This window comes from Sphingobium sp. (assembly GCF_048594625.1).
Taxonomy (GTDB): domain Bacteria; phylum Pseudomonadota; class Alphaproteobacteria; order Sphingomonadales; family Sphingomonadaceae; genus Sphingobium.
Map to the genome: position 1 here is coordinate 1 of NZ_JBMDWL010000123.1, position 46187 is coordinate 46187.

The 46187-nt window shown below is 63.2% G+C and carries 39 protein-coding genes, 1 tRNA gene and 1 pseudogene; 23 read left to right on the forward strand and 18 right to left on the reverse strand.

What is annotated here, in order from left to right; translation table 11 throughout:
• The 6 genes and pseudogenes from ACOJSJ_RS15725 to ACOJSJ_RS15750 all read left to right on the forward strand — a co-directional run.
• Positions 1-614, forward strand: a pseudogene (locus tag ACOJSJ_RS15725) (DNA ligase-associated DEXH box helicase); the annotation flags it as partial.
• A gap of 101 nt (positions 615-715) precedes the next feature.
• Positions 716-2299 carry a cisplatin damage response ATP-dependent DNA ligase gene (locus ACOJSJ_RS15730; protein WP_420145913.1) on the forward strand — a complete coding sequence of 528 codons (1584 nt, stop codon included), beginning with the start codon at positions 716-718 and terminating at the stop codon, positions 2297-2299.
• A 29-nt stretch (positions 2300-2328) separates the two neighbouring features.
• A complete protein-coding gene (locus ACOJSJ_RS15735; RefSeq protein WP_420145914.1) occupies positions 2329-2676 on the forward strand; it encodes a GFA family protein in 348 nt (115 codons plus the stop codon).
• Between the two features lie 112 nt (positions 2677-2788).
• Entirely contained in the window at positions 2789-3994 is a 1206-nt protein-coding gene (locus ACOJSJ_RS15740) for a saccharopine dehydrogenase family protein (protein ID WP_420145915.1), read from the forward strand.
• 104 nt (positions 3995-4098) lie between these two features.
• Complete coding sequence (locus ACOJSJ_RS15745; RefSeq protein WP_420145916.1) at positions 4099-5271, forward strand: carboxynorspermidine decarboxylase; 1173 nt, start codon at positions 4099-4101, stop codon at positions 5269-5271.
• Positions 5272-5519: 248 nt separating this feature from the next.
• Positions 5520-6719 (forward strand): type III PLP-dependent enzyme, encoded by a 1200-nt coding sequence (locus ACOJSJ_RS15750; protein ID WP_420145917.1) that lies wholly within the window; start codon positions 5520-5522, stop codon positions 6717-6719.
• A gap of 164 nt (positions 6720-6883) precedes the next feature.
• On the opposite strand, the gene ACOJSJ_RS15755 is transcribed toward ACOJSJ_RS15750, so the two are convergent.
• From ACOJSJ_RS15755 to ACOJSJ_RS15785, 7 genes are read right to left on the reverse strand one after another with little or no spacing between them, the layout of a single operon-like run.
• Positions 6884-8092, reverse strand: a complete 1209-nt coding sequence (locus ACOJSJ_RS15755) for a class I SAM-dependent RNA methyltransferase (protein ID WP_420145918.1) — start codon at positions 8090-8092, stop codon at positions 6884-6886.
• Positions 8089-9465 (reverse strand): NAD(P)H-hydrate dehydratase, encoded by a 1377-nt coding sequence (locus tag ACOJSJ_RS15760; RefSeq protein WP_420145919.1) that lies wholly within the window; start codon positions 9463-9465, stop codon positions 8089-8091. The genes ACOJSJ_RS15755 and ACOJSJ_RS15760 overlap by 4 nt, the downstream gene beginning before the upstream one ends.
• Positions 9462-9845, reverse strand: coding sequence for a hypothetical protein (locus ACOJSJ_RS15765; protein WP_420145920.1), 384 nt, complete (start codon positions 9843-9845; stop codon positions 9462-9464). The genes ACOJSJ_RS15760 and ACOJSJ_RS15765 overlap by 4 nt, the downstream gene beginning before the upstream one ends.
• The gene (locus tag ACOJSJ_RS15770; protein WP_420145921.1) at positions 9842-10558 is read right to left on the reverse strand and encodes an N-formylglutamate amidohydrolase; all 717 of its coding nucleotides are present in this window, start codon (positions 10556-10558) and stop codon (positions 9842-9844) included. The genes ACOJSJ_RS15765 and ACOJSJ_RS15770 overlap by 4 nt, the downstream gene beginning before the upstream one ends.
• On the reverse strand, positions 10555-11433 hold the full coding sequence (locus tag ACOJSJ_RS15775; RefSeq protein ID WP_420145950.1) for a 4-(cytidine 5'-diphospho)-2-C-methyl-D-erythritol kinase: 879 nt from the start codon (positions 11431-11433) through the stop codon (positions 10555-10557). Before ACOJSJ_RS15775 ends, ACOJSJ_RS15770 begins: the two co-directional genes overlap by 4 nt.
• A 37-nt stretch (positions 11434-11470) precedes the next feature.
• Positions 11471-13105, reverse strand: coding sequence for a tetratricopeptide repeat protein (locus tag ACOJSJ_RS15780; RefSeq protein WP_420145922.1), 1635 nt, complete (start codon positions 13103-13105; stop codon positions 11471-11473).
• A gap of 19 nt (positions 13106-13124) precedes the next feature.
• The gene (locus ACOJSJ_RS15785) at positions 13125-14777 is read right to left on the reverse strand and encodes a 4Fe-4S dicluster domain-containing protein (protein WP_420145923.1); all 1653 of its coding nucleotides are present in this window, start codon (positions 14775-14777) and stop codon (positions 13125-13127) included.
• A gap of 297 nt (positions 14778-15074) precedes the next feature.
• Between ACOJSJ_RS15785 and ACOJSJ_RS15790 the strand changes: the two genes are divergently transcribed.
• From ACOJSJ_RS15790 to ACOJSJ_RS15805, 4 genes are all read left to right on the forward strand, one after another.
• Positions 15075-15635 (forward strand): uracil-DNA glycosylase family protein, encoded by a 561-nt coding sequence (locus ACOJSJ_RS15790; protein WP_420145924.1) that lies wholly within the window; start codon positions 15075-15077, stop codon positions 15633-15635.
• On the forward strand, positions 15632-17410 hold the full coding sequence (locus ACOJSJ_RS15795) for a lytic transglycosylase domain-containing protein (protein ID WP_420145925.1): 1779 nt from the start codon (positions 15632-15634) through the stop codon (positions 17408-17410). The genes ACOJSJ_RS15790 and ACOJSJ_RS15795 overlap by 4 nt, the downstream gene beginning before the upstream one ends.
• Positions 17410-17937 (forward strand): molybdenum cofactor biosynthesis protein B, encoded by a 528-nt coding sequence (moaB, locus tag ACOJSJ_RS15800; protein ID WP_420145926.1) that lies wholly within the window; start codon positions 17410-17412, stop codon positions 17935-17937. The genes ACOJSJ_RS15795 and moaB overlap by 1 nt, the downstream gene beginning before the upstream one ends.
• Before the next feature lie 517 nt (positions 17938-18454).
• Entirely contained in the window at positions 18455-19522 is a 1068-nt protein-coding gene (locus ACOJSJ_RS15805; protein WP_420145927.1) for a PA0069 family radical SAM protein, read from the forward strand.
• Positions 19523-19528: 6 nt separating this feature from the next.
• Here the strand turns inward: ACOJSJ_RS15805 and ACOJSJ_RS15810 are convergent, their stop codons facing one another.
• Both ACOJSJ_RS15810 and dnaE read right to left on the reverse strand, forming a co-directional pair.
• Positions 19529-19732 (reverse strand): hypothetical protein, encoded by a 204-nt coding sequence (locus ACOJSJ_RS15810; RefSeq protein WP_420145928.1) that lies wholly within the window; start codon positions 19730-19732, stop codon positions 19529-19531.
• A gap of 110 nt (positions 19733-19842) precedes the next feature.
• Positions 19843-23388, reverse strand: coding sequence for a DNA polymerase III subunit alpha (gene dnaE / locus ACOJSJ_RS15815; protein WP_420145929.1), 3546 nt, complete (start codon positions 23386-23388; stop codon positions 19843-19845).
• A 120-nt stretch (positions 23389-23508) separates the two neighbouring features.
• Here dnaE and ACOJSJ_RS15820 point away from each other — a divergent pair, with 120 nt between their 5' ends.
• Entirely contained in the window at positions 23509-25317 is a 1809-nt protein-coding gene (locus tag ACOJSJ_RS15820; RefSeq protein WP_420145930.1) for a diguanylate cyclase, read from the forward strand.
• Here the strand turns inward: ACOJSJ_RS15820 and ACOJSJ_RS15825 are convergent.
• From ACOJSJ_RS15825 to ACOJSJ_RS15845, 5 genes are all read right to left on the reverse strand, one after another.
• Positions 25314-25991, reverse strand: a complete 678-nt coding sequence (locus tag ACOJSJ_RS15825) for an ABC transporter ATP-binding protein (protein WP_420145931.1) — start codon at positions 25989-25991, stop codon at positions 25314-25316. The two genes, ACOJSJ_RS15820 and ACOJSJ_RS15825, sit on opposite strands and share 4 nt — an antisense overlap.
• The gene (locus ACOJSJ_RS15830) at positions 25984-27234 is read right to left on the reverse strand and encodes a lipoprotein-releasing ABC transporter permease subunit (RefSeq protein ID WP_420145932.1); all 1251 of its coding nucleotides are present in this window, start codon (positions 27232-27234) and stop codon (positions 25984-25986) included. Before ACOJSJ_RS15830 ends, ACOJSJ_RS15825 begins: the two co-directional genes overlap by 8 nt.
• A gap of 464 nt (positions 27235-27698) precedes the next feature.
• Positions 27699-28100 (reverse strand): YdbL family protein, encoded by a 402-nt coding sequence (locus tag ACOJSJ_RS15835; protein WP_420145933.1) that lies wholly within the window; start codon positions 28098-28100, stop codon positions 27699-27701.
• The gene (locus ACOJSJ_RS15840) at positions 28097-28285 is read right to left on the reverse strand and encodes a YnbE family lipoprotein (protein ID WP_420145934.1); all 189 of its coding nucleotides are present in this window, start codon (positions 28283-28285) and stop codon (positions 28097-28099) included. The genes ACOJSJ_RS15835 and ACOJSJ_RS15840 overlap by 4 nt, the downstream gene beginning before the upstream one ends.
• Complete coding sequence (locus ACOJSJ_RS15845) at positions 28282-31512, reverse strand: intermembrane phospholipid transport protein YdbH family protein (RefSeq protein ID WP_420145935.1); 3231 nt, start codon at positions 31510-31512, stop codon at positions 28282-28284. The genes ACOJSJ_RS15840 and ACOJSJ_RS15845 overlap by 4 nt, the downstream gene beginning before the upstream one ends.
• A 148-nt stretch (positions 31513-31660) precedes the next feature.
• Between ACOJSJ_RS15845 and radC the strand changes: the two genes are divergently transcribed.
• Positions 31661-32356 carry a RadC family protein gene (gene radC, locus ACOJSJ_RS15850; RefSeq protein WP_420145936.1) on the forward strand — a complete coding sequence of 232 codons (696 nt, stop codon included), beginning with the start codon at positions 31661-31663 and terminating at the stop codon, positions 32354-32356.
• Positions 32357-32558: 202 nt separating this feature from the next.
• Here radC and ACOJSJ_RS15855 read toward each other — a convergent pair whose 3' ends face one another.
• On the reverse strand, positions 32559-33998 hold the full coding sequence (locus tag ACOJSJ_RS15855; RefSeq protein WP_420145937.1) for a DEAD/DEAH box helicase: 1440 nt from the start codon (positions 33996-33998) through the stop codon (positions 32559-32561).
• A gap of 124 nt (positions 33999-34122) precedes the next feature.
• A complete protein-coding gene (locus tag ACOJSJ_RS15860; protein ID WP_420145938.1) occupies positions 34123-34557 on the reverse strand; it encodes a hypothetical protein in 435 nt (144 codons plus the stop codon).
• Positions 34558-34637: 80 nt separating this feature from the next.
• Here ACOJSJ_RS15860 and ACOJSJ_RS15865 point away from each other — a divergent pair, with 80 nt between their 5' ends.
• The 3 genes from ACOJSJ_RS15865 to ACOJSJ_RS15875 all read left to right on the forward strand — a co-directional run bounded on the left by ACOJSJ_RS15865 (position 34638) and on the right by ACOJSJ_RS15875 (position 37369).
• Positions 34638-36077, forward strand: coding sequence for an FAD-binding oxidoreductase (locus ACOJSJ_RS15865; protein ID WP_420145939.1), 1440 nt, complete (start codon positions 34638-34640; stop codon positions 36075-36077).
• A 119-nt stretch (positions 36078-36196) separates the two neighbouring features.
• Entirely contained in the window at positions 36197-36994 is a 798-nt protein-coding gene (locus tag ACOJSJ_RS15870; RefSeq protein ID WP_420145940.1) for a SapC family protein, read from the forward strand.
• 300 nt (positions 36995-37294) lie between these two features.
• Positions 37295-37369: transfer RNA gene (locus ACOJSJ_RS15875), tRNA-Glu, on the forward strand.
• A gap of 184 nt (positions 37370-37553) precedes the next feature.
• Here the strand turns inward: ACOJSJ_RS15875 and ACOJSJ_RS15880 are convergent.
• The gene (locus tag ACOJSJ_RS15880; protein WP_420145941.1) at positions 37554-38027 is read right to left on the reverse strand and encodes an Lrp/AsnC family transcriptional regulator; all 474 of its coding nucleotides are present in this window, start codon (positions 38025-38027) and stop codon (positions 37554-37556) included.
• 94 nt (positions 38028-38121) lie between these two features.
• Between ACOJSJ_RS15880 and phhA the strand changes: the two genes are divergently transcribed.
• From phhA to ACOJSJ_RS15915, 7 genes are read left to right on the forward strand one after another with little or no spacing between them, the layout of a single operon-like run.
• Positions 38122-38985: a phenylalanine 4-monooxygenase gene (gene phhA / locus ACOJSJ_RS15885; RefSeq protein ID WP_420145942.1), complete on the forward strand. Its 864-nt coding sequence runs from the start codon at positions 38122-38124 to the stop codon at positions 38983-38985.
• A gap of 5 nt (positions 38986-38990) precedes the next feature.
• Positions 38991-40193, forward strand: coding sequence for an aromatic amino acid transaminase (locus ACOJSJ_RS15890; RefSeq protein ID WP_420145951.1), 1203 nt, complete (start codon positions 38991-38993; stop codon positions 40191-40193).
• Positions 40194-40206: 13 nt separating this feature from the next.
• Positions 40207-41259, forward strand: coding sequence for a 4-hydroxyphenylpyruvate dioxygenase (hppD, locus tag ACOJSJ_RS15895; protein WP_420145943.1), 1053 nt, complete (start codon positions 40207-40209; stop codon positions 41257-41259).
• Positions 41260-41267: 8 nt separating this feature from the next.
• Complete coding sequence (hmgA, locus tag ACOJSJ_RS15900) at positions 41268-42560, forward strand: homogentisate 1,2-dioxygenase (protein WP_420145944.1); 1293 nt, start codon at positions 41268-41270, stop codon at positions 42558-42560.
• Positions 42557-43858: a fumarylacetoacetase gene (gene fahA, locus ACOJSJ_RS15905; RefSeq protein ID WP_420145945.1), complete on the forward strand. Its 1302-nt coding sequence runs from the start codon at positions 42557-42559 to the stop codon at positions 43856-43858. The genes hmgA and fahA overlap by 4 nt, the downstream gene beginning before the upstream one ends.
• The gene (gene maiA / locus ACOJSJ_RS15910; RefSeq protein ID WP_420145946.1) at positions 43855-44496 is read left to right on the forward strand and encodes a maleylacetoacetate isomerase; all 642 of its coding nucleotides are present in this window, start codon (positions 43855-43857) and stop codon (positions 44494-44496) included. Before fahA ends, maiA begins: the two co-directional genes overlap by 4 nt.
• Positions 44493-44858, forward strand: a complete 366-nt coding sequence (locus ACOJSJ_RS15915) for a Rieske (2Fe-2S) protein (protein ID WP_420145947.1) — start codon at positions 44493-44495, stop codon at positions 44856-44858. The genes maiA and ACOJSJ_RS15915 overlap by 4 nt, the downstream gene beginning before the upstream one ends.
• Positions 44859-44976: 118 nt before the next feature.
• Here the strand turns inward: ACOJSJ_RS15915 and ACOJSJ_RS15920 are convergent, their stop codons facing one another.
• Complete coding sequence (locus tag ACOJSJ_RS15920) at positions 44977-45117, reverse strand: hypothetical protein (RefSeq protein WP_420145948.1); 141 nt, start codon at positions 45115-45117, stop codon at positions 44977-44979.
• A 344-nt stretch (positions 45118-45461) separates the two neighbouring features.
• Between ACOJSJ_RS15920 and ACOJSJ_RS15925 the strand changes: the two genes are divergently transcribed.
• The coding region (locus ACOJSJ_RS15925; RefSeq protein ID WP_420145949.1) for a chromate transporter at positions 45462-46187 on the forward strand (726 nt) is incomplete at its 3' end.

Consider the following 46187-nt stretch of genomic DNA (forward strand, 5'->3'; position numbering starts at 1 on the left):
GCGACATTTTCGTGACGGAAGCGACCTTTGGCCTGCCGGTGTTTCGCCATCCCGATACGGGCGGGGAAATGGACCGGCTGCTCGGCGCGCTGCACGCCAATCCGGATCGCTGCGTACTGGTGGGCGCTTATGCTTTGGGCAAGGCGCAGCGGGTCATCGCCGAACTGCGCGCGCGCGGCCATCACGATCCCATCTATATCCACGGCGCGCTGGAACGGATGTGCGCGTTGTATGAGGATTTCGGTGTCCCGCTGGGCGACCTGCGTCCCGCCACCGGCATCCCGGCAAAGGATATGCGCGGGCATGTGGTCCTGTCCCCGCCCTCCGCCCTCAACGATCGGTGGAGCCGCCGCCTGCCCGATCCGATCACCGCGATGGCATCGGGCTGGATGCGGGTGCGGCAACGCGCGCGGCAGAAGAATGTCGAACTGCCCATCATCATGTCCGACCATGCCGACTGGGACGAGCTGACCGACACCATCCGGGAAGTCGCGCCGTCGGAAACATGGATCACCCATGGGCGGGAGGAAGCGCTGCTCCACTGGTGCATGACCCATCAGATGCGCGCCCGTGCTCTGGCGCTGGTCGGCCGCGAAGATGAGGATGAAGGGTGATGGACAGAGCCGCAACCTCCGTTCGTTTCGAGCGCAGTCGAAAAACGCCGAAGCCACCCTGTCTGCTTCTCGACTTCGCTCGAAGCGAACGGCGTTAAGTCATGCGCGCCTTTTCCCAGCTGCTCGACAGCCTCGTCTACACCCGCTCCCGCAATGGCAAGCTGGGCCTGATCGCCGCCTATATGCGCGATGCGCCCGATCCGGACCGGGGCTGGGCGCTGGCCGCGCTTACCGGCAATCTGGACATCAAGGCGGTGAAGGCATCCACCATCGGCGATATGATCCGCGCCCGCACCGATCCCGTCCTGTTCGACATGAGCCGGGATTATGTCGGCGATCTGGCTGAAACCGTCGCTCTCCTCTGGCCAAAGCGTGAAGACCAGCCCGCCGAACTGGATGACGGATCGCTCAGCCTGTCCGCCGTCATCGATCGCCTGCACAATGTCAGCCGCGCCGCCGCGCCCGATGCGCTGGCGCAGATGATGGATCATCTCGATTCCTCCGGCCGCTTTGCATTGCTGAAACTGGCGACGGGAGGCCTGCGCGTCGGCATTTCCGCCCGCCTTGCCAAGACCGGCTTTGCCCAGGCCTTCGACCTCGACGTGGATGATGTCGAACAGGTCTGGCACGCCCTTTCCCCACCCTACGCCGCGCTGTTCGACTGGGCGGAGGGGCGCAGCGGGCGCCCCGATCCCGAAGGTACACCCTATTTCCGCCCCTTCATGCTGGCCCACCCGCTGGAGGCCGACAGCGTAGACCTTGCCGACTATGCCGCCGAATGGAAATGGGACGGCATCCGTATCCAGATCGTCGGCACCGGGACCGAAACCCGCCTCTACAGCCGCGCAGGCGACGATATTTCAGGCAGCTTCCCCGAAATTGCGGAGGCGTTCACCGGCCATGCCGTGCTTGACGGCGAACTGCTGGTCCGCGGCGATATACAGGGGGGAGAGGCAGCCAGCTTCAATGCCCTGCAACAAAGGCTGGGGCGAAAGGCTGTGACGGCGAAGATGATGGGAGACTATCCCGCTTTCGTCCGCATCTACGACCTGCTGATCAAGGGCGACGAAGATCTGCGCGCCCTGCCATGGACGGATCGCCGCGCGCGCCTCGAAGCCTATATGCCGCAGCTATCGCCAGACCGCTTCGACATCTCGGCGATTATCGACGCGCCCGATTTCGAAGCTCTGGCCGACATCCGCGCCGGCGCCCGCGACGCCGCGATCGAAGGGGTCATGCTCAAACGCCGCAACAGCCCCTATGTCGCCGGGCGAAAGGCCGCGCTCTGGTATAAATGGAAACGCGATCCGCTGACCGCCGACTGCGTGATGATGTATGCGCAGCGCGGCCATGGCAAAAGATCGTCCTTCTATTCCGACTATACATTCGGCTGCTGGACCCCGGATGGCGAACTGCTCCCTGTGGGCAAGGCCTATAGCGGCTTTACCGACGAGGAACTGAAATGGCTCGACCGCTTCGTGCGCCAGAATACGGTCAACCGCTTCGGCCCGGTCCGCGAAGTGGAAAAGACGCTGGTGCTGGAGGTCGCGTTCGATAGCATCCATGACAGCAAGCGCCACAAATCCGGCCTCGCCATGCGCTTCCCCCGCATCGCCCGCATCCGCAAGGACAAACCCGCGCAAGAGGCGGACACGGTGGAAGGCTTGAAGAAGCTGGTGAGTTAGAGCAGGCTTGAACAAAGGGAGGACATGCCATGCCTTATTCCGGAAGCTGCCATTGCGGCGCAGTCACCTTCACCGTCGCGGCAGACGCCCCGGCGGAGGGCATGAGCTGCAACTGTTCCCATTGCAGCCGAAAGGGCTTCGTGCTGACCTTCGTCCCCGTGGATCAGTTCACGCTGGACAGCGGCGCGGATCATCTGACCGACTATCTCTTCTACAAACACAACATCACCCATCAATTTTGCGACACCTGCGGCGCGCAGCCCTTCGCGCTGGGCAAATCGCCTCAGGGCGACATGCGCGCCATCAACCTGCGCTGCGTGCCGTCGATCGACATAGACGCGCTCTCCCTCCAGAAGGTGGACGGCGCCAGCTTCTGAATATCTGGCCGCCGCGCGACGCCACATTCGACACTCTGACTTTGCTCTGTCACGCGACGTCCCTATATGGGCGCTTTCGCGCATCTGGCGCGACACGGATATGGAGAAGCAATTGAGCAAGGTTCTGGTCATCGGCGCAGGCGGCGTCGGGTCTGTCGCGGTCCACAAGATGGCGATGAACAGCGACATTTTCAGCCATATCACGCTGGCCAGCCGCCGCATCATCAGTTGTGAAAAGGTCGCCGAATCGGTGAAGGCACGCACCGGCGTGACCATCGACGTGGCGCAGGTCGACGCCGACAATGTCGCGGAAACCATCGCGCTCATCGAAAAGGTGCAGCCCAAGCTGGTCGTGAACCTCGCCCTTCCCTATCAGGATCTGGCGATCATGGACGCCTGCCTCGCGACGAAGACCGACTATCTCGACACCGCCAATTACGAACCGCGCGACACCGCAAAGTTCGAATATAGCTGGCAGTGGGCCTATCAGGACCGCTTCAAGGAAGCGGGCATCATGGCGCTGCTGGGTTCGGGTTTCGACCCCGGCGTCACCAGCGTCTTCGCCAGCTACATCAAGAAGCATCTGCTCGACCGGATCGACACCCTCGACATTCTGGACTGCAATGGCGGCGACCATGGCCAGCATTTCGCCACCAACTTCAACCCGGAAATCAACATTCGCGAAGTGACCGCCCCGTCGCGTCACTGGGCGAACGGCGAATGGGTCGAAGGCCCGGCCCTTAGCCACAAACAGGTGTTCGATTTCGATCAGGTCGGGCCGAAGAACATGTACCTCATGTATCATGAGGAACTGGAAAGCCTCGCCACCCACTATCCCGAAATCCAGCGCATCCGTTTCTGGATGACCTTCGGCGACGCATACCTCAAGCATCTGGAAGTCCTCCAGAATGTGGGCATGACCCGCATCGATCCGGTCATCTACAATGGTCAGGAGATCATCCCGCTTCAGTTCCTGAAGGCCGTTTTGCCCGAACCGTCGAGCCTGGGTTCGACCACCAAAGGCAAGACCAATATCGGCGACATCGCAACCGGTCAGAAGGATGGTCAGGAAAAGACCGTCTACATATATCAGGTCTGCGATCACGAGGAGGCCTATGCCGAAACCGGCAATCAGGCGGTCAGCTACACCACCGGCGTCCCCGCGATGATCGGCGCGGCCATGATGCTGACCGGCGCGTGGAAGGGTGAAGGCGTGTTCAACATCGAACAGTTCGATCCCGATCCCTTCATGGACATGCTGAACAAGCACGGCCTGCCCTGGCAGGCGAAGGAACTGGACGCGCCGCTCGACTTTTGACCCTTTTAGTCGTCACCCCGGCGAAAGCTGGGGTCTCGTGCGGCTGGGTCGTACCCTATCGCCTGAGACCTCAGCCTGAGCTGGGGTGACGGGAGATATTGCCCATGGAAACCCGCGCCGGCGATCCTGCCGCTTTCGCCCATTTCGACCTGTACCGCGTCCCTTCCCCTGCCTTCGTGGTGGATGAGGCCACGGTGCGCCGCAACCTTGCGGTCCTGCGCGACATCGGCGACCGCGCGGGCATCAAGGTGCTGGGCGCGCTCAAGGCCTTTTCCATGTGGTCGCTTGGCTCCGTGCTGGGCGAATATCTCGACGGCGTCTGCGCATCGGGCATCTATGAAGCCCGCCTCGGCCGCGAGGAGTATAAGGGCGAAGTCGCGACCTACTGCGCGGCCTACAAACCCGAAGACCTCGTCGAAATCCTCAAGATTTCGGACCATGTGATCTTCAACAGTCCCGGCCAGATCGCCCGGATGAAGCCGCAGATCGACGCCGCCCGTGCGAATGGTCGTGTCTTCGACATCGGCCTGCGTCTCAACCCCCTTAATCCGGAGGGGGAAGTGCCCAAATATGACCCGTCGCAACCGCATAGCCGCCTCGGCTTCCCCATCGACCAGCTGCGCGCAGAGCATCTGGCGGGCGTCGACGGCCTCCATGTCCATAACCTCTGCGAACAGGATTTCCTGCCGCTCGAACGCACATGGGCGGCGATCGAACCCTATGTGATGCCCCATGTCGGCACCCTCAAATGGCTGAACTTCGGGGGCGGCCACCATGTTACCCGCGCCGATTACCAGATCGACGACCTCATCGCCTTCCTGCAACGGATTAAAGCGCAGACCGGCCTTGAACTTTATATCGAACCGGGCGAGGCGATGGCGCTCGACGCTGGCATCCTGATCGGCGAAATCCTCGACGTCATCGACAACGGCATGCCCGTCGCCATCACCGACATCAGCGCCACATGCCACATGCCCGACGTGATAGAGGCGCCCTATCGCCCCGCCATGCTGCATGAACCGGACGAAGGCGCGGTTACGCGCCTCGGCGGCCCATCCTGCCTCGCGGGCGACATCATCGGCGATTATCGCATCCCCGGCGGCGCGGAACCGGGCGCGCGCATCGCCTTCCTCGATCAGGCCCATTATTCGATGGTGAAGACGAACACCTTCAACGGCGTACCCCTGCCGTCCATCTGGCTATGGGATTCGCGGACCGACGATCTGCGCGAAATCCGGTCCTTCTCCTATCAGGATTTCAAGGCCCGCCTGTCCTGATTCCGGGGCGCCGGGCGTGATATTGAAAGCGTTATTCCAACATTTGCCAATGTCCGCCCGACGATAAAATCAAACTATTTCAACGCCTCATCTACATAGGCACACGCTTCACAGCCTCCCGCGCAACAAAATTTTCACACGCGCTTTACAGGGGGGACCCCTACGCATATATCGGCCGCTCGCTGCCCCATGGGACTTCCACCGCAAGGCAGCTTTTTCGCCCTGAACTACACTGGAGGTCCCTTGAATTGCACAAGCATCCTAGCGCGCTGGGGGTAGCGACCGCCCTCAAACCGGCAGCACCGGTAACGCTGATTCGCCCCGAAGCTGCTGCTCGGGCTGCCCGCTTCTTTACGGAGAAGTTTCCGGGTCGCTCGCTCTATGCGGTAAAGGCCAATCCGTCTCCTGATCTGATCCGCACGCTGTTCGCATCGGGGATCACGCATTTCGACGTGGCCTCGATCGCAGAAGTGCGTCTGGTCGTGGATGCGCTGGCTGGACAGGAAGGCTTCAAGCTCTGCTTCATGCACCCGGTCAAGTCCGAGGAAGCGATTGCCGAAGCCTATACCGTTCATGGCGTGCGCACCTTCTCGCTCGACACCATCGACGAGCTGGAAAAGATCATGCGCGCCACCGGCGATGCGACCGATCTGGAACTGTGCGTTCGCCTGCGCGTCTCGTCCGAACATTCGGAACTGTCCCTCGCGTCGAAATTCGGCGCAGAACTGGGCGAAACCCGCGAATTGCTGATGGCCACCCGTCAGGCCGCCGATGCGCTGGGCATCTGCTTCCACGTCGGCAGCCAGGCGATGTCGCCCCAAGCCTATAGCGATGCGATCGAACGCGTGCGCGCCGCCATCGTTGACGCGGCCGTCACGGTCGACATCATTGATGTCGGCGGCGGTTTCCCGTCCATCTATCCGGGCATGGAGCCGGTCGCGCTCGAAAATTATTTCGAAGCGATCCATCGCGGCTTCGAAAGCCTGCCGGTCAGCTATTCGTCGGAACTGTGGTGCGAACCCGGCCGCGCGCTTTCGGCGGAATATAGCTCGATCGTGGTGCGCGTCGAACGCCGCCGTGGCGATGAACTCTACATCACCGACGGCGCCTATGGCGCGCTGTTCGATGCGGCGCATATTGGCTGGCGCTTCCCCGTCGCCCTGCTGCGGGAAGAAGAAAGCGAAGCGGACCTTGTCGGCTTCTCCTTCTATGGCCCGACCTGCGACGACATGGATCATATGGTCGGTCCCTTCATGCTCCCTGCGGATGTGAAGGTTGGCGACTATATCGAAATCGGCATGCTCGGCGCTTATGGCGCGGCGATGCGCACCGGTTTCAACGGCTTCACGTCGGAAGCGACGATTGAGGTGGAGGATGAGCCTATGGCCAGCCTCTACACCGAAGTGCAGCCCGCGCGTCGTCGCGCAAACGTCATCAAACTCGGCTAATCATCCTACCGCTTTCCCTGTAGGAGAGGATTGCAGTCCCCCGCCGCCTTCCCCCCTGGCGGCGGGGGATTTTTATTACGGCCCCTGGCCCGTTCGCTTCGAGCAAAGCCTGTCCTGAGCCTGTCGAAGGGGCGAGAAGCGGCTGGCACCACGTGGCGCCCGTCTTATCTCCTGAATATGCCCACCAGTTCGACATGGGTCGTCCATCGGAACTGGCCCACCGGCTTCACGCTGTCGATGCGATAGCCCGCCGCGGTCAGATGCACGGCATCGCGCGCGAAACTGGCCGGATTGCAGGACACATAGGCAATCACCGGCACGTTCGACGCCGCCAGTTGCAGCACCTGTTCCTTCGCGCCCGCGCGTGGCGGGTCCAGCACGACGGCGGCAAACCGGTTCAGCTCTTCGGGCGTCAGCGGACGGCGGAACAGGTCGCGATGGTCCGCCACCATGCGCCTTTGCGCCCGCGCACCCGCCAGCTTCAGCGCCATGATCGCGTCGCGCGCGCCTTCCCCGGCATAGACCGGTCGCCCCTCGCCCAGCGCCAGGGCAAAAGTGCCGAGCCCGGCAAACAGATCGGCGATCGCGCCCTTTTCGGGTAGGGCATCGCGCACGGCGCCGACCAGCGCCGCCTCGCCATCGGGGGTTGCCTGTAAAAAGGCGAAGGGCGGAAATCCCACCGGCACGCCGCCAAAGCTGACCGTCACCGCTTCCGGCTCCCACCGCGTCTGCGGCCCGTCGCCTTCATCGATGGTTAGCCGGGCCAGCCCATGCCCTCGCGCAAAATCACCCAGCGCCTCGTCGGCGGCCAGCCCCTCGACATTCACGCCCTCCAGCAACAGATCGACGCCCTGATCGGTCATCGACATGCGGACATGCGCCGCCCGCTTGTCCGGCAGGATCGTGCCCAGCAGCCCGCGCAACGGCGCGATCAGGCCGAACAGGCGCGGGTCCAGCACAAAACACATGTCGAGGTCAATCAGCTTGTGGCTGCCTTCCTCCGCGAAACCGATGGTCACGCGATGGCCCGCCCGCGCCGCCCGCAACGAAGCCCGCCGCCGCGTCATGGGGGGTGAGATATGGGGCGGCAGCACGGCGTCCGCGCTCAGCCCCTGTCCAGTCAGCGCCCCGACCACCCGGCCGGTCACGAAATCGGCATAGCTGTCATCGTCCAGCTGCTGAATCTGGCACCCGCCGCAGGATGGGAAATGGCGACAGGGCGGCTCCACCACATGATGCACGCCAAAAACGATGCTGCCATCGGGCGCGACGCGGTCGCCCGGCGCGGTCAGGGGGAAATGGCGGCCGTCCGCCGTCACGCCATCGCCCTTTGCGGCGATGCGGATGATGATGTCTGTATCGGTATCTGTCACAATCGCGCGGCGATAGCCGCTGGCAGCGCGGCAGGCAAATCATCCGCGACAAAAGCTGCCCCCGCCCGACGCGCCGCATCGGCATGCAGCCACAGCGCGTCACACGCCGCCCGGAACGGATCGCCCGTCACGGCCAGCCGCGCCGCCGCCAGCCCCGCCAGAACATCGCCGGTCCCCGCCGTGGACAGCCAGTGCGACGCCCCGCTCGCCACGGCCACCCGGCCGTCGGGCGTCGCAACCACGCTATCGGCGCCCTTATAAATCACGATCGCGCCACACAGGCGCGCGGCGGCCAGCGTCCGGTCGATCTTGCTGCCCGGCAGGTCGCCGAACAGTCGCACAAACTCGCCCTCATGCGGCGTCAATATCGCGCCCGGCGGAATGGCCGACACCCTATCCCCCGCCAGCAGGGTCAGCGCGTCGGCATCCAGCACCATGGGGTGCCCCGTCCCCGAAGCGCTGGTCAGCCGCGCCCGCGCCGCGTCATCGCGCCCCAGCCCCGGCCCGATCAGCAACGCCCCGATCCGACCGTCGTTCAGCGCATCCTCGCCATGGGGCTGGCGCACGATGGCGTGGGCCAGCTTCCCCGGCGCATCGTCGCTCACCAATCGCACCATGCCCGCCCCGCCATGGGCCGCAGCCTGCGCCGCCAGCATCGCCGCCCCCGGCATCGCCCCGCTGATAATCGTCACCAGCCCGCGCGTATATTTATGCGCATCCGCCCCCGGCGCGCTCAGTCGGGGCGCGGCGATGCGATGCATGGCACCGGGCAACGCAATGCCCAGATCGACCCGCGCCAGCCGCCCCATATGTCCCGCCGCCGGATAGAGCAGATGCGCTGGCTTATACGCGCCCAGCGCGATGCAGGTGCCATAATGCGGCATCGGCGACAGCATCCGCCCGTCATCCGCATCGATCCCACTCGGCAGATCGATGGCATGGGTGATCGTCGCGGCATCGGCCAGTGCGCACAGCCGCGCGGCGACCGCCTGACCCAGCCCCCGCGTCTGCCCCGTGCCGAACAGTGCATCCACCATCTGGCTGGCCGGTGGCGCGGTCATCATATCCTCGACCGGGCCACCCCATGCCGCCCGCGCGCGTTGCGCCGAAGCCGTGCGACTATCCCCCAGCGCCGCAACGCGCACCACTACGCCTCGCTCCCGCAACAGCCGTGCGATCACATAGCCATCGCCGCCATTATTCCCCGGCCCGCATAATATCAGCGCATCGCGCCTGTGCCCCGCGCGCCAGATGATGTCCGCGGCCAGCGCACCGGCCCGCTCCATCAATGCATAGGGATCGACGCCCGCGTCGAAGGCCGCCTGTTCCGCCGCGCGCATCTGCGCCGCGGTCAGGATTGGCCCGCCGGTCACCGCGCGACCGCGTCAATCTGTGCTGGCAGGCGATAGCGGTCGTCGCCGGTGACGATTTCGATCCGCCTGTCGTCCAATATCGTCAGTCTGGCCGCCTCCGCTCCATCGGCGGCCTCCAGCCCGCGTCCGTCGTCCAGCATGCGGAACCGGCGAAAACCTCCGTCGGGATGGCGCAGCGTCAACAGCTTGCCCGCGCGCTCGACCGAACAGGTCCGCGCCCATTCCCGCGATCCTGCCAGCGCGCAATCCGCCATGCCATCATCGACCGGCGCTCCATTCGCCGCCACAGCCTTACCATCCTGCCGCTTTGCCGAAGGCGCCTGCTCGCCACAGCCCGCCAGCATGGCCAGCACCCCTATCCCTGCTGCCACACGCATCATGCCAATCTGCTCCTGCATTCCAGCGCAACCGGTCCCAATATCGATGCGAAGCGCGCCTGCCCGGCCGCATCACCGACCAGATCCTGCCGCATCTCCACGCCCAGATAGGGGATACCGTTCGCTTCGGCATGGCGGTTCATCGTCGCGTTCAGCAATGTGCCCGCATAGGGCAGCTGGTCGCCGACTTTCAGCCCCGCCGCCTCCAGCATGGGAATGGCGATGCGCGCGGCGCGATCGTCCCGGTTGTACAGCACGCCGATGTCCCATGGCCGCTGCTGGTCCGGATCGCTCGCCAGCTTTGGCGTAAAACTGTGCACCGACAGGATGAAGGGTGACGTCATGCCGTCAAGCAACTGCGACAGCCTGTGATGATAGGGATGGTGAAACCGCGCCATCCGATCGGTCAGGTCGGCGGTGCGGTTGCCGGGGATGGGATGGCCGTCGCTCATCACCGGCAACAGCCCCGGCGCATCCTCTTCGCGGTTGAGGTCGATCACCAGCCGCGACACGCCGCCCAATATGGCCGTGCAGCCCAGCTGCGCCGCCAATGCCCGGCTGACATCCGCCACGCCGATGTCCACCGCAATATGTTCGTTCAGCAACGCCGGATCGATCATCAGGTCGATGTCCGCCGGGACATGCGCCGACGCGTGATCCGCAACGATCAGCAGGTTCAGGTCGCCGCCGTCAATCTGGTGATAGGCTTCGTTCATGCGCTTCTGATCCGTGTTTCCATGATCCACCAGTCGGGGCGTTCCGTCGCAAGCGCGCGCGCCGCCGCGCCCAGCATCGCCGGATCGTCGAACAGCGCAAAGCAGGTCGCGCCCGATCCCGACATGCGGACTATCGACGCGCCGGGCTGTTCCCGCAACATCGACAGGACATCGCCAATGACCGGCGCCGCTGCCAGAGCCGCCGGTTGCAGGTCGTTGCGCCCTTCATCGCGCAGGGCGGCGATGCTCCCGGCATTCAGCGGCCCGCGATCCACCCGGTCCCATCCGGCGAATATCCGCGCGGTCGAAACCGCGACGCCCGGATTGACCAGCAGTATCGGCATGCCTTCCAGCCCTTCCACCGCATGGCGCGCCAGCGTCTCGCCCCGGCCCGCCACCATCTGCGTCACGCTGGCGATACAGGCGGGCACGTCGGACCCGATGTCGAGCGCCAGAGCCGCCAGTTCTTCCGGCGCGATCCGCACATCCCACAGCCGCACCAGCAGCCGCAGCGTCGCGGCGGCATCCGCCGATCCGCCACCGATCCCCGACGCCACCGGCAGGCATTTGGTCAGGCGGATCGCCGCGCCACGCTGTTCCCCGATCCAGCCCTGCAACCGCCGGGCCGCCCGCATCACCAGATTGTCGGCGCCCGCGTCCAGTCCCGCCGCGAACGGCCCGTCGATGGTCAGGTCGATGGCGCCATCGTCGGTGGCGACGCCCTGAACCCCGTCACCATGCTCGGCAAAAACGAACAGACTTTCCAGCGCATGATACCCATCGTCCCGCCGCGCGCGCACATGCAGGGCGACGTTGATCTTGGCATAGCCTGTCTCTGCTGCCGTGTCCGTCGCTGGTTCCGGGGCTGTTTCCATTTGGGCAATCATCGGGATGGCGGCATCCGTCACCGCGTCATGGGGCGGCATATTCAGGCTTCATTCCTTCCTTGCGCTTGGCTTCCAGACGCGCGGCGACATCGCCTTCGGCATAGACCGACGCGGCGGCCCAGGCATAGCGCGCCTCATATCGGCGGCCCGCCATCCACAAGGCATCGCCCAGATGTTCGTTGATCGTGCTGTCCGCCGGGGCGGCGGCGGCCGCGCGCTCCAGCACGGGCACGGCTTCGCCGACGTTGCCGGTCACGAACTGCGCCCAGCCCAGCGAATCCGTGATCGATGCGTCCTGCGGTTTCAGCGCGCTCGCCTTCTTCAACAATGCCAGCGCCGCGTCTACATTCTGCCGCCGCTCGATCTGCGCATAGCCAAGATAATTGAGGATCATCGGCTCGTTGGGCGCCATCTTCGCCGCGCGCTCCAATACCGTGCGCGCTTCGTCCCATCTTTTCCCCTGCTCCAGCGCGCTGCCTTCGAACAGCAGCAGCGTCCATGGCATCTGGTCGGGGGCATAGCTGGCCTGCGCCGTGCGGAACGCAGCCGCCGCGCCGTCAAATTCGCGCTTTTGCGCCAGCAGGCGGCCCAGCCGAACATGTCGCTCCGGCTCCGCATCTGGCACCGCGACCTGCGCCTGCGCCAGGGTCAGCGCCGTGTCCAGTTCCCCCGATGCCGCCAACGCGTCGATCATCTCCGCCTGCGCGATCGGCCCGAACCAGCCGTTCAGCGGAACCTTCGCCGCTTCCGCCGCGCCACCGGCCGGCAATCCCTGCCCGGTCAACAGGCGCGCCGCGACGATATGCACTTCCCCGCTATCGGGATCGGCAAAACTCGCCATGCGCGACAATCGCAGGCCCAGCGTCGCCGCCCCGGAATCCGACGATATATCGATGGCCAGCCGCGACAATAATCGTGCAAAGCCCTGCGCCGGGGTCATCGGCGCGACGATGGCCTTGGGCAATTTGCCCTTCTCTATATCGGCCCGCGCCCGCGCGAAACTCGCATTGCCCATGGGCAGCAGCGTCAGCGCCTCTGCCTTCGCGCCCTGCTTCGCCAGCGGCCCGGCAAATGCCAGCCGCAACGCGGCTCCATCGCCGCTGCGGATCGCCAGTGCCCGCCGCATCGCGGGCATCGCCGTCGTCAGATCGCGCTGCGCCAGCGCCTGAAAGGCGATATGTTCGTCGACATAACGCTGGCCCAGCGCCGCGAACCGATCTTTCGCGTCGATCACCGGCGGCGTATATTGCCCTTCGCCGATCGCGATCCAGCTGCGCAGGATAGGCGCCAGAAAGGCGAAGTTCAGTTCCTCCGCCATCCGGTCTGTCAATGTCCGCGCACCGGTCCAATCCTTCGCGCTCAGCGCCTCGCCGATCAGCAGCAGCGTGCCGTCGCGCGGCAACATGCCCGCCGCGTCCAGCAGCATCGCCGATTGCCGCGCCAGCACGCGGTCCCCGCTTTCCAGCGCCTGGACATAGGATCGCCGCGCGATTTCCAGCCGGGCCGGATCACGCCGCAACGCCTCGCGATAATTGGCCACCGCCATGGTCAGCGCCCCATCGCCATCCGCCAGCCGCGCCCGCGCATAGGCATGCAGCGCGCCGTCGGGTTGTACCGATGCCATCGCACCCACGGGAACGGCCGCAAGCGTCGTCAGCATGGCGGACAGGGTCAGGCGCTTACATATTGGGATAATTCGGCCCTCCACCACCTTCGGGGACGACCCAGTTGATATTCTGAGTCGGGTCTTTGATGTCGCACGTCTTGCAATGGACGCAATTCTGCGCGTTGATCTGAAATTTGGGAAGCCCCTCATCCTGACCGACCACTTCATAGACGCCTGCGGGACAATAACGCTGCGCCGGTTCGTCATAAAGGGGCAGATTATAGCTGATCGGGATCGACGGATCTTTCAGCTGCAGGTGGACCGGCTGGTCTTCCTCATGATTGGTGTTCGACAGGAACACCGACGACAGCCGGTCGAAACTGATCACCCCGTCGGGCTTGGGATAATCGATCTTCGCGCAGGCTTCCTTGGGCCAGATCTTCTCATTGTCAGGCTTGTGCTTCATCGTGAAGGGCAGGCCGATCTTCAGCGTGCGCATCCACATGTCGATGCCCGCCAGCAACGTGCCGATCGTGCCGCCGAACTTGCTCAACAAAGGCTCGGCATTTTTCACCAGCTGCAATTCGCTCGCGATCCAGCTCGACCGCAGCGTCGTTTCATAGCTGTCCAGCGTGTCGCCCGCGCGGTCCGCCTGCACCGCCGCGAAAGCCGCTTCGGCCGCCAGCATGCCCGACTTCATCGCCGTATGCGTGCCCTTGATGCGCGGCACGTTCACGAAGCCCGCCGAACATCCGATCAGAGCGCCGCCGGGGAAGGCCAGCGTCGGGACGGACTGCCATCCCCCCTCGTTGATCGCCCGCGCGCCATAGGATACGCGGCGACCGCCCTCCAGAAACTTGCGGATCTCCGGATGCTGTTTCCAGCGCTGGAACTCTTCGAACGGGAAGAGGTGCGGGTTGCGGTAACCCAGCCCCACCACAAATCCCAAAGCCACCTGCCCATTGGCCTGATGGTAAAGGAAACCACCGCCATAAGCGTCGGTTAGCGGCCATCCCTGCGAATGGATGACAAGTCCGGGCTGATGCTTTGCGGGGTCGATGTCCCACAATTCCTTCATGCCCAGACCATAGACCTGCGGCTCGCTGTCCGCGTCCAGCGCGAACTGGCGCTTCAATATCTTGGTCAGGTGGCCGCGTGCGCCTTCGGCAAAGAAGGTATATTTGGCGTGCAGCTCAAGGCCGGGCTGATAATCGCCCTTATGCTCGCCGTCGCGGGCGATGCCCATGTCGCCGGTGGCCACGCCCTTCACGCTGCCATCTTCATGATAGAGGATTTCCGCCGCCGCAAATCCGGGGAAGATTTCCACGCCCAGCGCTTCGGCCTGCTCCGCCAGCCAACGGCAGAGGTTCCCCAGCGACCCGGTATAGGTGCCCTTATTGTGCATCCATCCCGGCGTCATGATGTGCGGCATGGCGATCTTGCCGGTTTTCGTCAGGAACCAGTGCTGGTTGTCGGTCACCGGGATTTCGGCCAGCGAACAGCCCATGTCGCGCCAGTCCGGCAGCAGTTCGTCCAGCGCCCTGGGATCGATCACCGCGCCCGACAGGATATGGGCGCCGATTTCCGACCCCTTTTCCAGCACGCATACCGCCAGTTCGGTCCCCGCATCATTGGCCAGCTGCTTCAGCCGGATCGCCGCCGACAGGCCAGCCGGGCCGCCGCCGACGATCACGATGTCATAGGGCATCGAATCCCGTTCGCTCATTCATCCCTCCATGTGCGCGACTGGCGGACTGCACTCCGTTCATCCAATCGCCGCATAACTCCAACCGTTTACCAGCCAAAGCGATGAAGCACCTTGACCCGATCGTCAACCTCTGGCCCTACACTGTCCACGATGCGGGGTTTATTGCAGAATGATGCGGCGGCTGCCGACGCCTATCTGGCGTGGTGGCAACTTGCGGGCGTGGATTGCGCCGTAGCGGAAACGCCGGTCGACTGGCTCCGTCCGGTTTCCGCGCGCCCTTCCGCAACAAATATGGCTTCGGCGACGACGCCTGTCATGGATAAGCCCCGGACGCTCGAATCGTTCCTCGCATGGCTGGCCAATGATCCCTCGCAACCCGAACGGCGGTGGAGCGGCACGTCGATCGCACCGGTGGGCGTGGCGCAGGCGTCCCTGATGGTCGTCACCGACATGCCCGATCCCGCCGATCTGAACGACGGCCGCCTGCTGGCCGACCGCGCGGGCCTGTTGTTCGACGCGATGCTCCGCGCCATCGGTCTTGATCGCGGCGCTATTTACCTGACGTCGCTCTTCACCACCCGGCCGCCCGGCGGCATGGTGGAGGCGGCCGACCTCGCCACCGCTGCCACCCGCATGCGTATCCATGTCGCGCTGGCGCAGCCCCGCCGGCTGCTGGTGCTGGGCGACCGGACGATCCGTGCCCTGCTTCCGACCGACGGCGCCACGACCGACGGCGGTTTACGCGACTTTAACCATGATGGCGGCAATGTGCCCGCCGTCGCCACATTTCATCCCCGGTTGCTGCTCAATCAACCAGCGGCCAAGGCGGAATGCTGGCGCAATCTTCAAAGCCTGATCGAGGAAGCCCGTCCGTGATTCGCGCCGCGACCAAAATTTCCAGCCTTGCCCTGATGATGACGGGGCTGGCCGCTTCCCTGGCCGCGCAGGCCGAAACCACGCCCGTCGTGCCGACGCTGTCCGCGGAAACATCCCCGCTGCAATTGGGCGACGGCGACAAGGCGCGCTACCGCGCCATCTTCACCGCCATCTCCGCCCAGCAATGGAATGATGCAAAGGCGATGATCATGGCGCTGGACAGCCAGGACGCGGTGCGCCCACTCGCCCTGTCCGAACTTTATCTGGCCAAGGGTTCGCCCCGCGTCGAACTGTTCGACCTGCTCGACCTCATCAACAAGGCGGCGTGGCTGCCAAAGGCCGATCAGCTGTCCCGCCTTGCCCAGCGGCGCGGCGCCACCATCCTGCCCGACCTGCCGCAGATCCAGAAAATGGTGTGGCTGGGGTCCGCCCCCCGTCGCCAATATGTCGCCGCCACCAAAACCGATGTCGCGGCGCAGGCCCTGTCCGGCCAGATCCAGAATTATATCAAGAATGACGATCCCATCGGCGCCGAAGGACTGCTCGGCACCGGCGAAATCGGCCTGACCCCCGAAGGGTTGACCGAAGTGCGGCAACGGGTCGCATGGGCCTATTATATCGAAAATGACGACACCAACGCCCGCCGCATGGCCGCGCGCGCGCTGGAAACGCGCACCGGCGGCGACTGGAGCGTGCAGGCCAACTGGACGACCGGTCTGGCGGCATGGCGTCAGAATGACTGCCGCGCCGCCGCGCCCGCCTTCGCCAATGTCGCCGCGCTGGCGGCCGACGCCGACATGCGATCGGCCGGAGCCTATTGGGCATCGCGCGCTTACATGGTGTGCGGCGAAGCGGAAAAGGTCGCCAATTACCTGAAGCAGGCCGCCCGTTCGGACGAAACCTTCTATGGCCTGCTGGCCCGCGAATCCCTCGGCATGCCCCTTGGCGCAGCACCGGTCGGCAGCCGCTTCGGCGCGCTGGAGTGGCAGGCGCTCAAGGGCAGCCCCAACGCCCGCGCCGCCATCGCCCTGTCCGCCATCGGTGAAAATGGCAGGGCGGACGAACTCATCCGCTATCAGGCGAAGATCGGCGGCAGCGATCAATATGACGCGCTGCTCCGCCTCGCCGGCGCGCTCAACCTGCCTGCGACCCAGCTCTGGCTCGCCCATAACGGTCCCGCGGGCAAACAGCCCGACAGCTTCGCCCGCTTCCCCGCGCCCAACTGGCGTCCCGATGGCGGCTGGCGCGTCGATCCCTCGCTCATCTACGCCCACACGCTTCAGGAATCCGGCTTCCGCAGCGATGTCGTCAGCAGCGCGGGCGCACGCGGCCTGATGCAGGTGCGCCCCGGCACGGCGGGCGACGTCGGCCTCACCAACGCGTCGCAACTCTTCGTGCCGTCCACCAACATGGAATATGGCCAGCGCTATCTGGAATCGCTGCGCGACATGAGCGCGACCGGCGGCCTCCTGCCAAAGGTGATGGCCGCCTATAATGCCGGGCCTCTGCCGGTCGATCGCTGGAACACGCAGGTCCATGACAAGGGCGATCCGCTTCTCTTCATGGAATCGCTGCCTTATTATGAAACCCGCGCCTATGTGAACATCGTCATGCGCAATTACTGGATGTATCAGATCCAGGCAAAGGGCAGCGCAGATTGCCTGACCGGCATGGCGCAGGGCATGTGGCCGACCTTCCCCAACGCCAATGGCGTGAAGCTGGTGCGCCTCAGCAAGGCGGACGGTCGCGGATCGATGGGCGGCGGTTCGGACTGATGCCGATTGACGAGGGCCGGGCCTTCATTCCGGTTCGCATCGCGGTCCTCACCGTGTCCGACACGCGCGGCCTTGCGGATGATCGCTCCGGCGACGCGCTGGTCGAACGGCTGGAACGCGCGGGCCATATTCTGGCCGCCCGCCATATCGAACGGGACGACAAATCCGCCATCGTCGCGCGCCTGCACGCATGGATCGACGATCCGCAGATCGACGTCATCCTGACGACCGGCGGCACCGGCGTCACCGGCCGCGACGTAACACCGGAAGCCGTGGCGCAGGTGCAGGACAAGGAAATACCGGGCTTTGGCGAACTGTTCCGCTGGCTCAGTTACCAGAGCATCGGCACATCGACCATCCAGTCCCGCGCCACCGCCTGCGTCGCGCGCGGCACCTATATCTTCGCGCTGCCCGGCTCGACCGGCGCGGTGAAGGACGCATGGGACGGCATCCTCGCCACCCAGCTCGACAGCCGCTTCCGCCCCTGCAACTTCGTCGAACTCATGCCCCGTCTCACGGAACGATAGGGTATTTTGCTGTCGTCTGGAAACGGATGACGGCCCGCACAATGCGGATTTCGAACATGATGCAGCCGACTGCTCACAGAAGCACATCCAAAGATATGACGGCATGGAGCCACGGATCGTGAGTCCATCGGGCCACGCATCATGATGGCATCGAGCCACGGATCGTGGTGGCATCAAGCCATGGATCACGAGGGCATCGAGCGACGGATAAAATCCGTTCGGGCTGAGCCTGTCGAAGCCCTTCCCTTGCTCTGAAAGGACAGGCTCAAAACCGCCGCACCGCTCCGACGGCATGCCAGAACAGGCTTAGGGAAACGTGGAGCGAACGGATCGGAAATGGTCCCCATCCAACGCATGATCTCTCACATATAAACCGCCAGAATCCGACAAAACATACACCTGAAAACCGCCTACGTAGGTGAATTAGTTAGCTAACTAATATAAAAAAGTCATATCGCGCACATCGTCCACTTCGCTGTCACTTTGACAATATGTTCGCCATATGTTCTAATACGCTATGGGCATTGAAAAGGGCAGAGGCGCGACATTGAACGGCGACAGCCGCCGCTTCAACCTGCCGTCCAGAACCGCCGACGGCGACTGGCTGGACGCGCTGTCCGACATCGACGGCCCTGTCGCCAGAACCCGCACGACGGTAACGGTCGAACATCCGCGCACCATCATCACCCGCAACGCCAGCCCCGACATCGGCTTTTCCCAGTCGATCAACGCCTATAGGGGGTGCGAACATGGCTGCATCTATTGTTTCGCCCGGCCATCCCACGCCTATCACGACCTGTCGCCCGGCCTGGATTTCGAAACGAAGCTGTTTGCCAAGCCCGACGCGGCCAAACTGCTCCGGGTGGAACTGTCGAAGAAAAATTACGCCGTCGCCCCCATCGCCATGGGCACCAATACCGATCCCTATCAACCGATCGAAAAGGATTGGGGCATCACTCGTTCGATCCTGGAAATCATGGTTGAAACGCGCCATCCGACTTACATCACCACCAAGTCCGACCGCATCCTTCGCGACATCGACCTGCTCGCCGATCTGGCGCGGGACCGGCTGGTGGCGGTGGTCCTGTCCGTCACCAGCCTCGATCCCGCCATCGCCCGTACCCTCGAACCCCGCGCCCCGCATCCGATGAAGCGGGTGGAGGCGATTCGCAGACTGGCGGAGGCAGGCATACCGGTCACCGCCAGCATATCGCCCATCATTCCCGCCATCACCGATCATGAGATAGAGGCGCTCGTCGCCCGCGTCGCGGCAGCGGGCGCGCGCGAAGTCACCTATATCCCTGTCCGCCTGCCCCATGAAGTCGCGCCGTTATTCCGCGCCTGGCTCGACGCCCATTATCCCGACCGCGCGGGCCAGGTGATGGCCATCATCCGCGATCTGCGCGGCGGGCGGGACAATGATCCCGATTTCGGTTCCCGTATGCGGGGTCAGGGCATCTGGGCCGATCTCATCCGCACCCGCTTCCTCAAGGCCCGCAAACGCGCCGGTCTGGGCGGAGAACGCCTCACGCTGCGAACAGACCTCTTCCGCCCACCCGAAGGCGCGCAGATGCGGTTGTTCTGAAATTCTTCAGCCGCTCATCTCATCATCGCGATAACTGCTGAAACGCTTGCCAGCGCGACGGTCGCGCCATGTCTGCGATCGAAGGAAGACGAACATCATTGCAGCAGGCAAAAGAGCCGGCGGCCAATAACGTACAGACAGATCGAAATTCCCAAGCACAGCGAACATGCCGCCTGTAACCGCCGTCACCATGCCCCACTCGAAGCGCAATTGATGCAAATCCCTGTTGGACCGGAAGGCCGGAGCTTGGGTCGATTCTTCCGTCGCAACATCACGGAGAGAACGCTTGCGATATGCCCACCCCTTGCAAGTCTCGTCCCTCACCCCGCCAACCGCATGGCCATCCGGCGCTGCTTCGTGCGGAAACCATCCGCCTTCACGTCCATCCGTTCGAACCTGTGGATGGTCAGCCCCTTGATCGTCGCGATGGCATCCACCTGATCCGCGCCCAGACTATAATGATCGCCCAGGAACAGCCGTGCCGCCTGCCCCTGTCCCACCGGCGCGCGCAGGAACACTTCGCTCCGCCCGCCTCCCGCGCCCGACAGCAGCGCCGCCAGCGCCTCGACCGCCTGTACCGTATCGATGTCCACCACCAGTTCCATGCGCGAAGCGCTGGCGATGGTCCTGAACGCTTCGACCCCGCGCACCGTCACGCGCGGCGTTTCTTCGCCCGGCAATCGGTCCAGCTCCACGATCAGCAGCGCGCAGTCGCCATCCTTCGACAGTTCGTCGATCGCCTTGCAGGCTTCCTCGTCAAAACAGCTGGCCTGAAACTGTCCGCTCTGGTCGGAAAAGGTCGCGCTGGCATAGCGCGCCCCGCGCTTCGTCTCGCGCCAGCGAACATCCTCCACCATCGCCGCCATGATCGTCATCGCGCGTCCCTCGGCATTGGGCGCGGGCATGGGCGACTGGCACACCATGCCATAGCTTTTGGCGCCACGGGCGTCGGCAAGGTGCCGGTAACGATCAACCGGGTGGGCGGAAAAGTAGAAGCCGAACGCCTCCTTCTCCTGTGCCATGCGATCCGCAACGGTCCAGGCCTGATGAGGCGGTATGCGAACGTCGGCATGTGGCGTTTCGGCATCCCCGAACAGGCCGCCCTGCCCGCTTTCGCGCGCCTGCGCATTGCTGGACGCGACCGACAGGATCGTTTCCGCCGCCGCATGAACGCCCGCGCGATCGCTATGAATATCGTCGAACGCCCCCGCCGCAGCCAGACTTTCCAGCTGCCGCCGGTTCAGCAGGCGCGGTTCGATCCGGTCGGCAAAATCGTCCAGCGACTTGAACGGACCGCCCTTGTCGCGTTCCTCGACAAGCTGCTCCATCGCCTTTTCGCCCACGCCCTTGAGGCCACCCAGCGCATAGCGCACGGCAAAGCCAAGGCGCGGATCGTCGCCCTCATAAGGCACGGCCTCAACGGTAAAGTCCGCCTCGCTGCGGTTGAGGTCGGTTGGCAGGCAGGTCAGCCCCATGCGGCGCATATCGTCCACGAACACCGTCAGCTTTTCGGTCAGGTGGATGTCGAAGGCCATCGACCCGGCATAGAATTCCGCCGGATAATGCGCCTTCAGCCACGCCGTCTGATAGGCGAGCAGGGCATAGGCCGCCGCGTGGCTCTTGTTGAAGCCATAGCCCGCAAATTTGTCGATCAAATCGAACAATTCGTTCGCCTTGGCCGGCTTGATGTCGCTTTCCTTGGCGCAACCCTCGACGAAGCGGGATCGCTGCGCGTCCATCTCCGCCTTCACCTTCTTGCCCATGGCGCGGCGCAGAAGGTCGGCATCACCCAGCGAATAGCCCGCAAGGATCTGCGCGGCCTGCATCACCTGTTCCTGATAGACGAAGATGCCATAGGTTTCTTCGAGGATCGGTTTCAGCAGGATATGGGGATATTCAATTTCCTCCTGCCCGTTCTTGCGACGGCCGAACATCGGGATATTGTCCATCGGGCCGGGGCGATAGAGCGACACCAGCGCGATGATGTCGCCGAAATTGGTCGGACGCACGGCGGCCAGCGTCTTGCGCATCCCTTCGGATTCCAGCTGGAACACGCCCACCGTGTCGCCGCGCTGGAGCAGGTCGTAAACCGCGCTGTCATCCCATGCCAGCGTGTCCAGATCGACCGTGACGCCGCGCGCCGCCAGCAACTGCACCGCCTTCTGCAATACCGACAGCGTCTTGAGGCCCAGGAAGTCGAACTTCACCAGCCCGGCGCCCTCGACATATTTCATGTCGAACTGCGTCACAGGCATGTCGGACCGCGGATCGCGATAGAGCGGCACCAGCTGGCTGAGCGGCCGGTCGCCGATTACCACGCCCGCCGCGTGGGTGGAACTGTGGCGCGGAAAGCCCTCCAGCTTCATGGCATAATCGATCAGGCGCTTGACCTGATTGTCATTGTCATATTCCGCCCGAAATTCGGACACCCCGTTCAGCGATCGTTCCAGCGTCCACGGATCGGTCGGATGGTTCGGCACCAGCTTGGCAAGGCGATCGACCTGGCCATAGCTCATCTGCAACACGCGCCCGGTGTCCTTCAGCACCGCGCGCGCCTTCAGCTTACCAAAGGTGATGATCTGCGCCACATGGTCCGCGCCATATTTCTGCTGGACGTAACGGATCACCTCGCCACGCCGCGTTTCGCAAAAGTCGATGTCGAAGTCGGGCATGGAAACGCGTTCCGGGTTCAGGAAGCGTTCGAACAACAGGCCCAGCTGCAACGGGTCGAGATCGGTGATGGTCAGCGCCCATGCGACCAGCGACCCCGCGCCCGAACCACGACCCGGCCCGACCGGAATGTCATGATCCTTCGCCCATTTGATGAAGTCGGCAACGATCAGGAAATAACCGGGGAACCCCATCTGGATGATGATGTCGGTTTCGAATTTCAGCCGCTCGAAATAGGGTTTGCGCGCTTCGTCCCCGATGACGCCAGCCTTGGCGAGCCGCGCCTCCAGCCCGGCCGTCGCCTGTTCGCGCAGCATGACCCCTTCGCCCTCGATGTCACCGGCAAGGCTGGGCAGGATCGGCTTGCGCTTGGGTGCGGCAATGGCGCAGCGCTGGGCTACGACCAGCGTATTGGCCAGCGCTTCGGGCAGATCCTCGAACAGGCGCTTCATTTCGCCGATCGGCTTCATCCATGCATCGGGTGAGCTGGTGCGACGGTCCGGCGTTTCGACATAGGCGCTGTCGGCGATGCACAGCATCACGTCATGCGCCTCGTGAAAATGCGGTTCGGCAAAACAGGTCGGGTTGGTCGCGACCAGCGGCAGATCGCGGTCATAGGCCAGGTCCAGCAGATACGGCTCCGCTCTGCCCTCCACCGGGTCGAGCCGTCGGCAGATTTCGACATAGAGGCGCCCCGGGAACAGGCTTTCCAGTCGTTCGGCATAGGCGATGGCGGCTTCCGGCTGATCCTCCGCAAACAGCCGCGCCAGCGCGCCTTCGCCCCCTGCCGTCAGGGCGATGACGCCGTCGGTGCGCCCTTCCAGCATGTCGATGGTGACATGCGGCACATCTTCCACCGGTCGATCGAGATGCGCCATCGACACCAGTGCGCAGATATTGTCGTAACCGCCCGCATCCTGCGCATAAAGCGCCAGCCAGTCGTGCACCGGCGCAGCATTGGCCGGGCGTCCCGGGCGCAGCACGCCCAGCATGGCGCCGATGACGGGCTGAACCCCCTCATCCTTGCACCCGTCGGAAAAAGCCATGGAACCGTATAGCCCATTACGGTCGGTAATCGCGGCGGCCGGGAAGCCCAGCGCCTTGGCCTGCTTCGCGATCTTCTTGGGATCGATCGCCCCTTCCAGCATGGTGAAGGACGAAAAAACGCGCAGCGGAACGAAGGAAGCATGGGGCATTGTTACAATCTAGGGGTAGTGCGCGATTCGGCCCAGCCCCCTGCGCATGAAATCTGTGGGTAACCATGCGACACACCCTTAACGGATTGCACATCTATCCACGTTACCGTCGGCCCCGCCATGCGTTTGTCGACCATCACCAACTGGGCCTATGGAGCCACCGTCATCCTGACGCTGGCATCGGGGACGACGATGTTGCTGGCATCGGGTGCCGAAGATCGCGAACGCACGGCCGTGGCGCAGCGGGCGACGTTCGACCAGGCGACCGCGACGCTGGAAGAAGATGTCTATCGCCTGACCGAACAGGCGCGCGGATTCGTCATCACCGGCGATCCCAGCCATCTGATCGCCTATCAGCGGGAAAAGGCCGCGCTCACATCGGTCGAACAACGGATCGCCCATCTGCGCGACGCTGGCGCGAACGAAGACGAACTCAATGCCCTGCGTCAGGCGATGCATTGGGCAGACGCGCTAACGGATGAACAGGTCGCCGCGATCCGCGCAGCCCGTTCGGGCGATGAAAAGACCGCGCGCATCATCCTGTTCGGCGATGAATATGGACGCGAGCTGGATCGGGTGGCGGCACAGGTCGGCAAGTTCCAATATATGCTGGATCAGCGGACCGACCATGCGGTCGAGCGGGCGACCGACACGGCCCGTCAATGGCGCACCATGTCGGAAATCATGCTGGGCATCACGGCCCTGCTGTTCCTGTGCGTCCTCTATTTCGTTCTGAAACAGCGCATATTGCGACCGGTCGTGCGGTTGAGCGACGTCGTCACGCGGCTGGCCGCGCAGGATTATGACGCGATCCCGCCCGAAACCGCCCATGTCGATGAAATTGGCGACATGGCGCAGGCGATCCGCATCTTCCGCGAAAATGGGCTGGAACGGCAGCGGCTGGAAATGGAGCGCGACAATGATCGCATGATGCGCGATCTGCTGTCCCGGCTGACCCAAAGATTGCAGGGCTGCGACAGCACGACCGATCTGATCGAAGTGGTCCGCCGTTTCGCTCCGGAAATAGCACCGGACTTTCCGGGGCGCCTCTATATCCATGACAACCGGCGCAACGCCATGGCGCAGGCCTGCGCCTGGCTGTCGCCGGCTTTTTCCCAGACCGATTTTCCATCGTCGCGATGCTGGGCGCTGCGACGCGGGCAGACGCACCGCCCCGTCGGCGACATGATCGACATCGCGTGCGAACATCTGAACGCCGATGCCCCGGTCAGCACCATCTGCATCCCGCTCGCCGCGCAGGGCGAAAGCATCGGCATGCTCTATTATGAGGAACCCCCGAACGCCAGCGCCAACCATCTGGAGCGGACCGGCAAATATCTGGAGATGCTGGCGGAAAATATCGGCCTCGCGCTCGCCAATCTGCGCCTGCGCGACGTGCTGCGTGAAATGGCCATGGCCGATGCGCTAACCGGCCTGCCCAACCGGCGCCATTTCGACATCATGTTGCACACGCTGATTACGCAGGCGGAACGCAATCAGCAGCCGCTGTCCTGCATGATGGTCGACATCGATCATTTCAAGCGCTTCAACGACAGTTTCGGCCATGACGCGGGCGACGCAGTCCTGCGCTCCGTCGGCGCCGTACTGAACGATTCGCTGCGTGAAAGCGCTCATGCCTTTCGCCTTGGGGGCGAGGAATTTGTCGTCCTGATGCCCGGCTTTCCACTGGATCAAGCGCTGGGCCGGGCAGTGCAGATGCAACAACAGTTGCGGGATTTGCGGATCGAACATCGCGGGCGAGAACTGGGGACGATCACCGCCAGTTTCGGGCTGGCGACCTTCCCCGATCATGGCCGCCCGGACCGGTTGCTCCAGACGGCAGACGCAGCCTTGTTGCGAGCCAAGGCGGAAGGCCGCGACCGGGTCGTCGTGGCCACCATCCGCGACGCGGCATCCGCAGCGGCCTAGGCGCTTTCCAGAACCCCTGCATGCAGCCGGACCACCCGGTCCATCTTCAGCGCCAGCCTTTCATTATGAGTGGCGATCAGCGCGGACGATCCTTCTTCGCGGACCAGTCGCAGAAATTCGGCCAGTACTACATCGGCGGTCCGCTCATCCAGATTGCCGGTCGGCTCGTCGGCCAGCACCAGCGCGGGGCGATTGGCCAGCGCACGGGCCACCGCGACGCGCTGCTGCTCGCCGCCCGATAACTGGCTGGGCCGGTGATCCAGTCGGTGCCCCAGCCCCAGCGATGTCAGCAGCAATTCCGCCCGCGCCTTTGCCGCGGCCATATCCGCGTCGCGGATCACCTGGGGCAGGATGACATTTTCGGTGGCGTTGAAATCGGGCAACAGGTGATGGAACTGATAGACGAAGCCCAGCGCATCGCGACGCAAGCGGGTGCGCCCGTCATTGTCCAGCTTCGCTGCTTCCTCGCCCGCAATGCGGATCGACCCCTCAAACCCGCCCTCCAGCAGGCCTACCGCCTGAAGCAGCGTCGATTTACCGGAGCCTGACGGCCCCAGCAGCGCGACGATTTCGCCCGGCCCGACGGTCAGGTCCACGCCGCGCAACACGTCGATGGTGACGCCGCCCTGCGTGAAGCTGCGCGCCAGACCCGTAACCTTCAAAATGTCATTCATAACGCAGCACCTGAACGGGATCGGTATTGGCAGCCTTGAAGGCCGGGTAGAGCGTGGCGAGGAAACTGAACAGCAGCGCCATGATGCAGATTGCGACGATTTCCACAGGATCGGGTTTGGACGGCAATTCGGTCAGGAACCGGATGGAAGGATCCCACAAATTCTGCCCAGTCACAAACTGGATCGCGTTGACCATGCTCTGGCGGAAGAACAGGAAGGTGAAGCCCAATATCATGCCCGCCGCCATGCCGAGCGTCCCGATGGTGACGCCGACCGTCATGAATATCTTGACCAGCCCTACCCGGCTCGCCCCCATGGTTCGCAGGATGGCGATGTCGCGCGTCTTGGCCCGCACCAGCATGATCAGCGAAGACAGGATGTTGAACACAGCGACCAGAACGATGATCGACAGGACCACGAACATCGCGACCCGTTCGACCGCCAGCGCTTCGAACAGCGATGCATTGAGCTGTCGCCAGTCGGTAATGACGGCACGCCCCGCGACCTTGGCGGCCAGGGGCTGCAATATCTGCCCGACCTTGTCCGCGTCGACCGTTTCCACCTCTATCATGCTGACGACGTCGCCCAGCAGCAATAGGGTCTGGGCATCCTCCACCGGCATGACGATCAGCGCCTTGTCATAATCATAGACGCCGACTTCGAAGATCGCGGCGACCTGATAGCTGACCTGCCGGGGCACGGTGCCGAACGGGGTCGAACGACCGGCCGGGTTGATGACAGTCAGGCTGTCGCCCAATTGGATGCCCAGATTTTCAGCCAGTCGCGACCCGATGCCGATCTTGCCGCCATTGGCGGTCAGATTGTCGAGACTGCCCGCCAGCACCTTACCCTTCAGCGTGCCGTTGCTGCGGATGTCCGGCACGGTCATCCCGCGCACCAGCACCGCTTCGACACGGCCGTTGAAAGTCGATAGTAAAGGCTGTTCGATCATCGGCGTGGCGCTGGTAACCCCCGGCGTTGCTTTCGCTTCGCGCAGCACCGACTGCCAGTCGGGCAACCGCCCGCCATAGCCCTGAACCACGGCATGGCCGTTCAGGCCGACGATCTTGTCGAACAGCTCCGCCCGGAAACCGTTCATGACGCTCATGACGATGATGAGCGCGGCGACACCCAGCATGACCGCGACCAGACTGATCCCGGCGACGAGGAAGATGAAACCTTCCCCCTTGCCCGGCAGCAGGTAGCGCTTGGCGATCATGCGTTCGTAACGGGATAGAATCATGTGGCGCGAATGGCCCTTCGAAAATGGTCGTGGGAGAGGTCTAGGGATGCACCGGCATAACGGCAAGCATTGCCCGATTGTTGCATCGCCGCCACAGGGGCGGATGGAAAATCACAACGCGCCAAATCTGGCCGTGACAGCGGCCTGCGCCAGTCATAACAAGACATTCGAAGCACAGGTAAAAGGCCGTGGTTCAGGGATACTGCATCCCGCTTCGAGCTTAGGGGGCTGAGAAGCGGTCGAGGCAGGCCAAGGGGGAGACGAGCAATCGTCCATTAAGCACCCGGATCGTGAAAACACGGTCCGGGTGCTTTTTATTTGGCCTTTTATTGCGCGTGCCGCCAGCCAATGTCGACTGGACAACTTGTCCGATATGGATAGCCTATTGAACTTGACTGCCTGACCAGATCCGACCGACGGCAGGCCGGGCGCGCCGTCGAAACAGCACGCCCCGATACCGACTGTCAGCCAGCGTTGGCGCAGTAGGACGGCAAAGCGATGGCGTCCGCGCCCTTCGTCTGCCACGCCGCCGCGCCGATGCGGTAGACCTGTCCGGTCTTCACCCGGCTGCTGAGCGTCTGGCAACCCGTCGCCGCGGCGACATCCTGCACGGTGACCCCGCGTTGACCGGCAAGCTGCGTATAGGCAGCGCGGCGCTTGATGTTGATCGATTCGACTTCGGAACGGACGTCCGCGCCGACCGATCCGGCGATGCCTAAATAACCGTCAGCCTGTTCCCCGACCGTGCCCGCCGCCATGGCAGAGGCGACCGCGCCGGACTGGGCACGGGCAGGCGCGGTCATGACGAAACCACTGGCCAGCGCCACAGCGGCACCGGCGACGATCATGATGAATGAGCGTGTCATTGCGGGAACAACTCCGGATTATTCTGGATCAGATCCTGTGCATCACGTTGCAGTTTCACAACGACTTCCTGCTGGACCTTGACGTTCAGGTTGATTTCGATGGGCTTGTCGGGGGCCTTCACCTGAATGCATCCCCCCAGAGCCAGCCCGGCGATGCCCGCCACCATGATCGTTCGCTTGTTCATTTCGGTTCCCTATTTGGCACCTTGTCGCTTTCCGCAGGCTGAACCGCAAGATTTTGTTGCGTTCCCGTGCGCATTTCGCCCTGCACCTGATCACCGATGCTGTTCTGGATCAGCTGCGAGGGATCGATGAAGGATTGGGCCGTGCCCATCAGGCCACGGAAAGGTGCGGCGATCCTGACGTTGAAGATGAAGGGCAGCCCGATGAAGCTGCGCGTGATGCCGGATGGCGCATCGCCCAGCTTCCCACGGTTCACCCCGTTGAAGACGACATTGGTGACCATTTCGCCATCCAGCGCGCCATCCATCAATATGGTCAGGCATTTATATTGCAGATCCTTGAGCGCGTCGAAGGCCATCTTGCCCATCACGCCGACCTGCTCGTTCGACACCGGGCCCACATAGGACAGCACGCCCGACTGACGCGTGGGATCGCACGGGATCGCAGGCAATACGCCTTCGGGCATGATCAGCGGCGGCATGCCCTGTTGCCGCGCCACCAGCACCCCGCCCGCGACGCGGCCGCCCTTTGCGTTGAAGATCAGCGGCATGATGCCGTCGAACGTGCCGGTGGCGGACACATTGTCCAGTTCCATCGCCTGAATGAACGCGCCCGCATCCAGACCGATGACACGGAACGTCATGTACCGATCGACATCTTCGCCGAAATTCATCGTGGTAGGCAACAGGTCCAGCTTGCCGCCGGAAAAAGGCCATCCGCCTCCTTCGATCCGGACCTTCTGCCCGGCCTCCAGTCGATAGCGCACCACGCCATCCTGCACCTCGACACCCGGATTGACCTTTGCAATGCGCACTTCCTGCCCCGGCGCGCTGACGAGTCCGATCAGGTCGGTGAAATGGATTTCCCCGGACAGCCCCTCCACCGGGCCGAAGGCGGCGGCCAGACTGGCATTGTCGGTACGGAAGGTGCCGTTGCTGGTCACATGGGAGCCGGTCCAGTCGATACGCCCCTGCCCGCTCACCTTGGCATTCACATTGGCCACGACGCCCAGCGTGATCGGCGTCACATCCTCCGGCTGCAATCCGGGGCCAAAGGTCAGGCCCGGCACGGTCAGGTCGGCATGCCCCTTGCCGCTCGACAGATCATGGACGATGTCCGTTCGGGCGACCAACATGCTGTTGCGCGGTGCTGTGAGCGATCCGCCAGCGGTGATGCGGCCGTCCTTCATCGCCAGCGTGAAATCGGGAATGGCCAGCGGCACGAAACGGGAGGGCGCCTGAGAATCGCGGACGGTGGCGGCTGCGTGAAGCCTCAATGCCCCCTTAGCGAAGCTCCAGTCGCCAGCCCCCTGTTCCAGGATCAGTGGAACGGCACCAATCTGTCCCCCGGCCCCTTCTACCCTGCCCGCAAAGCCATCCTTGTTCGCCGCGCCATCCATGCTGGCGGCGGAAAGGCGGACGGTCGGCATATCCTGCGGGCCGATGGAGAAGGCCGGGTTGGCCAGCGCAAAACCCGTACGCCCCAGAACGAAGCGGGCATGATCGGCGGTCAGGCGCATGGGATTGTCGCCATTGCGGCCGGCAAGCGCAAGATCGCGAATTTCCGCGCCGCCGCTCGTGCCCGCCGGTCCCGTCGCGAACATGGCGCCGCCGACCGGGCATAAGGTCTGGCGCGTCTGGCCAAGGGCGAAGGCGGCATAGAGCGCCTCCACCAGCGACAGAGGGACGCAGCCCGGATTGATCGTCAATGCGCCATTGGCCGCCATGCGTCCTTCGACAGGCAGGCTGAGGCCCTGCAAACGGCCGTCCGGCAGCGGACCATCAAGCCGCATCGCCGTCGTAAAGCGGGTCGCGCCGCTGGCGTCGGCGGTGAAGCGCACCCGATCCAGCGTCAGGCGGGCGTCCCCGGCCGCATAGGGATCGACAAAGAGTTCGCCGCCAAATCCCCCACCTGCACGGCGCGCGAGGCGCAGGGCCGCGTTAGGCAGTCCCCCGCCACCGGTCCGCAATGCGCCATCCAGCGACCAGTCGACGCCGCCCTTCCGCCCCGGCCATGACAGGGTGGCGAGGCTTTCGGGCGCCAGCCCAACCCGCGCGCCGCTCCGTGCATCCAGCGATGCGTCGGTGATGACGATGCTGCCGCCGCTGCTTTTCTGAACCAGTGCAAAGCCGGTGCGCAGTCTATTGGCCGATCCGGCGCGGTCGATCGCATTGGCGAGTTGCCGGGCGAGTGGTGCGACCGGCGTTCCTGCCGTCGCCTTCGTCAAGCCCCCAAGCGGATCGCGTACCGATGCATGCAGATCCTGCGCAGAGAAGCCGCCCTTCAGGCTATACCCCTGCGCCCCTGTGACCCAGTCGCCGGACAGGGCCGCATCGCGCAACATCATCCCCTGCCCGGTGAACGCCTTTGCAGCGAACCGCAATTTGCCACCGGTACGGGCCGCGTTACCATCGAAATCGATGCGCCCGGCCGGTCCCGCGAGCAGCATGCCCTTGCCACGCAGCGCATCGCCGGACAGGTCTACATGCCCCCTCCAGCTGTCCAGGGCCTGACCCAGCTTCACATCCAGCGTCGCCAGCGGGCGGGCTATGGCTGCCCCCGCTTCGGGGCAGGACGCCGCATCGGCGCGCACCGGACCCGACAGATGGGGCTGCCCCTGCTGCATGGCGATACCGACCCAAGCCGTCGCCTGCGACAGGTTGCACCCGGCCAGCGAAGCGCGCGGCGTGGCGGCGGCCAGACGACCGCGAAATCCGGACAGAAGATTGCCGCTGCCGTCCAGTTGCATGCCGACCCGTCCGGCGTCGGTATCCAGCGTCATGCGTGCATCGGCGACCGACAGCAGGATGTCGGGCAGGCTGAACGGCGCCGTCGAATCCGGATCGCGAAACTTGTCCAGTTCACCCAGACGCAGGACGTCGTCGCGATAGGAACCACGCATGCGCACGCCGCCCGCGCGAACCGCCGCGACCTGAGGCGTCAGGCCCGCAAAGGCGATGTCGACCTCCACCCAGCGGGCGGTCAGATCGGGACGGGCGGGGTTGCCCAACACGATATTTTCGATCCGCTGGGTACGAAGGCCGACTTCGACCAGATCATAATTGGCCTGAACGCCCCGACGATTGAGTTCGCGGCTGATGAAATTTTCGGCGATCGGCGCGCGCTGCGTCCACAGCCCGACCAGCACCAGCCCCAGCGAACCGGTGCCCATGCCCAGCCAGCGTAACCATGCCCGGCGAACCGATTCTTCGCCGTCCCTTTCTTCCATGCCTGTGGCCAATCCCGGCTTGATCATGCGCGCCGGTCAGGGCGCCAAATTCCATAACGGACGCATAACGTCCCTGCCCCCTTAAATATCCTTGCCCGAAAATTCTGCAACGCATAGCGTCATTAAAGCGGATAAAGGGGACGGATAGTTGGCCGATCAGCAAGGACATGCCGCCCATGACGGCATCGGCCATCGTGCCCGATTGCGACAGAAGCTGGCCGACAGCGGCGGCGAAGCGCTGCATGATCATGAACTGATCGAATATCTGCTGGCGCTGGCCATTCCGCGCCGTGACACGAAACCGCTCGCCAAGTCATTGCTGCGTGAATTTGGCGGGATCGGCGGACTGATGAGTGCCGACTGGCAGGCGATCGCCCGCGTACCGGGCATGGGCGATACCAGCGTTGCAGCGATCAAAATCGTGCAGGCCGTCACCCTGCGGATGCTGCGCAATGATGTGACGGCGCGCCCCGTGCTCGCCAGTTGGCAGGCGCTGCTCGATTATCTGCGGGCGGACATGGCGCATCTGGGCGTGGAGCGGGTGCGAGTGCTGCACCTCAACAGTCGCAACATGCTGATCCGCGACGATCATATGGGCGACGGATCGATCGATCAGGCCGCAATCTATGTTCGCGAAGTCATCAAGCGGGCGATGGAACTGGGGTCGGCGGCGCTGATACTGGTGCATAACCATCCGTCGGGCGACCCGTCACCCAGCCGTCAGGACATAGATATTACGCGGCAGATCGCGGAAGCCGGCAAGCGGTTGGGCATCACCGTGCATGATCATATCATCATGGCCGCAAACGGGCATAGCAGCCTGCGTGCGCAGGGACTACTGTAGGATCGTCGGCGCTTAGCTTCGCACAATTCCCGCAGGAACGGACATTTTGTTGCGCCGTCCCGATCCTATCGAAAAGTCTGGCGTGCAATTGTCCGCCGACACGCGGATCATAACAGCATCGGCAGGCATAGGACAGCGCCCGTGCCGCCCGGTCAGATCAGTTCTGGATAGTCCAGTTCCGGCCAGATCAGTTCCGGATAGTTCAGCCGTTGAAACCGAAGTTCAAAAATTCCGGCACAGGGCCGTTCCAGCCATCGTCCGGACCATCATCGACCGGATCGTGACGGCGACGCGGCGGCGGGGCGGATGCGGCGCGGTCCGGCCGGCTGTCGCGCGCGCGGTCTTCGCGATAGCGCTCATCGCGCGGGCCGTGTTCACGCTGACGGTCTTCCCGTGGACGATCTTCACGCTGGCGATCTTCGCGGGGCTTATCGCCACGGGCCTTTTCCGCCCGCGGCTTGTCGTTGCGCTTGCGGTCGGACCTGCCGCTCTTTTCCTCACGGACCGGTTCGGCGCGGTCTTCGCGCGCAGGCGCCGCGACATAATCGATTTTCGTGCCGATCAGCTTCTGGATATTGTCGATCGCTTCGGCATCTTCGGCCGTGACGAAGGTGTAGGCCACACCCTTTGCCCCCGCGCGACCGGTTCGGCCGATGCGGTGGACATAATCGTCCGGATGCCATGGGGCATCGAAGTTGAAGACATGGGACACGCCCTTGATGTCGAGGCCGCGCGCCGCGACGTCGGACGCCACCAGAATATTCACCTTGCCGTCGCGGAACCGTTCCAGTTCGGCGATGCGCGATGCCTGATCGATGTCGCCATGGATTTCGCCCGAACGGAAACCATGCCGCTGAAGGCTCTTGTTGAGTTCGCGCACCGTTGTCTTGCGATTGCAGAAGATGACCGCGCTGCCCACATCCTCCGCTTCCAGCATGTCGCGCAGCATGTCGCGCTTCTTGCGGGAATCGACCTTGACCAGTCGCTGGGTAATGTTGGTCGATGCGGTCGCGGGGCGCGCGACTTCGATCGATTTGGGATTGGACAGGAACTTGTCCGCCAGCTTTTTGATGACGGGCGGCATGGTCGCGGAAAAGAGCAGGGTCTGCCGCTGTGCGGGCAGTTTCGTGCAGATTTCCTCAATGTCCGGAATGAAGCCCATGTCGAGCATGCGGTCGGCTTCGTCGATGACCAGCATGTTGCAGCCGTTCAGCAAAATCTTGCCGCGACCAAACAGGTCCATCAGACGGCCCGGCGTGGCGATCAGCACATCGACGCCCTTTTCCAGCGCCTTGATCTGGTCGCCCATCTGAACGCCGCCGATCAGCAGCGCCATCGAAAGCTTGTGATATTTGCCGTATTTTTCGAAATTTTCGGCAACCTGCGCCGCCAGTTCGCGGGTCGGCTCCAATATGAGGCTGCGCGGCATCAGGGCGCGGGCGCGTCCATGGGCCAGAATATCGATCATCGGCAGCACGAAACTGGCCGTCTTGCCCGTGCCGGTTTGGGCGATGCCGATAATGTCCCGCATCATCAGGACCGAGGGAATGGCCTGCGCCTGGATCGGCGTAGGCGTGTCGTAACCCGACTCGGTTACGGCCTTGAGCAATTCGTCGGATAGGCCGAGGTCGGCAAAAGTCATTCAGAGGTCCGGGACAGGAGGCTTACCCGTCCTGCGCGGATGCGGAACGGAAATCGGCCGCGCATTGCGGAAATATTGGCCTCTTGTCAAGAAAATCGCGCAAATGCCGGGCTATGATGACCATTCAGTCGTCTTCGTCGGTCGGGATGAGGCGACGAAAACTGTCGATCGCGCAATTGAGGCCGCTGCGGGCCTGCAATTCGTCCCGCCCGGAACATAGCGACCCGTCCTCATCAGGCTCCACATAAAAGCCGGAGTAGAAACCGGTCGAGTCGCATCCCTTTTCGAGCCGGGCGCGATAACGATGATTGTCCGCGAGCAGCAGATCGACGCCATTGCCCACCACGATGCTGGCGCCGCGAATCGAGCGCAACGCCACGCAGCGCGGCCCCTTCTTTTCTTCCCACGCATTGCGGGCTTCAGGGCTGATCTGCGCGGGCGCGCGGCCTTTTTTCGCCATCGGCACGCGAATGATGACGCGCTGCTGAATGGACAATTGCGCCCATTGCACCGGATCGCCGGTCGACGCGGAAAGCAGCAACAGGATGGAATGAACCAAAGACGGACCCCTTTATGGGACAGATACGCTATCGAGCGATGGTTGAACCGTCGATGAATTCCGAGGCATAGATGCGTCCCATGATTGGACAAGATGTTATCGACCGCTTCGCCGCCCTGCTAGGCCCCAAAGGAATCGTGACCGATCCCGACGACATAGCGCCGTGGGTCAGCGACTGGCGCGGGCGATACCATGGCGCGGCCGCCGCGATCATCGCGCCTGCATCGACGCAGGAGGTGGCGGCGGCCGTCAGGCTGGCGTCGGACCTTGGCGTGGCGCTGGTGCCGCAGGGGGGCAACACGTCGATGGTGGGTGGCGCGACGCCGCCCGCCGACGGCAGCGCGCTGATCCTGTCGCTGCGGCGGATGAACCATATTCGCAGCCTGTCGCCGGACGACAATCTGGCCGTGTGCGAGGCGGGCGTGATCCTGAGCATGTTGCATGATGCCGCGCAGGAGGCCGGGCGGCGCTTTCCCCTGAGCCTGGGCGCCAAGGGATCGGCCACCATCGGCGGACTTGTGTCCACCAATGCGGGCGGAACGCAGGTGCTGCGCCACGGCACAATGCGCGCGCTGGTGGAAGGGATAGAGGCCGTGTTGCCCAACGGCAGCATATTCGACGGGCTGGATGCGCTGAAAAAGGACAATCGCGGTTACGACATCAAGCAGTTGATGATCGGGGCCGAGGGCACTTTGGGTGTCATCACCGCCGCTTCGCTGCGGCTGGTGCCTGCGATCGCCGCGCGGGCCGTCGGCTGGATCGGCGTGCAGACGCCTGCCGATGCGCTCGCCCTGCTGCGCCTTGTCGAAACGACGCTGGGCGACAGCATGGAAGGGTTCGAGGTGATTGCGGACGAGACGCTGGGTTTCGTGCTGGGGCATATTCCCGGCACGCGGTCGCCCATCGAAACGCGGACGCCGTGGCATGTGCTGATAGAGGTGGATCATGCCGACCGGTCGGAACCGGGGCCGTCCGAACGGCTGGAAGCGGCGCTGACCGATGCGTTTGAGCGCGGGATCGCCATCGATGCGGCCATCGCCGCCAATGAAGCGCAGGCCGAAGCATTCTGGCGCATCCGCGAATCCCTGTCGGAATCGGAAAAGGCGCAGGGACCGGCGCTGCAATATGACATCAGCGTGCCGGTGGCGAAGATGCCCGCCTTCATGATCGAGGCAGCCGACGCCGCCGAAAGGGCCTTTCCCGGTACAACGGCGTCGTCCTTCGGGCATCTGGGCGATGGCAATGTGCATTTCCATGTGCGCGCACCCAAGGGGACGAGCGATGGCCCGGCCTGGATCGCGGCGCAGGGGCAGGCGATCAATGCCTTTGTCCATGATGCGGTGGTGGCTGCGGGCGGTTCCATTTCGGCCGAACATGGCATCGGCCAGATGAAACGCGCCGAACTGGCGCGCCTGTCCAGCCCCGCACGGATCGCCGCCCTGCGCGCGATCAAGGCCGCCTTCGACCCCAGGGGACTGTTCAATCCGGGCAAACTGATCCCGCTATCCGACGAAGCCTGAGGGCGCACCGCCGACAAAGCGATTGCCTATGACCGGCAAGGCCTTTATCGCCCTGCCCCAATATTAAGCCCGCGTACCGCATGAATTGCGGCCGCGATTGACAGAAATGGACCCTGATAATGGCCAGCGCGCCCAACAATCTGCCGATCTTCTATAATGACCTGCTGCCGCTCAGCAGCGTCGACCATATCGATTATCGCAGCCGCGCTGCCGAATCGGCGCCTTTCCTGGCGACCCAGCATGCGGTTCCGCTGACCGTCGATGAATTCGTGCCTGCCCAGCGTTTTGCGCCGATCATCTTTTCGTCGGGCAATGATTCCGTTCCCCTGCTGCTGATGGGCCTGAACGAAGGCGTGAACGTTTTCGTCGATGACGAAGGCAAGCTGCGCGGCCCGGCCTATGTCCCTGCCTATATCCGCCGCTATCCCTGGATGCTGGCGAAGCTGCGTCCCGAAAGCGACGATCTGTCGATTTGCTTCGACCCCACCACCCCGGTGATCGGCGCGTTCGAAGACGGCCAGCCGCTGTTCGAAGATGGCAAGCCCAGCGAACTGACGCAGAACATCATGAAATTCTGCGAAGATTTCGAACAGGCTGCTGCCCGCACCGGCCAGTTCGTTCGCGATCTGGAAGAAATGGACCTGCTGATGGACGGCGAAGTCGCCATCCAGATTCCCGGCAACGACCAGCCCTTCGTCTATCGCGGGTTCCGCATGGTGAACGAAGAAAAGTTGCGCGACATGCGCGGAGATCAGCTGCGCAAGATCAACCAGAATGGCATGTTGCCGCTGATTCACGCGCATCTCTTCTCGTTGCAGCTGATGCGCGAAGTGTTCGAAGCGCAGGTATCGCAGAACAAGGGACCGATCGCGGCCCCCGTCGCCGCCGAAGCCATTCCGGCATCCGCAGACGCCTGAATGAGAAATTAACCCGAAAGGGTTTGAAAATTGATGGAAAAGGCATCGCATCGCCTCTTGAAAGGCGATGCGCCCTGCCCTATCTATCAATCATGCGATGCACCTGCCCCCCTTTCGGGTGTGTCGTATGGGCGCCTCCCCCTTTGGAGGCGTCTCCTCCCTGAACCTGGCCACCCCATGCTTGCATGGGGTGGTTTTTTATTGGGGGTGGCTGATGTTGATAGCCCCTGCGCCTTTTGCTTGACGCAGGGGGACCGACAGCCTAAAGGCCCGCTCCTGCCTGTCGCCAAGCGCGGCCATGGCCCCTTCGTCTAGCGGTTAGGACGCGGCCCTTTCACGGCTGAAACACGGGTTCGATTCCCGTAGGGGTCACCATTTCCTGCCATAAATGGCCGGGAGCAGGGATTTTTGCAGAGTTAACGGCCACCTCACCCCCTCCTTGGGTACAAGGTGATCCGGCTGGTAGTCCCCACTCAAGATCCCTGCGCCGACATTCATCTCTTAAGGCGCATATTATCTATATTTGGCGGATGCTGGCCGGTCGCGATTTTTGGTCGGACTAACTGATCGGTAAACGCGTGGTGTATTTTGTCAAAGACAGCGCAAAATGCGAAGACGCGCCGCCAACCGAGGGATGTTCCAGCAGCACGCGCATCAAAAAGCGCTCATAGTCCTCGACATCGGCGGCAACCACGCGGATCAGATAATCCCACTCACCCGACATGGAATAGCATTCCATGATCTCGGCGCGTTCACGCACGAAGGCCTCAAAAGCGGCGCGAACTTCCCGCATGTGACTGCGCACCCGAATGTTGCACAACACATTCACCTTTCTACCGATAGCCTCATGGTTAAGGAGACGGACGGCCGGCCCCAATATGCCTGCAGCCTCCAGATTCTTGATGCGTCGCCAGCAGGATGCGGATGAACTGCCCACCCGTTCGGCAAGTTCAGCGCTGCTCAATCCCGCATCCGTCTGCAACGCATCCAGGATTCGTAGATCGACACTGTCGAGATTTGGAGGAAATTTCATAATGCCTAACAATGTGAAACCAGTATTTCACAATCTACAGGAATATTCCGAATTTTGAAAAGATATTCTCCGTTTGCCGTGACATAGTTCCGCCATGGCACATGATGCGAAACGCCCTGAACACGCAGCTGAGGATTGGACCGTCCCGCAGGACTGGGACCATTTCACGCAGGCAGACCATGCAATGTGGGACAATCTGTTCAACCGGCAGGCCCGGCTGCTTCCGGGGCGCGTGGCCCCCGAATTCATGGCGGGACTTGACGTGCTGCGCATGGACAAGCCGGGCATTCCGCAATTCGATGCGCTGTCGGAACGGCTGATGAAGCTGACCGGATGGCAGGTGGTCGCCGTACCTGGCCTGATCCCGGATGACATATTCTTCGATCATCTGGCCAATCGCCGATTTGTGTCAGGCAATTTCATCCGCTCCCCCGAACAGATCGACTATCTTCAGGAACCCGACGTATTTCATGACGTGTTCGGCCATGTTCCGCTGCTCGCCCACCCGGTGTTCGCGGACTATATGCAAGCCTATGGCCAGGGCGGCCAGCGCTCCGGGGCGCTCGGCGCGATCGAGCGGCTGGCGCGGCTTTACTGGTATACGGTCGAATTCGGCCTGATCCGCCATGCCGAAGGGATGCATATCTTTGGCGCCGGGATCGTTTCCTCCTACGGCGAATCCATCTTCGCGCTGGATGATCCCTCGCCCAACCGTATCGGCTTTGACCTTAAACGCGTGATGCGGACCGATTATCGCATCGATGACTATCAACAGGGCTATTTCGTCATCGAAAGTTTCGAAGATCTGCTGCGCCAGACGCTCGATACCGATTTCGCGCCGCTTTATGCGGAGGTCATCAGCCAGCCGGACATTCCGATCGAAACCGTGCTGCCCGATGATCGCGTCTATACCCATGGGACGCAGGCCTATGCCCATGCGCAGACGGTGGGAGGGTGAGCGCCATGGTTATCGACCTTGCCCTGCCCGTGGCCGGGATCTTCGACGATCTGGTAGCCCGGCCGGCGGACGCGCTACTGGGCATCATCGCCGCCCACCGCGCCGATCCGCGTCCCGACAAGATCGATCTGGGCGTCGGCGTTTTCCGCGACGATGACGGCCGAACCCCTGTGATGCACGCGGTTAAGGCGGCCGAACGCCAACTGGTCGAAACGCAGGCGACCAAGGCCTATCTGGGGGCCGAGGGCGATCAGGATTATACCGATGCGCTGGCCATCGTGGCATTGGGCCACAGGATCGCGGCGTCCCACCGGCTGACCGGTGTGCAAACGCCCGGCGGGACCGGCGCGTTGCGGCTTGGCGCGGAACTCATCGAACGGGCCAACCGTCAGGCGACGGTGTGGATTGGTTGGCCAACTTGGCCCAACCACGCGCCGCTGTTCCGCAGCGCGGGCCTGAAAGTCGCCGAACATCGTTTCTATGACCCGACCGATGGCAGCATCGACATGGATGGCCTGATGGCCGACCTGGCCGACGCACGGCCCGGCGACGTCCTGCTGCTGCATGGATGCTGCCACAATCCGACGGGCGCGAATTTCACGCCCGACCAGTGGCGGGCGATTGCGCAGCTGTGCCAGACACGCGGGCTGATACCGTTCATCGATCTTGCCTATCAGGGGCTGGGCGACGGTCTGGAGGCCGATGCGGCGGCGACGCGCACCCTGATGGACTCGGTGCCGAACGCTCTGCTCGCCTATAGCTGCGACAAGAATTTCGGCCTTTATCGCGATCGGGTGGGGGCGCTTTGGCTCCACGCCGACACGGCCGAAACCGCCGCGCTGGCGCGGTCGAACATGTTGTCCATCGCCCGGTCGCTCTGGTCGATGCCGCCCGACTGGGGTGCGGCCATCGTGCGCACCATCCTTGCATCCCCTTCCCTGACGGCGGACTGGCAGGCTGAACTGGATGTCATGCGTATGCGCATCAATGCGCTGCGCACCGCGTTGGCGAACGCGCACCCTGCGCTCGCCCCGATCGGGCAACAGCGCGGCATGTTCGCCCTGCTGCCAATCGATGCGCAGGCCGTCAGACGCCTGCGCGAAGACCATGGCGTCTATATGGCGGGCAATGGCCGCATCAGCATCGCGGGCCTGACGATGGGGAACATAGCCCCGTTCGCAAACGCTCTTAAACCCTATCTTGCCTGAGGAGAGGCACATCATGAACACCGACGCCCATCATCTGTCCGACAACCCGCTGGGCCTAAATGGCTTTGAATTCGTCGAATTCACCTCACCCGATCCCGAAGCCATGGCCGCGCAGTTTCTGGCATTGGGTTTCGTCGCCAGCCATCGGCATCCGACCAAGAACATCACCCGTTACAAGCAGGGCCGCATCAACCTGATGCTGAACCGCGACGATGCCGGGCGGGTGGCGGCCTTTCGCGGCGACCATGGCCCGTCCGCCAGCGCCATGGCGTTCCGTGTCAGCGACCCGGAAGCGGCAATGGCATGGGCGCTGGACCATGGCGCCCAGCCGACCGAGGAAGACGACACGGTTATTCAGGGCATCGGCGGTTCCTATCTCTATTTCATCAAGGACGGCGAAGACCTCTATGCCAATTGGGCCGAACTGCCCGGCTGGCGCGAAGCCGAAGCGGGCAATAACGTCGGGCTCGACCTGCTAGACCACCTGACCCATAATGTCCGGCGGGGCCAGATGCGGGTGTGGAGCGAATTTTATCGCACGCTCTTCAATTTTGAAGAGCAGAAATATTTCGACATCAAGGGGCAGGCGACGGGCCTGTTCAGTCAGGCGATGATCGCCCCGGACAAGGCGATCCGTATCCCTCTCAACGAAAGCCAGGACGACAGGAGCCAGATCGAGGAGTTCATCCGCGAATATCATGGCGAGGGTATCCAGCATCTCGCGCTCACGACCGACAATATCTATGATACGGTAGAGCGCCTGCGCGCGCGGGGCGTGAAATTGCAGGACACGATCGAAACCTATTATGAACTGGTCGACAAGCGCGTGCCGGGCCATGGCGAGGATCTGGAGCGCCTGCGCAAGAACCGCATCCTGATCGATGGCAATGTCGGCGAGGAAGGCATTCTCCTTCAGATCTTCACCGAAAATATGTTCGGCCCGATCTTTTTCGAGATCATCCAGCGCAAGGGCAATGAAGGGTTCGGCAACGGCAATTTTCAGGCCCTGTTTGAAAGCATAGAGCTGGACCAGATTCGCCGCGGCGTGATCGCCGTCGACGCCTGAGGCCAGCCATGCTTCCCGGCTTTGCCAATCATCACGCGACGGAAGCGGTCGATGGGGCTTTGCCCATCGGCCGCAATTCGCCGCAGCGCGTACCCTATGGCCTCTATGCCGAGCAGCTGTCCGGCACGGCCTTTACCGTGCCCCGCGCGGAGAACCGCCGCAGCTGGCTTTATCGCATGCGGCCGACCGCATCCCATGGCGTTTTTCGTCCCTGTTCAGATGCCGGCGCGCTTCGTTCCGCGCCCTTCAATGATCAGCCCGCTTCGCCCAATCGGCTGCGCTGGGCCCCCTTGCCCATGCCTACGGACAAACGGGATTTCATCGACGGTCTGATCACAGTGGCGGGTGGCGGGGATGGTGCGGGGACCGGTTGCGGCGTCCATCTTTACGCTGCAAACCAATCCATGGTCGATCGCGCCTTCTTCAGCGCCGATGGCGAGTTTCTGATCGTGCCGCAGTTTGGGGGGCTGCGCATCGTTACGGAACTCGGCACACTGGACGTCGCGCCGCTTCACATCGCGCTCATCCCTCGCGGAATGCGGTTCCGGGTGGAACTGCTGGACGGGAGCGCACGCGGCTATGTCTGCGAAAATTACGGGGCACCCTTTCGCCTGCCCGACCTCGGACCGATCGGCTCCAACGGTCTCGCCAATCCCCGCGATTTCGAGGCCCCTTGCGCGGCTTTCGAGGATGTGGAGCGGCCGACGCAGATCGTGCAGAAATTCGGCGGTCAGCTATGGTCGACGATGCTCGATCACAGCCCGTTCGACGTCGTCGCATGGCATGGCAATCTGGCACCCTATCGTTACGATCTGACGCGCTTCAACACGATGAACACGGTCAGTTTCGACCATCCCGATCCGTCGATTTTCACCGTGCTGACCAGTCCCAGCGACACGCCCGGAACGGCCAATATCGACTTTGTAATCTTTCCGCCGCGCTGGATGGTGGCGGAAGATACGTTTCGTCCGCCCTGGTTCCATCGCAACATCATGAGCGAATATATGGGGCTGATCGCTGGCGAATATGATGCCAAGGCTGGCGGCTTCGCGCCCGGCGGCGGATCATTGCACAATTGCATGTCAGGCCACGGCCCCGACGCCGCGAGCTATGACAAGGCGGTGTCCGCCGACCTTGCCCCTCACCGGATCGCCGACACCATGGCATTCATGTTTGAAAGCCGGCACCTGTTCCACCCCACCCGCTGGGCCATGGAAACGCCGCTGCTTCAGGCCGATTATGACGATTGCTGGACCGGCTTTAGCAAGGCCCAGTTACCGACGAATGGAAATATCGCATGAACTGGTGGACGACCGACGAAACGCATGATCCCGCCCGCACAAGCTGGGTCGCGAGTGCCAATGGACATGCGGATTTTCCGATCCAGAATCTGCCGTTCGGCGTCTTTGCGCCCGATGACCAGGACGGCCGGATCGGCGTCGCCATTGGTGACATGATCCTGGACATGCGCGCCTGTGCCAAGGCGGGACTGGTTCCTGCCGTAGCGCAGGAGGCATGCGGGGATACGACGTTGAACCGACTGCTGGCCATGCGTGCCGGGAGCCGGCATATCCTGCGCCGCTGGTTGAGCAACGCCCTGTCGCAGGGCGGCGATCGCGCCGGTCTGGAGCCATATCTGTATCCTTCGTCGCGATGCCGGATGTTGCTGCCCGCGCAGATCGGCGATTATAGCGATTTTTACGTCGGCATTCACCATGCGAACAATGTCGGTCGCCAATTCCGGCCCGACAATCCGTTGTTGCCCAACTACAAATATGTGCCGATCGGTTATCATGGACGGGCATCGTCCATTCGTCCGTCGGGCGATCCGCTGGTCCGCCCGTCCGGCCAGCGCAAGCCACCAGAAGCCAGCATGCCGGTCTTCGGACCAAGCGCCCGTCTGGATTATGAACTGGAACTGGGCGTGTGGATCGGTGCGGGGAACATGTTGTCGCATCCCATTCCGATTACGCAGGCTGCCGATCATATTGGCGGCTTTTGCCTGCTGAACGACTGGTCTGCGCGCGATTTTCAGGCGTGGGAATATCAGCCGCTTGGCCCCTTTCTGGCCAAGAGCTTCCATTCGACCATCTCCGCCTGGGTCATTTCGCCAGAGGCCATGGCGCCCTTTCGGGTCGGTCAGCCCGCCCGTCCGCATGGCGATCCGGCACCGCTTTTCTATCTGTCCGACGAAGAAGACCAGGCCCATGGCGCCTTGTCGATCGAACTGGAAGTCCTGTTGAGCAGCGCCGCCATGCGCGAACAGAATATGCCGCCGGTCCGGTTGAGCAGGGGCTGCGCGACAAACATGTACTGGACGGTGAACCAGATCGTCACCCATCATGCCTCCAACGGGTGCGAGATGCGGCCCGGCGACCTGCTGGGCACCGGGACCATTTCTGCGCCGGATCGGGAAGGCTATGGCAGTCTGCTGGAACTGACCGAGGGCGGGCACAAGCCGATCACCCTGCCCACCGGCGAAAAACGGGCATTCCTGCAGGATGGGGATGAAGTGACATTGCGCGCCACAGCAACAGCCCCCGGTGCCGTGCCGATCGGATTTGGTCAATGCGTCGCCCGTGTAGAGCCAGCACGGTGACCGATATCGCGCTGCATGGCTATTGGCGATCGAGTGCCAGCTACCGAGTGCGGATAGCCCTCAACCTGAAGGGTATTTCCTATCGCCAGATCGCCCATGATCTGCGGACCGGCGCTCATCGCGACCCGGCCTATACCGCTATCGCTCCGCATGGATTGGTGCCTGCGCTGGAGGTTGACGGGCAGACGCTGATCCAGAGCCCGGCCATCATCGAATGGATAGAGGCGCGCTGGCCCAGCCCGGCCCTGCTGCCTGCCGATCTGGACGCTGCCGCCATCGTGCGATCCATGGCGGCAATCATCGGTTGCGATATTCACCCGCTCAACAATCTGCGGATACTCAATGTCCTCAAGGCGTCGGGAACGGATCAGGACGGGGTCAATGCGTGGGTTGCCCGTTGGGTTGCAGAAGGTCTTGCGGCGCTGGAACATATGGTGGCCCGGCACGGCGGCGGCTTTTGCTACGGTCAGGCACCCACCATTGCGGACTGCTATCTTGTACCGCAAATCTACAATGCGCGGCGGTTCGGCGTCGACCTGACGCCCTATCCCACGCTGCTGGCAGCGGATGAGGCTGCACATACCCTGCCCGCCTTTGTCGATGCCTCCCCCGAAGCCCAGCCCGACGCGGACCGATGAACCCGGCGACCGACCGGCTTTCGGCAACGCCCGCCGGCGTGCGCCTGTGCAGGATTGATGATGTTGCGGACGGAACAGCGCGCAATTTCGTGCTGCAAATGCGCGCGGGGCGTTTTCACGGCTTTATCGTGCGGCGTGGCGGCACGGTGCACGGCTATGTCGATCGCTGCCCTCATGCCGGATTACCGCTGGCACAACGGCTTGACGATTATCTCACCCCTGACGGCCAGCTGATCGCGTGCAGCTGGCACGGCGCATTGTTCGAGCCGATCGACGGTCAGTGCGTGGGCGGCCCCTGCACGGGCATGTCGCTGACCCCCTGGCCGGTGGAGATCAGCGGCGAATGGATCACTACGATTTAAAAGAACGAATACATGAATATTGTCGTCACCGGTTCCAGCGGCGTCCTTGGGACGGCGTGGTCACGGCGTTGATGGAACAGGGACATGCCAGCGCGGCACGGGATTGCGTGGCGGGCAGTCACGCCGTACCCACGCCAACGACCGGCGAAAGTGATTTGTCATCAATGTCGAAACCAGCGTCGCCACGCGAGCGGTTTGAAAACAGCAAGGTCATGCCTCCGCTCGCCATGCTGGGCGGCGCGCCGATGTTCTGATACATCCTGCATCTCCATGCGCTCAAGCTGCTCTACAGTTCCACCAAAGGCGAAGTGTTCGGCCTAGATCATCTTCGCTGAGTGTGCCTCTAACCCCGGCCCTCTATTTCCTTACGCATTTGTTCGCTCTGCTGAAACAGCGCCGCAAGGACATATGGTGGCTGAAATAACGGCAACCGTCATGCGCCACCTTTCCACACAGGATGACGGCCCCTTGCTCAACAGCATTGACGTTCACGCTTGTTTCGTTTCATAAACAACTTATCGGGCCTACGCGGACGCCCGATCAGACGGTTCCCGTCCAAGTCCGCTCCACCCGCTGCATCTCGCGGCGATGGGAGCGCGCATAATGACGACTGTGGACGACCGACCCAACCTCCAACAATTGCCGCTGATAGCCCTGTTCCTGAAATTTTTCCGTTTCGGCGTTGTCGCCTTTGGCGGGCCGGTTGCTCAGATAGCCATGATCCGACAGGCACTGGTCGAAGACGAACGATGGATCGATCCGTCCCGGTTCAAGCGGCTGCTGGCGGTGTTGCAGATATTGCCAGGGCCGGAAGCGCATGAATTATGCGTCCATCTGGGCATGATCGCGCGAGGCCGCATTGGCGGTTTGCTCGCCGGGCTGGGCTTCATGTTGCCCGGATTTGTGCTGATGCTGGCGACGGGCTGGGCCTATACACGCTGGATTTCCGGAAATGCCGATCTTACGCGCATATTATGGGGGGTGCAGGTCGTGGTGCTGGCCATCATCCTGCGCGCAGTGGTTCGTATCGGCCAGCATATGGTCGAGGATGGCTGGCTGGCTGCGATAGCGGCGGTCAGCCTGATCGCGACTTTTGCCGGCATCCCTTTCTGGCTCCCTCTTCTTGTCGGCGGCATATGTTACGCCCTGCTGGACAGGCCTCTGTTTGCGTCGATGGCTGTTGCCCTGGGTGTGATCGCCGCCGTGGCCATGCTCCATCCCATCGCGAATTACGGCATCGCGCCTGCCTCATCCAATGCCCCTGCCACGGCTCTGGCGCTGTTGATCACTGGCCTGAAGGGCGGGCTGCTGACTTTTGGAGGCGCCTAT

Coding starts and splice junctions, on each gene's coding strand:
- ACOJSJ_RS15730 (WP_420145913.1), top strand. CDS start 716: ATGCGCGCCTTTTCCCAGCTGCTCGACAGCCTCGTCTACACCCGCTCC.
- ACOJSJ_RS15735 (WP_420145914.1), top strand. CDS start 2,329: ATGCCTTATTCCGGAAGCTGCCATTGCGGCGCAGTCACCTTCACCGTC.
- ACOJSJ_RS15745 (WP_420145916.1), top strand. CDS start 4,099: ATGGAAACCCGCGCCGGCGATCCTGCCGCTTTCGCCCATTTCGACCTG.
- ACOJSJ_RS15765 (WP_420145920.1), bottom strand. CDS start 9,845: ATGATGCGTGTGGCAGCAGGGATAGGGGTGCTGGCCATGCTGGCGGGC.
- ACOJSJ_RS15770 (WP_420145921.1), bottom strand. CDS start 10,558: ATGAACGAAGCCTATCACCAGATTGACGGCGGCGACCTGAACCTGCTG.
- ACOJSJ_RS15775 (WP_420145950.1), bottom strand. CDS start 11,433: ATGGAAACAGCCCCGGAACCAGCGACGGACACGGCAGCAGAGACAGGC.
- ACOJSJ_RS15780 (WP_420145922.1), bottom strand. CDS start 13,105: ATGCTGACGACGCTTGCGGCCGTTCCCGTGGGTGCGATGGCATCGGTA.
- ACOJSJ_RS15785 (WP_420145923.1), bottom strand. CDS start 14,777: ATGAGCGAACGGGATTCGATGCCCTATGACATCGTGATCGTCGGCGGC.
- ACOJSJ_RS15790 (WP_420145924.1), top strand. CDS start 15,075: ATGGATAAGCCCCGGACGCTCGAATCGTTCCTCGCATGGCTGGCCAAT.
- moaB (WP_420145926.1), top strand. CDS start 17,410: ATGCCGATTGACGAGGGCCGGGCCTTCATTCCGGTTCGCATCGCGGTC.
- ACOJSJ_RS15805 (WP_420145927.1), top strand. CDS start 18,455: ATGGGCATTGAAAAGGGCAGAGGCGCGACATTGAACGGCGACAGCCGC.
- dnaE (WP_420145929.1), bottom strand. CDS start 23,388: ATGCCCCATGCTTCCTTCGTTCCGCTGCGCGTTTTTTCGTCCTTCACC.
- ACOJSJ_RS15820 (WP_420145930.1), top strand. CDS start 23,509: ATGCGTTTGTCGACCATCACCAACTGGGCCTATGGAGCCACCGTCATC.
- ACOJSJ_RS15825 (WP_420145931.1), bottom strand. CDS start 25,991: ATGAATGACATTTTGAAGGTTACGGGTCTGGCGCGCAGCTTCACGCAG.
- ACOJSJ_RS15830 (WP_420145932.1), bottom strand. CDS start 27,234: ATGATTCTATCCCGTTACGAACGCATGATCGCCAAGCGCTACCTGCTG.
- ACOJSJ_RS15835 (WP_420145933.1), bottom strand. CDS start 28,100: ATGACACGCTCATTCATCATGATCGTCGCCGGTGCCGCTGTGGCGCTG.
- ACOJSJ_RS15840 (WP_420145934.1), bottom strand. CDS start 28,285: ATGAACAAGCGAACGATCATGGTGGCGGGCATCGCCGGGCTGGCTCTG.
- ACOJSJ_RS15845 (WP_420145935.1), bottom strand. CDS start 31,512: ATGGAAGAAAGGGACGGCGAAGAATCGGTTCGCCGGGCATGGTTACGC.
- ACOJSJ_RS15855 (WP_420145937.1), bottom strand. CDS start 33,998: ATGACTTTTGCCGACCTCGGCCTATCCGACGAATTGCTCAAGGCCGTA.
- ACOJSJ_RS15865 (WP_420145939.1), top strand. CDS start 34,638: ATGATTGGACAAGATGTTATCGACCGCTTCGCCGCCCTGCTAGGCCCC.
- ACOJSJ_RS15870 (WP_420145940.1), top strand. CDS start 36,197: ATGGCCAGCGCGCCCAACAATCTGCCGATCTTCTATAATGACCTGCTG.
- ACOJSJ_RS15880 (WP_420145941.1), bottom strand. CDS start 38,027: ATGAAATTTCCTCCAAATCTCGACAGTGTCGATCTACGAATCCTGGAT.
- phhA (WP_420145942.1), top strand. CDS start 38,122: ATGGCACATGATGCGAAACGCCCTGAACACGCAGCTGAGGATTGGACC.
- ACOJSJ_RS15890 (WP_420145951.1), top strand. CDS start 38,991: ATGGTTATCGACCTTGCCCTGCCCGTGGCCGGGATCTTCGACGATCTG.
- hppD (WP_420145943.1), top strand. CDS start 40,207: ATGAACACCGACGCCCATCATCTGTCCGACAACCCGCTGGGCCTAAAT.
- hmgA (WP_420145944.1), top strand. CDS start 41,268: ATGCTTCCCGGCTTTGCCAATCATCACGCGACGGAAGCGGTCGATGGG.
- fahA (WP_420145945.1), top strand. CDS start 42,557: ATGAACTGGTGGACGACCGACGAAACGCATGATCCCGCCCGCACAAGC.
- ACOJSJ_RS15915 (WP_420145947.1), top strand. CDS start 44,493: ATGAACCCGGCGACCGACCGGCTTTCGGCAACGCCCGCCGGCGTGCGC.
- ACOJSJ_RS15920 (WP_420145948.1), bottom strand. CDS start 45,117: ATGTATCAGAACATCGGCGCGCCGCCCAGCATGGCGAGCGGAGGCATG.